Raw genomic sequence first — 55866 nt, forward strand, 5'->3', positions numbered from 1 at the left:
GACCTTCCATGACGGCGACACGGTCCATGAGCTGGAGGCGGGCGACACCATCGAGCTGGGTGAGCCCGCCGAGCGCGTCTTCGCCAACACCTCACACTCCGAGTGCCGTTACGCCGTCGTCCTGACCCGCGGCACCACGCCGTGACCCGACCGCTCCCCCGCGGCGGCACGCTCCTGCTGGCCGCCACAGCCGGTACGGCGATCGCGAACAACTACGCCATCCAGCCCGAACTCACCACCGTTGCCGCCGACTTGGGCGTACCGCTCGCCGTGATCGGACTGGTGCCGACCGCCGCGCTCACCGGCTGCATGACCGGGTTCGCCCTCCTGCTGCCCCTCACCGACCGCCTCGCCCCCAACCGCCTGGTCGGCATCCAGCTGACCGCGCTGGCCACCGCCCTCGCCCTGGCCGCGGCGGCACCCGGCGCGGGCGCGCTCCTCGCCGCCTATCTGCTCATCGGCGCGACCGCGAGCGTCGCGGCGCAGGCCAGCAGCATCGCGGGCCGGCACGCGCCAACAGGACGCCGAGGAGCCGGAGTTGCCACGGTGGCCGCCGGCATGTCGGCCGGCATCCTGCTCAGCCGGCTGGCGGGCGGGGCGCTCGGCGGAGCCATCGGGTGGCGGCGGATGCTCCTCGTCTTCGCCGCGCTCGCGCTGCTCGGCGCCATCGCCGCCGCCGCTCTCCTGCCGCGGCAGCGGCCGCACGCCGAGCGCGGTTACCGGGCCGCGCTCGCCTCGCTCCCACCGCTGCTGCGCCGGTTCCCCGAACTGCGCCGCGCGGCGGTCACCGGCGGGCTGTGGTATTTCGCCTTCAACCTGATCTGGGTCACGCTCGCCCTCGCACTCGCCCAGCCGCCCCACTCCCTCGGCCCGGGCGCCATCGGCCTGTACAGCCTGGCTGGACTGCTCGGCTTCGCGGCGCTCCCGCTGACCGGCCGCCTCACCGACCGGTACGCCCCGGGCACGGTGATCGTCGCGAGCATACTGGCCGCGGCGGCGGGCACCGCACTGCTCGCCACCGGGCTCGGCAACCCGCTGGTCACCGCCCTCGCACTCGCGGTCTTCGACGCCGGATGCTTCGCCGCGCAGGCCGCCAACCAGAGCCGGATCATCGCCCTCTCCCCCGACCGGGCCGGCAGCCTCCGCAGCCTCTACCTCGTGCTGTACTTCACCAGCGGCGCCGTCGGCACCGCCGTCGCCGCGCCGCTGCTCGACGCCCTCGGCTGGCGCGGGATCGGCCTCACCGCCCTCGCCGCGCTCCTCGTCGCGGCCGCCGTCGGCAGCCGGTCCCTCAGGGCTCCAGCACACGCTCCGGCCCCAGCGGGACCTCGTGCAGCAGGAGCCGGCTCCTCAACTCCCGAACGCCGAAGTCGGCTTTGAGCCGGTCGATGACCGTCTCGAACTCTCGGGCGTCGGTGCAGGCCACGCGCAGCTGGTAGTCGTAGTCCCCGGTCAGCCGCATCGCGCCGACGACCTGCGGCACGTCGGGCAGCTGCTCCTCGAAGGCCGTGCGGTCCACGCCCTCGCGCAGCCGGATGTCGCTGAGCAGTTCCATCCCGCGCCCGAACGCCGCCAGGTTCAGTTCGGCGCGGTATCCGCGCACCACGCCGGCCGCCTGGAGCCTGCGTACGCGGTCGGCGACGGTGTTGGCCGACAGGCGGACCTGACGCCCCAACTCCTGGTAGGTGGCGCGGCCGTCAGTGAGGAGGATCGTGAGGATCTGCCGGTCGATGCGGTCCATGGCGCCAGGCTACAAATGCTCGGCAAGATCTGAATATAGCCGAGATATTCACGGCGGTATCCCGCATATCGCCGATAAGTCCGAGCCAAAGTCGGCGCGTCCGGTGCCAGGCTCGCGGGCATGGAGATACTGCTGCTCCGCACCGCCCTCGCCCCCTCCCTCGTCCTCCTCGTCTCCGTCGTCGCCCGGCGTTCGGGCCCGCGCCGCGGCGGGCTCCTGCTGGGCGCGCCGACGACGTCCGGGCCGTTCCTGCTGCTCATCTGGCTCAGCGGCGGAAGCGCGGCGGCGGCGCATGCGGCACGCGGCAACGTCGCTGCGCAGCTCGTCGTCGCGGCCTTCTGCCTCGCCTACGGCCGGCTCGCCCCCCTCCTGCGCCCGGCGCGCACCCTGACGGCGGCTGTGGCCTGCGCGGCCGCGGCGGGCCTGATCTCCGCGCTGTGCACCGACGTCTGGCTGACGGCTGCATCGGCCCTGGCCCTGGCCTTCGCCGGTCTGCGGGCCTGGCCCGCCCCGGCCCCGACGCATCGGCCCCAACGCACCGCCCGGAGCTGGGAGATACCGGTGCGGATGGCGGTGTCCGCCGCGACCGTCCTGCTCGCCGTGCACGCCGCGGCCGCCCTCGGCTCCTTCGCCGGCGGCATCCTCGCCGCGCTCCCCGTGCTGCTGGCCGTGATGGCTCCCTCGACCCATCGCGCGACCGGCGCACAGGCCGCGGCGGCGATGATGCGCGCCGCCCTGACCGTCACACCGGCCACCCTCGCCTTCCTGCTGACGGCCTATACGGCGTTCGCCGCCTCCGTGACGCCGCGGTAGAGGATGTCCGTGGCACACGGAACGCCGCACAGAACCCGCGGGGAACATCGCCGGGGACGAGGAGCACACGACACGCATGGACATCAGGCAGCTGGAGTACTTCCTGGCGATCGTCGATCGCGGGGCTTCAACCGCGCGGCCTCGGCCCTCTACGTGTCGCAGCCCTCGCTGTCCCAGGCCGTGCGCACGCTGGAGCGTGATCTCGGCTCCCAGCTCTTCCATCGCATCGGGCGCCGGGCGGTCCTCACCGAGGCGGGAAAGGCACTGATCGAGCCTGCCCGGGAGGCCGTGCGCAGCCTGGAGACGGCGCGCGCGAGCGTCGCGGCCGTGCAGGAACTGCGGGAGGGACGCCTGGACGTGGCCTCGATGCCGTCCCAGGCGGTGGAGCCGCTCACCACCCTGGTGCGGGACTTCAGCCGGCGGTACCCCGGCGTGTCGGTCGCGGTGAAGGCGGCGTTCACCGCGCGCGAGGTCATCGACCTGGTGCGCACGGGGGCCGTGGAGCTGGGACTGCTGGCGTCCGCCGGCGCGGTCTCCGGCACGGAGGCCGTCGTCGCGCACGCGCTGGGGAGTCAGCGTTTCGTGCTGATGGTGCCGGGCGACGGTCCGTTCGCGGGCCGGACGGCCGTGGAATGCCATGAACTGGCCGGACAGCGACTGATCGTCGGTCAGCCGGGGACCGGGATGCGCGCCTACGTCGACGGGCTGCGCGCCCGGGGCATCGACGTCACGGTCGCCGCCGAGACCGAGCACCGGGTGGCGCTGCTGCCCCTGGTGCTGGCGGGGGTCGGGCTCGCCGTGGTCACGGATTCCTGGCGGGACGTCGCCCGGGCCCTCGGTGCCCGCGTCCTGGACATCGAACCGCGCACGACGCTGGACGTCGCCCTCGTCAGCCGCCGGGGGACCCTGTCCCCCGCGGCCGCCGCGTTCGTCACGACGGCCACCCGCGACGCCGGCAGCTGATAGGTCCGGCCTATGAGGCAGATCCGCAGCGCGTCTTGGACGCCCGGCGAACCGCCCTGCTGCAATCGACGGCATGACGAACCACCGCATAGCCCTGATCCCCGGCGACGGCATCGGCACCGAGGTGCTGCCCGCCGCACGGCAGGTTCTCGACGTCGTGAGCCGGCGCCACGGCTTCGGCCTGTCGTACACGTCGTACGACGACTGGTCCTGCGAGCGCTATCTGCGCGAGGGCGCCATGATGCCCGCCGACGGCATCGACCGGTTGCGCGGCAAGGACGCGATCCTGCTGGGCGCGGTGGGCCACCCGGGGGTGCCCGACCATGTGTCGCTGTGGGGCCTGTTGATCCCGATCCGCCGCGCCTTCCGGCAGTACGTCAGTCTCCGGCCCGTCCGCGTCTTCGACGGCGTGGACAGCCCGGTGCGCGGCGCGCGGGCGGGCGAGGTCGATGTCGTCGTCGTGCGCGAGAACGTGGAAGGCGAGTACAGCGAGGCCGGTGGCCGTCTCAACCGTGGGTTCCCCGAGGAAATGGCCGTCCAGGAAGCCGTGTTCACCCGGACCGGTGTCACCCGTGTCCTGGACTTCGCCTTCGCTCTGGCCGCGCGGCGCGGCGGCCGGCTGACCTCGGCGACCAAGTCGAACGGCATCGTGCACACCATGCCGTTCTGGGACGAGCTGGTCGCCGAGCGGGCCGCCCGGTTCCCTCAGGTCGCCTGGGACCAGGAGCACATCGACGCGCTCGCGGCCAGGTTCGTCCTGGAACCCGCCCGCTTCGACGTCGTGGTCGCCTCCAACCTCTTCGGTGACATCCTCAGCGATCTCGCGGCCGCGGTCGCCGGTTCGGTCGGCATCGCCCCCGCCGCCGACCTCAACCCCGAGCGGGAGTTCCCGTCGATGTTCGAGCCGGTGCACGGCTCCGCCCCCGATATCGCGGGCCGGGGCATCGCCAATCCGCTGGGCGCGATCTGGTCGGCGGCCATGATGCTCGACCATCTGGGCCACCCCGCCGCGGCCGAGCACATCACGGACGCGATGGCCTCGCTCCTGGCCAGGACCGACGTCCGCACCCGTGACCTGGGGGGTACGGCGACCACCGCCGAGTTCACCGACAGGCTGCTCCGACTCCTCTGAACCGGCCGGGCCCCGGCAGCACGGCCCTACGCCCCGGTTACTGTGACGGACCGGCATCGGCGGTGAGGTGATCCATGGCGCACGGACAGGACGGGGAGCGGCGGACCGGCGGTCGTCCGCGGGAGCTGTCCGCTGCCGCGGCGGCGCTCGCCGCCCGGTGCGAGCCGCGGGTGAACGCGCTCGCCCGGCGCATGGCCCGCGAGGTGTTCGCGCAACTGCGCGGCTACCCCGAACTGCCCGCCGAGGTGAAGGACGTGGAGATCGCCGCGACGGCCCGGCACGGCATGCGGCTGTTCCTGCGCGGGGCCACCGGCCGGCCGGGGCCGGACGGGCTGGAGTACTTCCAGGAGCGCGCGGCCCAGCGCGCCGAGGAGGGGATGCCGCTGCACCTCCTGCTGCGCACGTACACGCTGGGCGGGCGGGAACTGTTCCGGGCGCTGCGCGAGACCGCTCGTCCCGATGAACGGGACGCCCTGGCCGAGCTCGCCGAAGCGCTGTTCGCCTCGATCGACCGGGTCGTGGGCGCCGTTGCCGAGAGCTATCTCGACGAGCGGACCGCTCTCGCCGCCGAACGCCACGAGCGGCGTCACGCACGGGCCCGCGCCCTGCTGGAGGGCCGCCCGCCCGCCGGCGCATCCACGCCGGACGGGCCCGCGCTGGTGCTGTGCCTGCGCCTCGCCGATTCGCCGCCCACCGGCGGGAGTCCGGGCTCCCCGGTGACGGTACGGCGGCTGGTGCGGCGCATCCAGGCGGTGCTGGACCGGGTCTTCGGCACGGACGTACCCGCCCTGCTCGGCGCCGAGGGAGGACACGCGGTCGTACCGGGAGGCGCCGAACCACCCACCCAGATGGTGGAGTTGCTGCGCGAGGCGGCGGGAGCGGGGGTGCGGCTGGCCGTGGCCGGGGCGGCCGGGACCGCTGACATCCCGCGTGCGGCGCGGCTGGCCGCGGAGGTGGTGCGGGTCGCGGCCGCGTGCGGTCGGCCGCCCGGACTGCACCGGCTCGACGACGTCCTGCTGGAGTACCACCTGTCCCGGCCCAGCGAGGGCAGCGACCGGATCGCCGCCCTGCTCGACCCGCTGGCCGGCCGACCCGAACTGGCCGAGACGCTGCGCACGCATCTGGAGGAGCGCCAGGACCGCCGGGCCACGGCCCGCCGGCTGAACCTGCACCCGAACTCCGTCGACCACCGGCTGGCCCGCATCCAGGAGTTGACCGGGGTCCGCCTCGCCGACCCGCGGGACACCGCGCTGCTCCTCGCGGCCCTGCTGCTGCGCGAGACGGACCCCGGCGTCACGGGGTGACGATCGCGAAGTCCGGGTCCGGTGCGTCCAGCAGCGATCCGAAGGTGATCAGGGCCCCGGCATCGCCGTCGAGGTCCACCGCTCCGCCCGCGATCTCCTCGGCGAAGGTCGTCGCCCCGACCAGCACGGCGTCGAGGGTGGTACGGGCCAGCCGCAGCACGGCGGTGGGCTGCTCACCCTGCGGGGCGTCGCCGGGCATCGGGGTGAGCGCGCCGCGGGACAGCAGGAGCGTCCACTTCTCGCCGGTGTCGGTGAACTCCCAGCGCAGCAGCAGCCGTCCGGCCTCGGCCGCGCGGGGGCCGTTGACGCGTACGGCCATGGAGCGGAAGACCTGCTCGGCCGTCAGGGCGGCCAGGAGGTCCCGGGCGGCGCGGGTCGGTGTGCCGAGGATGCCGCCGCGCAGTTCGGCCGCGCCCGTCAGGCAGAAGTTGCGCCAGGGTCCGCACTCCGCGCCTTGGCCGAGCCGCTCGAACGTGTCGGCCTGCAGAGCCCGGGCCTCGGCGTGCCCGGGGTCGGCGAACAGGACATGGTTCAGCACCTCCGCGACCCACCGCAGATCACCGTCTTCGTACGACGTCCTCGCCTTGGCGACCACGCTGTCAGCGCCGCCCATGAACTCCACGTACCGGCTCGCGGCCTCGGTGGGCGGATGCTGCCACAGGTGCGCCGGGTTGCCGTCGAACCAGCCCATGTAACGCTGGTACACCGCCTTGGCGTTGTGGCTGAGGGAGCCGTAGTAGCCGCGGACGTGCCAGGCCCGTTCCAGGGCGGGCGGGAAGCGCAGCCGCTCGGCGATCTCCGCGCCCGTGTACCCGGCGTTGATCATCCGCACGCACTGGTCGTGCAGATAGGCGTACGCGTCCCGCTGCTCCTCCAGGAACCGCACGACGCGGTCCTGACCCCAGGTCGGCCAGTGGTGGGAGGCGAAGACGACGTCCGTGTCCGCGGCGAACAGCCGTATCGTCTCCGTCAGATACCTGGCCCAGGCGCTGGGATCGCGGACGAGGGCCCCGCGCAGGGTCAGCACGTTGTGCAGGGTGTGGCAGGCGTTCTCGGCGGCGCACAGCACCCTCAGGTCCGGGAAGTGGAGGTTCATCTCCGCGGGGGCTTCGGTGCCGGGCGTGAGCTGGAAGACGATCCGCACCCCGTCGACGGTCTCGATCTGTCCGGTGGCGGTGACGTCGACCGTGGGCGCGATCAGGCCGACGCTGCCGGTCGAGGTCGTCAGCCCGAGCCCGCAACCGATCTGCCCGGCCGGTCCCTTGGGCAGCGCGGCCCCGTACATGTAGGCCGCCCGGCGGGCCATCGCCGTACCCGTGAAGACGTTCTCGCCGGCCGCGTGCTCCAGGAACCCGGCGGGTGCGATGACGGGCACCCGGCCGTCGGCCACGTCGGCCGGATCGACGACCCCGCGCACGCCGCCGAAGTGGTCGACGTGGGAGTGGGTGTAGATCACGCCGGTCACGGGGCGCTCGCCACGGTGCGCGCGGTACAGGGCGAGTGCGGCGGCGGCGACCTCGGCGCTGATCAGCGGGTCGATCACGACGACTCCGCGCTCGCCCTCCACGAAGGTGACGTTCGACAGGTCCAGGCCGCGCACCTGGTAGATGCCGGGCACGACCTCGTACAACCCCTGGCGGGCCACGAGCCGGCTCTGCCGCCACAGCGCGGGGTGCGCGGTCGGCGGGCAGTCGGCGGCCAGGAAGTCGTAGGCGTCCGCGTCCCACACCACCCCGCCTCGTGCGTCCCGCACCACACAGGGCTCCAGCCGGGCGATCAACCCCCGGTCCGCGTCGGTGAAGTCCTGATCGTCGTCCCAAGCCGGGGTGGTCTCCCCGGGCTGCTGCTCGCTGCCGGTCATGGTGACCGATCCTGCCAATCCGCGGTCGTCCGCGCCTGATGACCGGTCACAGAGCGGTCGGTGACCCGTCACAGCGGCAGTCCAAGAGGCGGGGAGCTTTGTCCGTGGACGCGGTCGCCGCCGCTGGGTGAGGGTCGCCGCATGACCGATTCGGGCCGCACGGCCGGCCGGGGGCGGATGCCGGGCGGGCTCGTCGCACCGGCGCTCGGCGGTTTCGGCATCGGGCTCACCGAGTTCCTGATCGCCGGGCTGCTGCCACAGATCGCGTCGGGTTTGGCGGTGTCCGAGGCGACGGCGGGCCGGCTGATCTCCGGGTACGCGCCGAGTGTCGCGGTCGGCGCGATCGCGCTCACCGCGGCGACGGCCCGACTGCCCCGCAAGAACGTCCTGGTCGGCCTGGTGGCGTTGTCCGTCCTCGGCAACCTGCTGTCCGCCGTCGCGCCGGACTGTCCGGTGATGCTGCTCGGGCGGGTCGTCGCGGCGCTGTGCCACGGCTCGTTCTTCGGTATCGGCTCGCTGGTCGCGCGCGGTCTGGTCGCGCCGGAGAGGAAGTCCCGCGCGGTGGCGGTCATGTTCGCCGGGCTGACGGTCGCGAACGTCCTCGGCGTGCCGTTCGGCGCGCTGGTCGGCGCGCTGGTCGGCGAACGGTGGGGCCGGCGGACCGCCTTCTGGGCGGTCACGGCGATCGGCGTGCTGGCGCTGGCGCTGGCGGGCATCGTCACCCTCGTGCCCGCCCGGTCCGGCCACCCGGGCCCGGAACCGCCCGCCGGCCTGCGGGCCCAGTTCCGCGCCCTGCGCTCCCGACAGGTCTGGCTGACCCTCGCGGCACCGCGCTCGGCTACGGCGGCATGTTCGGCGCGTTCAGCTATCTCGCCTACACCTTCACCGAGGTCGGCGGCTTCTCCCCGGCGGATGTCGCCTGGCTGCTCATGGTGTACGGCGTCGGTCTGGTCGGCGGCGACCTGGTCGGCGGGCGCGCCGTCGACCGCGACCGCGCCCTGCTCCTCGCCCTGCTCGCTCTCCCCCTCACCCTGACCGCGTTCGGACTGCTGGCCGGCAGCGCCACCGCCCCGGTGATCCTCGTGTCCCTGATGGGGGCGTCCGGGTTCGCCGGTGTCCCCGGCATGATCACGCGCGTCACCGACTTCGCCCACGGCGCGGCACCGGCCGCCGGAGCCAACGTCTCCGCGTCCGACGTCGGCAACGCCCTCGGCGCCTGGCTCGGCGGCCTGGCCATCTCCGCGGGCCTCGGCTACACGGCGCCGCTGGACGTCGGCGCCGGCATCGCCCTGGCCTCCGTCCTCGTCATGGCCGTTGCCGCACACGACGCCAGGTCCGCCCGGTAGGCGCCGGGGCCATCAGGGTGTTTCCAGGTGGTGTCGGGAGGCGGGCATGGGCCCGCTTGGCCATGCTGGGCCGAAAGTGGCACTCTCCCTCCCCGCGACAAGGAGCACGGTATGGCCTCGGACTCGGTCGAACGCTTCATGGCGGCCCTGGATCCGGAACACCGGGACACGGTCGGCGCCAGGCCCCGCCAGGAACAGGAGCAGCTGGCGGCGGCCTGGGAACGGGAACTGGAAGCGGACGACGAGCTGGACACCCTCGACGAACTGTCCCCGCCCGCGGCGGAGGCCGAGGCCGCCCGCCGTGTGCTGGAGCGAGAGGCCGGCTAGCGAACGGCGGGCGTCCCCCGCAGCAGTTGCTCCAGCGTGGTGGCCGGGTGGCCGGTCAGGTCCTGGACGGCGGTGGTCACCCCGGCGAGGGAGCCGTCGGCGATCGCCGTGTACGTGGAGACCCAGGCGTCGAGTTGCCAGTCGGGAGCGTCGTACCCCGCGCGGGAGGCGTAGGCCTCCTCGACGGTCTCGGGCACGTACGAGACCGGGCGGCCGGTGACCGCCGTGATCGTCGCCGCCACCTCGGTGAGGGTGAGCGCCTCGGGACCGGTCAGTTCGTAGGCACGAGCGGTGTGCGGGGCCGGATCGCGCAGGACCGCGACGGCCGCGTCCGTGATGTCGTCCTGCGCGACCACGGCGGCCCGGCCGTCACCGGCGGGGCCGCGCAGCGCGCCGTCCTCGCCCACGAGGCCGGGCATGAAGTCGGCGTACAGGTTGTCGCGCAGGAAGGTGAAGGGCATGCCGCTGGCGCGGATGTGCTGCTCGGTGTGCCAGTGGTCCCTGGCCAGGGTGAAGGTCGCGTCGGGTGCGGCACCGTAGAAGGAGATGTAGACCAGGTGGGCGACGCCCGCCTCGGCCGCCGCGTCGACGAAGGTGCGGTGCTGCGCGACGCGGTCCGGGGATTCCGAGGCGGAGACCATCAGCACACGGTCGGTGCCGCGCAGGGCGCGGACGAGGGCGTCGTGGTCGTCGTAGGCCCCGGGTACGGCGGTCGCGCCGGGCAGTTCCGGTGCGCGGGCCGGGGTGCGGCACAGGAGGGTCTGCGGGGTGCCGGCGGCGGCCAGGCGGCGGGCGATGCGTCCGCCCAGCCGGCCGGTGGCGCCGGTGACGGCGTAGGTGGCCTCGACCTCGGCCTCGGCAGGAGCCATCGTCGTTCTCCTCGGTGCGGTCCCGGATGTGCTGCTGTGTGTCTGTCGGCACAGTAGTCGCCCGGTGCGCCCGCTCCCGCCCTGTGCTCCGCCGACCGCGGCGGGGATACGGCGCTCACGTCAGGTCCGCCGTGTCGACGGGCAGCTCGGCCGGGCGCCACTCCAGCATGCCGTCATGGAGGCGGATCGCGCGCAGGCCGCGGTCGGTCAGCGGGCGGACCGCGTCGCGGGCGAGGACGCAGTACTCGCCGCGGCGGTAGACGACGATCTCGGCGTCCTCGGGCAACTCGGCGACGCGGTCGACCAGTTCGCCGAGGGGATGGAGAGCGCGCCGGAGATGTGTCCGGCCCGGTACTCCTCCGCCGGGCGCACATCGAGCACGCCGCCCGCGGCGACGCGCGTGTGCAGTTCCTCACGGGTGACCTCCATGGCGCCGTCGTCGCCGAGAGATGCGCACGCCCTCTCGGCGCGCGGCGACGAAACCGGTCTGTTTGAGCGTCTGAAGGCGGGCCGACGGGGTCGTCAGGTTCAGCCCCGCGGCCTTGGCCGGCGCGTCGACGGTCCGCTCACCCTGCGCGAGTGAACCGGACCCGGTTCTCCCGCAGCCCGAGCCGCAGGGGCTCGGCTGGCGGAATCGGATATTCCATGGGTAACCCTCGCGCTCGCGTGGGCCCCGTCCCGGGGCTGGGTCGTCGCTAACGTGCTGCTCGGTCTCAACCAGGGGCTGACCCGGTCGATGACGGTCAACATGAAGATCGACCTGGTCGGTCCGGCCCGTCGTGGACCGGCCACCGGCCTCAACGAGGCCGCCGGAGACACCTCCGTGGGCGCCACCGCCCTGGTCACCGGCTATCTCGCCGACGCCTACGGCCTGCGCCCCGTCCCCGAGCTGATCGGTGTCGTCTTCGTCGCCGCCGGACTCGGTCTCGCCCTCGTCGTACGCGACTCCGCCGCCCACGTCGCCATCGAACTCGCCCGGCACAGCGCGCCGTGCCCGGCACCGAAAGCACCGGCCTGTCCGTCGCCTTCGCCCGCACCTCCTGGCGCGACCGCCTGACCTGGGGTGTCTTTCCGCTCCTCTTCACCGGGCACGGCCTCGGCACAGCCGCCGTCGGGCTGATCAAGGGGCTCCAACCGTCCTGTGGGGCGTCGGCCAGATCCTCACCGGCCACCTCGCCGACCGCGCTGGCCGCAAACCCCCACGAGGGCACCGTCCCCTGCTCGCCGGCGTCCTCTCCGCGGCCGCCCTCGGCACGTACCGCTTCTGGCGCGACATCGGCCACGCAGCCGGCGCCCTGATCGCCGGGCTGCTGGGTCACGGAGCACCGCCGGACCGCCTGAGAGCGTCGGCGGCCAGCCGGTAGCGGAGTTCGGGCACGCACACCCCGTCGTACTCGTCGGTCTGGACGGCGCCGTCGGCGGTGTATCCGGCCCGTGCGTAGAAACGGCGTGCCGGGGTGTTGCCGGTGAGGACCCAGAGCACCATCTGGTCGAAGCCGTGCGCGCGGGCGTGTGCGTGCACGGCCCGGAGCAGCGTGCGGCCGATGCCCGAGCCGATGAGCGAAGGCTGGACGTACAGGGCGTAGAGCTCACCGGTGGCCGCAGTGGTGTCGGCGTCACGGCAGGGTCCGAGGCAGGCCCAGCCCGACACGCGCCCGTCGGCGTCGACCGCGACCAGGTCGGTGCGGCCGTTCCCCGGCTGCGTGACGCGCTCCCGGTGTCGCCGCGCGTCGGCCTCGACCGTCATCCGGTCGAGGCAGGACCGGGGCACGATCCCGGCGTACGCGGTCCTCCAGCCGGTCACCCGTATCGCCGCCACGGCCTCGACGTCGGCTTCCGTCATCGCTCGCACAGTCACCATCCCGGCACGCTACGGGACCTGCACCCGCGACCGCCCCGGAATTGCCGCGCCGCTCCCGCCCGGACGGCGAGCGCGGCGGAAATGTGTTGCCGCGCCGTCGCCCCGGACGCCATGCTCGCGCCCATGACCGATCCGGACGAAGCCCCGCTCCGCACGACCCTCGCCCTCCCCGTCGGCGTGCGCGACCTGACACCCGGGGATCTGCCCGCCTGCACCTGGTCGGGCTCGGCCACCCATCTACGCCAGGTGGAGCGGGAGTTGACGCGGGCGGCGGCGGGCGAGGTGGACTACCTGGCGGTGTGCACCCCGGCGGATCTGCCCGTGGCGATCGGCGGCGTCGACTACCGGGTCCGCGCGGGCGCCGGGACCATCTGGCAGCTCGCCGTGCTGCCGGCGCTCCAGTCCCGCGGACTGGGCACGCTGCTGATCCGGGCCGCCGAGCGACGCATCGTCGGCCGTGGGCTGCGTACGGCGGAACTCGCCGTGGAGGAGGACAACCCGCGGGCCCGCACCCTGTACGAGCGCCTGGGCTACGTCGCGTACGGCCGTGAGCCGGATACCTGGGACGAGGAAGGCCCGGACGGGTCGCTCCGCCGGTACGAGACGATGTGCGTCCTCATGCGAAAGGAACTCTGAGGCCCCTGCCGGCACCGCCGGGCGGTGTCCGGCACACGGGCTCGTCCGACCGGAGCGGCCGGAGCGTGACTTACCGGGCGTCGTGCCCGGGGAAGAGGGTCGCGGCCACATGCTGTGTGTCGGCGTATTCGACCACAGAGGTGATCTTGCCGTCGTGGACGGTGTAGATGCCGAGGCAGCGGTTGTCGTACGTGCCGCCGTACACGGTCCTGGCCCTGGAGGTCCATTCGGCCGCCACGCGGTCGCCCTCGGCGATCGTGCTGATCAGCTCGATCTCCAGGGTGCCCGGCACCAGGACCGGTCCCATGCCGCCGAGGAACTCCCCGATGATCCGGTCCCGTCCGTGCCACACCTTGGAGATGGGCAGGTCGCCCGGGTAGTGCCAGGTGGCGTCCTCGGCGAAGCTGTCGTGGATGACGTCCGCGTCGCCGTCGCGGACGGCCTCGACGTAGCGGATGACCACGGCCCTGGGGTCGGTACCGGTCGTCATGGTCGTACTCCTTCGGTGGTTCGTGAACTGGCTGCTGAAAGAGGTCGGTTGGGCTGTGGTGTTCAGGACAGCGTGAGGACGGCCTTGCCGCGGATGCGGCGGTCGCGCAGGTCGGTGAGGGTGGTCGCGGTGTCGGCCCAGTCCGTGACTCGGCCGATCTCCGGGTGCAGCCGCCCCTCGGCGGTCAGCCGGACCAGCGCGGCCAGGTCGTCGTCGAGGCGGGTGTCCGCGTCGAGGTAGTGGAAGTGCCGCAGGACGGCCGATTCGGGACCGCCGAAGAAGTCGAAGAAGTCGAGCGTCGCCGGCCTGCGCCCGGCCTGTCCGAACCAGACGAGGGTGCCGCGCCGGGCGAGCCGGGCCAGAGCGGTGGCGAGAGCCTGCCCGCCGGTCGACTCCAGCACGATGTCGTACGGGCCCCGGGCGTCGGCGACGTCGTGGACGATGTCGGCGGCGCCGAGTGCGGCCAGCCGGGCGCCGCGCTCGACGTCCCGCGTCACGGCGGTGACCTGGGCCCCGGCGGCGGCCGCCAGTTCGGTGACGTAGTGGCCCACGCCCCCGGACGCGCCGGTCAGCAGGATCCGGCGGCCCACGACGGGGCCGGCCGCGCGCAGCAGCCGCAGCGCGGTGAGCCCCGCGAGGGGCAGGGCCGCGCCCTGAACGGTGCCGACCCGGTCCGGCAGTTCGGCGAGGGCGTTGGTCGGCACCGCCACGTACTCGGCCCAGCCGCCCGACATGGGGTGGCCGACGACCCGGGTGATCCCGCTCGGCCCGCTGCCGTCGGCGGCCGGCTGCACCACCAGCCCCGCGATGTCCTTGCCGGGGCGGTCACCGGGGCGGGGCTTTTCCAGCTTGAAGGTCTCGCCGCGGTTCACGGAGAACGCCTCGACCCTCACCAGCGCCTCGTCGGGGCGCGGTGTGGGCTCGGTGACGTCGGCGAGCACGACGGGCTCGGCGGGGTCTCCGGTCGGCACAAAGGCTTTCATCGGTGTCGTCCTCCTCGTCGGCCTGCGGCACCATCGGCCGGTGCGGCGGTGGGTGCGGCCTCGGGGACCATCTGACCGGTCCGGGCACCGGAGCGGCCAACAACCGGACCCACCGGGCGACAACACCGCGTTGTCGCCTATGGTCAGCGGCATGGATCTCGACCTCGCCCTGGTCCGCGCCTTCGTCACCACCGCCGGGACGCTGCACTTCGGGCGCGCCGCCGAGGAACTGCACACCAGCCAGCAGGCGTTGTCCAAGCGCGTGGCCCGGCTGGAGGAGCTGCTCGGTGTGCGGCTCTTCGAGCGCCAGGGCGGAGTCCGGCTCAGCGAGGCGGGCGGGCGGTTCCTGCCGGGCGCGCGCGAGGCGCTCGCGGCCGGCGAGCGCGCCGTCGCGGCCGTGACCGGCGCGGGAGCGGCCGTGCGGATCGACATCTGGGGGCATCTGTACGCGCCGATGCGCACCGTCGCCGCCGCCGTCCGGGCGGACGGCCCGGTGCGGTGGGAGCCGGGTCCGGGACGTGACTGGCCGTCGGTCGCCCGGGCCCTGGTGCGCGGTGACGCGGACCTCGGCTTCGGCCGCGTGCATCCGCTGCCCGGGGGACGGGACGCGGGACTGACCCAGCGGCTGGTACGGCTGGAGCCCGTCGACGTGGTGCTCGGCCCGTCCCATCCGCTGGCCGGCGCCGACGCGCTGCGCCCCGTCGACCTGCGCGACAGCGCGCTGTGGAGCCCGGCCGAACTGAGCCGCCTGGACTTCCTGTGCCGATTCGCCGACGAGTTCCGCATCACGCGCCGGCACGACGGCCCCAACCTGGGCCTCGATCACCTCCTCCAGCACGTCCGCGCCGACCGCGAGGGCTTCACCCTCTTCCCCGCCGACGCGCCGCTGCCGGACCACTCGGGAGTGCGCGCCATCCCGCTGGTCGATCCGACCCCGCTGTACGCGTGGTCGCTGGCCTGGCACGACGCCTACCGTCACCCGCTGCTCGACACCCTGCTGCGGGGCTTCGCCGAAACCGGCCGCGCCCGTCGCTGGCTGGAGTACGCCCCGGGCCGCGACTGGCTCCCCGACGTCGACCACGCGAAACTGGCGGCGCGCTAGCCGGTCGGCAACTCACGGCTCACGTCGCACAGTTCATGGCTCACAGCACCTCGGGAGAATGCGGGAGCAGCCGCAGGGCATGCAGGGCCACCGAGAGTTCCGCGACCGCGCGGGGGTCCTGGAGGGAACGGCCGGTCAACTCCTCCAGGCGGCGCAGCCGGTAGCGGACGGTGTTGCGGTGGCAGAACAGCTGCCGCGCCGCGTCGGCCGCCGAGCCCCCGGCCGCGTACCACTGCTCCAGGGTCGCCAGCAGTCTGCCGCGTTCCTCGTCGGGCAGGGCCAGTACACGCGCGAAGACCGTCCGTGCGATCCGGGCGGCCTCGTCCACGGACGCGGCCACCAGCAGGGCGACCGGGCTGTCGTCGAACCGTACGACGCCCCCGGCCTCCCGCGGTACCCGGGCCGGCGCGAGGCGGGCCGTCCGCAGGGCCCTGGGGGTGTCCCGCAGGGCGCGGTACGCGGGACTGACGCCCACCCGGGCCGCGGCGACACCGCCGAGGACGCGCAGGGCGGCCTCCTCGCCGTCCGGGCCGCGCACGGCCATGATGCCGACCTGAAGGTCGGGCAGCAGCCGCCAGGCGGAACGGATCCGCTCCGCGAGCAGCCGGGGCTCGATGCCGGGCAGCGCCTCATGGCCCGGCACGGGGACAGCGGCCGCCACGACCACGAAGGGGCCCTCGGCCGGCAGGCCGAGCGCGTCGGCGGCTTCCCAGAGCGTGGTGCGGTCGGTCAGCATGCCCGTGAACAGGGCCTCGACCAGCACGGAGCGCTCGCGGTCGCGTTGCAGCAGCAGTTCCGCGGCAGTTTCGCGGTAGGCGTCGCTGGCCGCCGCCGCGAGGCCCTCGTTCACCCACCACGCCGCGAGGGCCACGAGGATGTCGGTGGTGACGGCGTCAGCGGCCCGGGCGGCGGACGCCAGCTCGGACCACAGGAACTCCGAGCCGACCCGGTAGGCGTGCAGCAACTCCCCCAGCGGTGCTCCCTCGCGCGCCGCTCTGCGGCCCGTCTCCTGCGCCGGCGCCATGCCGGCCGCACAGCCGTGGGCCAGCTGCCCGAAGACCAGCTCGGTGTTGCGCCGGCAACTGGCGGTCAACTCCTCGAAGGCGACGGGACCTTCGCCACCGTAGTAGCCGACCTCGGCGCGGATACGGCGGGCCATGCGGGCGCCCAGCTCGTGCGCGCGGCCGAGCAGCGCGGCCGCGACGGGGGCGATCTCGGCGGGTGAAGGCGGTGTGCGGCTCATGACCGGCAGGTTACAAACGGGCCTCGGCGTGCGCGAAGGCGATGTGCGCGGGGACAACGGGGCCGTCGTGCCGCTGTGCGCGGGCACATGGTCCGCGGGGCGGGGGCTACGACGATGTCCGCAACGTTACCGGCCGGTACCGGAGTTGTGCATCCGCCGTCCCGTCTCCCCAGGAGCAACCGTGCCCAGAGCCGCATCGCCGAACACGCACCGCAGCCATCGCGCACCGCGCACGACAGCCGCCGAGGACCCGCGCACCGCACGGGCCGCCCGCGGCGCGAAGGCGCTCGTGCGCTGGACGTCCGCCCTCGCCGGTGGAGTACTCCTCGCGACCGCCTCCACCACCACCGTCGCCCTCGCCGCGCCCTCGACGGGCGGCGCCTATGTGGCGCTCGGGGACTCGTACGCCGCCGGCGCCGGCATCCCCGCCCAGTCCGCGGGCCTGTGCATGCGCTCCGACCACGACTACGGCCGGCTCGTCGCCGCGTCCCTGGGCCCGAGCACGTACCGGGACGTGACCTGCGCGGGCGCGAAGGCCAGTGCGCTCACCACGGCCCAGACGGATGCCGGAGCGGTGGTCAACGGCCCCCAACTGGACGCCGTCACGCCGGACACCGCCCTGGTCACGCTCACCGTCGCGGGCGACAACCTCGGCACGTCGGACTTCGGCTTCGGGGACGTCGCCGCCACCTGCTCCGCCCTGTCCGTGACCGACCCGCTCGGTACCCCCTGCCGCGACCACTACGAGAACACCCTCGACGCGCGTGTGGACGCCGCGGCGGCGCAGCTCGGCAGCGCCCTGCGGCTGATCCGTGCGCGGGCCCCGCGGGCCAGGGTGCTGGTCGTCGGCTATCCGGCGGTGCTGCCCGACGACCCCGCGGAGTGTCTCGGCAGGTTGCCGGTGACGACCGGGGACATCGCGTACCTGCGGTCCGTGCTGGGCGGTCTCGACGACGCGGTCGCGGCCACCGCCCGGGCCGGCGGCGCCACGTACGTGGACACGCTCACCCCGACCCGGGGCCACGACAGCTGTTCCGCCACGCCCTGGATCGAGGGACTGTTCCCCGCCTCGCCCACCCTGCCGCTGCATCCGAACGCCACCGGGGAACGCGCGATGGCGGACGCCGTCCTGGGCGCGCTCGGCGCCTGATCCGGCTGGTACGGCCGACGTCACTTCTCCCGGTGCTGGCCCCGGATCCTCGCGGCCACCTCGTTCTGTTCCGTCTCCCACCAAGGGCGTACCCGCTCGGCCTCGGGAGACGGAGCCCGATGGGCGTGCTCCGCGGCGGGGGCGGGCACGACGGCGGGGGTGAGTTCCGCGTCCAGGCGGCGGTCCAGGGCGGCGTTCTGGACCCGTTCCGCGCGCGCCCACTGGTAGAGGAGGGCCAGCAGGAAGGGCAGGGCGACCAGCTCGGCGATGCTCAGCATCGCGCCGCCGCCGATCTGCTGGTCGTGCTGGACGTCCGGGGACCAGGTCGGCGCGTGGTGCAGGTACCAGGCGCCCGCGATCAGCGTGCCGTGCGTCATCACCACGACGCCCGGGATCGCGTCGACGATGCCGTCCAGGAAGACCAGGGCGGCCCGTACCGGGTGGGTGCACCAGCGGGGCAGCGTCTGCTCGTGGGTCAGCATCGGTACGACGAAGAGGCAGCCGGCCACGAGCAGGTGGAGGTACATCAGCTCGTGCAGCCAGCCCACGCCCAGGGCGGTGGCGAAGTACGGCGTGAAGTACACCGTCAGTTCCGTGGCGAGCACGAGGGCGGTGCTGATGAAGGGGAAGGTGAGCACGCGCACCAGGCGGCCCGACATCACCCGGCGCACCCGCCCGGCGGCGTCCTCCGGCAGGGCCTCGACGGCGAGCCGCAGCGGGTCGCCGAGGGCGAGGCCGAGCGGGGCGACGAGGTCCAGCAGCACGTTCTGCACGGCGGCCGGCCAGAACAGCACATGGTCGTAGACGGCCAGCGCGGACATCGTGGCCACCACCAGCGCGCCCAGGCCGAGCAGCACGAACGCGGCCACGCGGACCGGTGGCCAGGGCTCGCCCCGCGCACGCAGCCGCGCGAGGCCCCAGCCGTAGAGCGCGCCCAGGGCGACGACCAGCAGCAGGGCGGGGATGTCCAGCTGCCAGGTGGACAGCAGACGTCCTGTGGTCAGCTCGGGGAGCTGGCCGGCCGACAGTGCGGTCGGCGCGTGGCCATCCATGCGGAACGTCCTCCTTTGGCTCGGTACGAGGGCCTCGGCGCCGAAGAGTCCGGCTCGGGTCCACCACGGGACGGTAGTCCCCGGCGGCCCGCGGCCCGGCATCGGGGTGCGGCACGCCGGGGTGAACGGCGTGGATCAGGCCAGACCGAACCAGCCCAGGACCGTCTGGACGAGGAGGATCGTCGACATGGCGGCGACGCCCACGACCACGGCGGTGGCGGCGACGCGGTAGCGCGGGCCGTTGGCGGCCGGGCCGAGGACCGAGCGGCGGTTGGTCAGCACCAGGAGGTAGACCAGGACGATCGGGCTGATCAGGCCCTGGAGGACCTGGGTGCCGATCAGCAGCTGGATGACGTCGACCGGGGTCATCGCGACCACAGCGCCCAGCACGATCTGGGCGGTGAACAGGCCGAGGAAGAGCGGGGCGTCCCGGAAGCTGCGGGAGACGGAGCGCTCCACGCCGGCGGCCTCTCCTATGGCGTAGCTCGCCGACAGCGGGACGACGGCACCGGCCAGGGCGGAGGCGCCGAGCAGACCGAGCGCGAACAGCAGCTCGGCGTTGCGGCCCGCGACCGGCTTGAGGGCCTCGGCGGCCTGGGCGGCCGAGTCCAGCGGGCCGGTGCCGCCGATGGCGGAGGCGGTGGCGATGATGATGGTCAGGCTGATGACGCAGGCGAAGACGGCGCCCAGGATGGCATCGGCGCGGATCAGCGGGTAGTCGGCGGGCTTGGCACCCCGGTCGACGACGCCCGCGGCGGCGTAGAACTGCATGTACGGGCTGACCGTCGTGCCGATCAGGGCGACCGCCAGCAGGATGAAGGCCTTGTTCGGCTCCATGTGCGGCACGACGAGGTGATGGCCGACCGCGCCCCAGTCGGGGTGGCCGAGGATCATGGCGACCGGGTAGGCGAAGAAGGCCAGCGACATGATCAGGAAGATGCGTTCGGCCCAGTGGTAGGAGCCGAACAGCACCAGCGCCCACAGCAGGACCGCGGCCGGCGGGATGACCGCCCACTTGGGGACGCCGAGGAGCTCGAAGGCGGCACCGATGCCGGCGAACTCGCTCACCACCAGGCCGGTGTTGGCGAGCAGCAGGCAGAACACGGCGAGCGCGGTCAGGCGGAGGCTGAACTGCTCGCGGATCAGGGCGCCGAGGCCCTTGCCCGTGTAGGCGCCGAGGCGGACGGCCATCTCCTGCACCATCACCAGGGCGACGGTGACGAGCACCATGAAGAACAGGGTGCCGTAGGTGAACTGGGAGCCCGCCGAGGCGTAGGTGGCGATGCCGGCGGCGTCGTTGCCCGCGTTCGCGGCGACCAGTCCGGGTCCGGCGACCGCCGCAATCATGGTGATGCGCCGCCAGCCGGTCCGGCGCGCGGGCGCGGTGGCCTGCGGTGCCTCGGTGGCGGTGTCGAGGTCGCGGGTCACTGCAGGAACCTCCGGAAGTGCAGCCGCCCGCGTTCGGGCAGCATCGCGTCGAGCAGGTCGTCGGCCAGGATCCGGCCGAGTGGGCGGTCGCTGTCGTCGACCACCAGGAGTGAGGAGGCGCGGGCCGCGACCAGGTGGTCGGCGGCCTCGGCCAGGGAGGTGTCGGCGCGGACGGTGTCCGGCGGGCCGAACTGGGCTCGCCAGGTGACGAGGTCGGTTATGGGGGTGGTGTCCTCGGCCACCGCCAGGTCGAACAGCGGGAGGTCGCACAGCAGCCGGTCCGTGCCGTCCACGACGGCGATCGCGTCGATCTCCGTCCGGTGCTCGTGCTGCTCGGCCAGCCGGCCGCGCACCTCGGCGACGGTCTCGTCCGGCCGAGCGGTGATCAGCAGCGTGGTCATGGCACCGCCCGCCGTGCCCTCCCGGTGGGTGAGCAGCCGGCGCAGTTCGGCCGCCTCGTCCTTGGGCATCCGGGTCAGCAGGGCCTCGCGCTCCTCGCGGGTGAGGTCGCGCAGGGCGTCGGTGGCCTCGTCGGGCTCCATCTCGTCGACCAGGCGGGCGGCGTGTTCCGGCTGGGCCTCGCGCAGCAGGTTCTGCAGCTCGGCGGGTTCCATCTCCTCCAGCGCGTCGGCGGCCTGCTCCGGTTCCAGCCAGCCGAGCAGCTGTTGGCGTTCGGCGCGGCCGAGGTCTTCGAGGATGTCGGCGAGGTCGGCCGGGCGCAGCCGGTGCAGGGCGGCCCGGGAGGCGCGCAGCCGGACCTCGGGCGGGCCCTCGGTGGCCTGCTCGGCGAAGGGGGCTATGGCCTGCCAGTCCAGCACCCGCTCCGGGGTGGGGCGGGCCTGCCAGCGGCGCGGGCCGAGCCGGCGCAGCAGGGTGGGCAGCGAGACGTCCACACCGACGAGGACGACCTGGTCGACCAGGGGCGTGAGATACAGGTCGGCGGCGCGGGTGACCTGGACGCCGTCGACGTCGACGAGCTGGTGGTCGAGCACGTCCTTGGCGAGCAGCGCCTCGCCGGGACGGCGGACGAAGTCGCGCAGGTCGACGCGGGCGGTGCGCAGCCGTACGTGCCCGGCGTGCACCTTGCCGAGGGCGTCGGCGGGCACGAAGGTGTGGCGCCGGCCGATGCGCAGGATGAGCCCGGTCACCGGCGGGTAGGAGTCGGTGCCGTAGAGCCGGGCGACGACGTCGACGATGCGGCCGACCTCGTCGCCGGACTGGTTGGTGGCCGGTCCGCCGATCAGTCCGGCGAGGGAGACCAGCGAGGTACGGACCGCCTTGGACGTGGTGGCACGGCGCTCCAGGTTGACCCGGCGGTCGCGCAGGCGGGCCGAGGTGGACATGAGCAGAGTGTGGGCAGCCAAGATGAACACCCCCTTGCCCCGGTGTGACGGGGCTACGGGCGGCCCGTGGCAGCGCACGACTTCCCCGCACCCGGGCACCGGGCACGCCGGGCGCACACCGGCGCACGGCCTGCCGGCCGGGTGAACCGGTCGGGGTCAGGGAAGAAGAGGCTGCTGCGGGCCGCGGAAGGACGGCGCGGACAACACGAAGAAGGGCCGACTATGGCCCGGACTACTGTCCATGTCGCCTCCTCCCGGTCACGGCCGCGCTGAGAGTGTCGCGGTCCTGTGGCGGAGGGCAGCCGGAGCCGGCTCGGCCCGGCACACCCCTTCTCGTCAGAGCTTTGGCACTCCACGGCGTGATCCCCGTACGGGGAAGCCACTTGGGGTCACCCCTTGGGCCGGGGAGACCTGTCCTGATCCGGAGCGTCTCTCGACGGGTGGGATCAGTGGCCTGTGTCCGTGAAGACGCCTCACCGAACGAGGTGCCTTTCGTTTGTCCGCACCAACGATACGCGTGCCGCAACCCGCCTTCCGCACCCATGACCGGCCCTTGACCTGCACACAACGGAACGGAAACCGGCGTCAGTACACATCCCGCACATACCGCTTGTCGGCGCCCAGCTGTTTCACGTAGGCGGCGGCCTCGGCCTCGGCCAGGCCGCCGTGCACGACGGCGATCTCACGCAGGGCCCGGTCGACGTCCTTGGCCATGCGGGAGGCGTCGCCGCAGACGTAGAAGTGGGCGCCGTCCCGGAGCCAGGACCACAGCAGCGGGCCGTGTTCGCGCATCCGGTCCTGGACGTAGACCTTGGCGCGCTGGTCCCGCGAGAAGGCGGTGTCGAGGCGGGTGAGCGTGCCCTCGGCGAGGAACCCGGTCAGCTCCTGCTCGTAGTAGAAGTCCGTCGCCCGGTGCTGTTCGCCGAAGAACAGCCAGTTGGGGGCGCGATGGCCGCGGGCCCGCCGCTCCTCCAGGAAGCCGATGAAGGGCGCGACGCCCGTGCCGGGGCCCACCATCACGGCCGGGGTGGCGGGGTCGGCGGGCGGGCGGAAGTGCGGTGCCCGCTGGACCCGGACCGGCACGGGGGTGCCGGGCTCGGCGTCCGCGAGGAACGGGGAGCACACGCCCTGGCGGGGACGCCCGTCCGGGTTCTCGTACCGGACCACGGAGACCGTCAGGGACACCAGGTGGGGGTCGGTCAGAGGGCTGGACGATATGGAGTACAGCCGGGGTTGCAGCCGCCCCAGCACGTCGGCCCATTCCTGCGCCCCGGCCCGGACGCCGAACTCGGCGACGACGTCGACGGCCTGGCGCCCCCAGGACCACTGCGCCAACTCGCCCTTGTTGTCGGGCCGGAGCAGCTTGCGCAGCTCACGCGGGTCGCGGGTGCGGTCGGCGGCGAAGCGCAGCAGGTCGGGGGTGACCCGGGTGATGTCCAGGTGCCGGAGCAGGGCTTCGGCGAACGGCACCTCTCCGGCGTGCTTGACCTGTACGGCCGTGTCCGCGTCGACTCCGGTGACGGCGAGCCATTCGGTCATCAGCTCCGGCCGGTTGACCGGCTGTACGGACAGGGCGTCCCCGGCCTCGTAGAGGAGGGGGGCGTCGCTGTCGCGGGTGTCGAAGGTGAACCGCCGGACCTCCTTGCCGGCGCCGGGCAGGCTGAGCAGGCGGTTGCCGGTGAGGCGGGCGGTGACGGGGGTGGGGCGGCTCGACCGGGGCGCGGCCTGCGGGGCGGCAGGGCTCGCGGGCGCGGCGGAGGGCGGCTGCTCGGCGGTGCTCAGCGCGGCGAGTATCTGGTCGAGCCAGGCCCCGGCCGCGCTCTCGTAGTCCGGTTCGCAGTCGATGCGCGGTGCCAGCCGCGTCGCGTCCAGCTCCGCCATGCGCCGGTCGAGGCGCCGGCCGTGGCCGCAGAAGTCGTCGTAGGAGGAGTCGCCGAAGGCCAGGACGGCGTACCGCCTGCCGTCGAGGCGTGGTGCGTCGGGCGCGGCGAGGGCGTCCCAGAAGCCGGCGCCGTTGTCCGGGGCGTCGCCGTCGCCGAAGGTGCTGGTGATGAGCAGCAGGTCGGCGTCCGAGGGCAGGGCGGCGGGGTCCGCCTCCTCCATGGGCAGCAGGGCGGCGCGGTGCCCGTCCGCGGTGACCCGCTGCGCGGCCTCGGAGGCGAACTCCTCGGCGTTCCCGGTCTGCGACGCCCACAGGATCACCACCTGGCGGCGGGCAGCGTGCGGTGCTGCCGCGGACGGGGGCGTCGCCGCGGTCGTCCTGGAGTACATGCCGGCCAGGACGCCGTTGACCCACAGGGCGTGCTCCGGGCTGAAGGGGGCGTCCGGCGGCAGGACCGGGACGCCCGGGGCGCCGGACGGGATGCCCGCCAGGAAGCCGGTCAGATACCGGCGTTCGTGTGCGGCGAGGACCGGCGGAGGCGGCGCGGGCTCCAGCCCGAACGGGGCGGGGACGGACACCGTGGACGCCTCTGGGACGACAGCCGGGGCTGCCACCGGCACCGGGGACCGCACCGTCACCGCGGTGGCGACCTTGGTCAGCGCCACGGCACACATCTTGAACTCGGGCTGGAACGACAGCGGGTCGACGGCGTCGCTGGTCACCGCGTTGACGCTCAGGTACTCCCCGAACAGGTCGTTCCAGTGGAACGGCGCGAAGCAGCAGCCGGGCCGTACCCGGTCGGTGACGACGGCGGGCAGCACGGCCCGCCCGCGCCGCGAGGCGACCTCCACCGAGTCTCCGTCGGCGAGGCCCAGGCGATCCGCGTCCTCGGGGTGCACCTCCACGAACGGGCCGGGGTCGAGTTTGTTCAGCTTGGCCACCTTCGCCGTCTTGGTCAGCGTGTGCCACTGGTGCGGGAGCCGGCCGGTGTTGAGCACGAACGGGTAGTCGTCGTCGGGCATTTCGGCCGCCGGGACGTGCGGGCGGGCGTGGAAGACCGCGCGGCCGCTCGCCGTGGGGAAGGTCGGCGCGCCGCCCGCGCCGACATAGCGGACGGGATTGCGGTCGGGCCCCTCGGGCGTGGCCGCCGGCCACTGCACGGGCGTGGTCCGCAGCCGCTCGTAGCTCACCCCGCGCAGGTCCCAGCCGGTCACCGGGTTCCAGGCCCGCTTGATCTCCTCGAAGATCTCCTCCGCGCTGTCGTACGCGAAGCCCTTCTCGTACCCCATCTCCCGGGCCACGGCGGCGATGATCCGCCAGTCCGCGGTCGCCTCGCCGGGCGGGTCGGCGGCCGGGCGGGCGAGGGTCAGGTTGCGCTCGCTGTTGATCAGGACGCCCTCGGTCTCGGTCCACAGCGCGCCGGGCAGGACGACGTCGGCGTAGGCGTTCGTCTCCGTCTCGGCGAACACGTCCTGGGTGACGACGAATTCGGCGGCTTCCAGGCCCTCGATGACCGTCTTGCGGTTGGCTACGGAGGCGACCGGGTTGGTGCAGATGATCCAGCAGGCCCTGATGTCCCCGTCGGCCATCTTCCGGAACATCTCGACCGTGCCCTTGCCGACCCCGTCGGCGCGCAGAGCGCCCGGCTCCAGCTGCCACAGCTCCTCGACGAAGGCCCGGTCGGCGTCGGCGAGCACGGAGCGCTGGCCGGGCAGTCCCGGTCCCATGTAGCCCATCTCCCGGCCGCCCATGGCGTTGGGCTGGCCGGTCAGCGAGAAGGGGCCGGAGCCCGGGCGGCATATCGCGCCGGTGGCGAGGTGCAGGTTGACCAGGGCGTTGGTGTTCCAGGTGCCGTGGGTGGACTGGTTCAGGCCCATCGTCCAGCAGCTCGTCCACTCCCCCGCCTCGCCGATCAGCCGGGCCGCCTCGCGCAGGTGCTCCTCCGGGATGCCGGTGATCTCGGCGACGGCGGCGGGCGGGTAGTCGGCCAGGAAGCCGGGCATCGCCTCCCAGCCCTCGGTGTGCGCGGCGATGAAGGCGGGGTCGGTGTGGCCGTTCTCGTGCAGCAGGTGCAGCAGTCCGTTGAGCAGCGCCAGATCGGTGCCGGGTCTGATCTGGAGGAACAGGTCGGCCTTGGCGGCGGTGGCGGTGCGCCGCGGGTCGACGACGATCAGCTTGGCGCCCGCCGACTTCACGCGGTCCATCATCCGCAGGAAGAGGATGGGGTGGCAGTCGGCCATGTTGGAGCCGATGACGAGGAAGACGTCGGCCCGGTCGAGGTCCTGGTAGGAGCCGGGCGGTCCGTCCGCGCCCAGCGACAGTTTGTAACCGGTGCCGGCGCCGGCCATGCACAGCCGGGAGTTCGACTCGATCTGGTTCGTGCGGATGAAGCCCTTGGCCAGCTTGTTCGCCAGGTACTGCGCCTCCAGGCTCATCTGACCGGAGACGTAGAGCGCGACCGCGTCGGGGCCGTGCTCGTCGATGATCGCGCGCAGCCGGCGGGCGGTCTCGCCGACGGCTGCCGTCAGGGGCGCCGGGCGGGGCTCCGCACCGCGGTCCGGCCGCACGAGGGCCCCGGTCAGCCGGCCGGGGGCGGCGAGCATGTCGGCCGTGGTCGCGCCCTTGGTGCACAGCCGTCCGAAGTTCGCAGGGTGCTCCCTGTCCCCGCTGGCCTTCAGGACCGTACGCCGTCCGTCCGGTCCCGTGCCGACGTCGAGGACCATGCCGCAGCCCACTCCGCAGTACGAACAGACCGTCCGCACCTTCGTCGTGCCCTCGCTCCGCGAGCCCGGCGCGGCCACGGGCGCCTCCCTGTCCAGTGCTCGACCTGATCTCACCCTTCGTGACGGTACGAACGGCTCATTACGCCGGTGTCTCCGCACCTGATCATCAGCGGTTACGCCTGCCGCACAGCTGCCGGGGGACGTGTGTGAGCCTGCCGCGAGGCCCGGGAGCCGTGGCGGGGGAAGGGGGTCGGGCAAGGGACAGCCCCGGTCGGCGCGAACGCCGTCCGGGGCTGCCGGGTGGGGAAGGGGTCGGCGGCGGTCGCCGCGGCCGTGCCCGCCGTGGTGCGCTGCCTAGCGGTGACCGGCCTCGTGACGGGTGGCCGCGTGGCGGACGGCCTGGTGACGGGCGGCTTCGTGGTGCCGGGCGGCTTCGTGGTGCCGGGCGGCTTCGTGGTGGCGGGCGGCTTCGTGGTGGCGGAACTCTCCGCCGTTGCGGTGGCTGCGGCCGCCCCAGGACACGGCGTCGAGCACGCGGCCGCGGTCGTCGCGCAGCGTCGCCGAGTCGGCGTTGTTGTCCCACACCCGGATGCGGCGGTCCTGGTAGAGGTCGGTCTTGGTGTCCCGGCCGACTCCGGTGTGGACGCGCACGGTGGCCCGGCCGGCGAGCCGGACGTGGTGGAAGGTGTACGTGTGGCCGTTCCGGTCGGACAGCGTCCAGCGGTCCAGGTTCACCGCCCGGCGCGAGCTGTTGGTGACCGCCACCCACTGCTTGTTCAGCGTGGTGTTGGAGCGGTCGGCCCGGCTCTGCCCGTCGTGCCGTACGCCACTGATGTACACCACCGAGTGCTGACGGCCCAGGTGCTGACCGTCGGCCACGGCCGGCAGGGCCGCTACGCCCACCATGGCGGCGGCCACGGAAGCGGCGGCCGTCACACGACGGACGGAAGAAGAAACGGACACAGGGTCCCCCTTCGCGAGAGCGCGTTGGCGCGGGTCGGCGGCCGGTTGGCCGCGCACGCTCACCCTGCAACCCCTGGTGGACTTTGTAAGGAAAACGCGCAGGGCATTACGTTTCTCGCAACAATCCGTAACTCTCGGATGCAATGACCATTTATGTCCTGAATGGTGAATTCCGGCGGCATGTCGGGCCTGCCCATGGACGTCCGCCCGAGCGGTCACCCGAAAGTGAGTAACGAGTACGTACTCCATCCGGATCAACCGCCCGGGCGACGGGCGCGAGGGCTCAGCGCACGGGGAGGACCCGCGTGTGCTCGGCGCGTACGGCGTCCAGGCTGCGCGGGTCGAGGCCCAGCAGCCGCAGGATCGTCGGGGCGATCTGCGTGGTGCGCACCGGGCTGTCGACGCGGACGCCGTGCGGGGTGGCGGCGCCGGTGACGACGAGCGGGACGTCGAGGTCGTCGGCGTGGGCACCGCCGTGCTCGGCGATCTTGCCCTTGCCGCCGGTGTAGACGACGCCGTACCGGGTGACGCCGACCAGGTCGGGCACGCGGGAGTCGCCCGGGCGGGCGTGGAAGTAGCCGGCCGCGGCAGCGCCCGCGTACAGGGTCTTCAGTCCGCTCGCCGTGAAGGGCCGGGCCTTGCCGTCGATGCCGTTGCCCGTGCCGGACTGGGCGAGGAGGTAGGCCTTGGCGAAGGCGGTGGCGGCCTTGGACCGGTCGGTGAGCCAGATCAGCATGGCGTCGTCGTCCACCGCGTGGGCGACGAGGTCACCGGCGCCCGGGTGAGCGGCCTTCCAGGCGGCGTTCAGGCCGTCGAGGAGGGGGCCGTCGTCGATGCGGGTCAGGGCCTGGGGGTCGGTGGGCGACTGGCCGTGCTTGGACGACAGGATGACCGTGGTGCTGTCGGCGAGGTGCTGCCTGCGCAGCTCGGCGAGGAAGGCGCCGACCTGCTGGTCCACGTAGGCGAGGCTCTTCGCCAGCAGCGGGCCGGGCACGCCCTTCGCCCGGTAGCCGCCGGCCAGGCCGTCGGACGTGGGCAGCTTCTGGGCGGTCGAGACGGACTGGAAGTTCATGCCGAAGACCGCCGGAGTGCCCACCTTGTGGGTGCGGCCGTGGTCGTAGCCGTCGATCTCGTTGAGGACGGCGCTCACCTTGTAGCCGTCGTACTGCCGGGTCGCGGCGTTGTCCTTCGTCCAGTCGTCACCCGCCGCGTAGCCGGTCGCGTTGCTGTTGATCTCGGGCGCGAAGAGGTCCTGGATGCCCTTGCCGGAGGGGCCGTTGAGGATGTCGTAGGCGGCGTGCTTGTCGGACCAGGCGGTGCGCAGACCCGCGGTGCGGGCCACCTCGAAGACGGTGTTCACGCGCAGGTAGGAGTGCGGGTAGACCGGCCTGCACGTCTTCGGGTCGACCGGCAGCTTCGAGGGGTCGAGGAGGCGGGTGGGGTCGCCCGTCATGTGGAGGATGCTGCCGGGCAGGCCCTTCAGACCCTGGCCGGCGTCGAGAGAGTCCTTGTTCTTGTCGAGGTCCTCGGTGAGGTCGACCTCGGCACCGGGCTTGGCGCCGGCGCACTTGGTGGTGCCGGCCGGCAGGAGGGCGGAGCTGTAGGCGTCGTCGTAGTAGACACCCGTGGTATCCGGGTTGCCGCCCGTGAGCTGGCCGACCATGCCGGGAAAGGAGTCGGACGGGTTCGTGGTCGCGGCGTGCGTGTACTCCACACCGCCGCCCGCCAGTTGAGCGAGCGCGGAGTGCGGGTGCCGGGCCGTGTACCAGGCGAGGTCGGACTGGTGCAGTCCGTCGACGGACAGCAGCAGGACGTGCCGGGCGGCCGGGTGCCGCTGCGCGGGCGCATGGGCGGAGGCGGGCGCGGCCGCCGCGGTGAGCGCGCCGACGGCGGCCAGCGCTGCGGCCGCCGCCGTGATGGTGCGTGCGGGGTGGGACGGGCGTCGGGACAAGGGTTCTCCTCGGACTGTGCTGAGCGAGCGAGATCATGCGAACCGTGCACGGACATCCGAGGGGAGGAACGTGTACGGAAGCGGACCGGCATGTCCTGTTCAGCCCAAGAAACTCATCGGCGCACGCAAAGACGCCCCACAGGTGCGGTCAGCGCCGCGTGCGTGCGGCGGTGCCCGCGCCGTTGACGGTGCCGAAGTCCGCGGCACCCTCCAGCGCCACGCAGGTGCCCGAGTCCAGCAGTTCCGCGGCCGCACGGCGCATCACCCCGTACGCGGCCGGGCGAGCGCGCCGCCCTCGCTGACCCGGCGGCCCCCGACCGCTTCGAGACCAGACACGGCCGGTACGCCCGGTCCGGCCATCACGATGACCGGCCACGGACCGCGGCGGACCGGTTCGGCCACCGTGTCCGGGTCCACGAGACCGGGGACGCAAGGCTGTCGGCGCCCGCCCCCGCGCAGGCCACAGCCGGGCAGCCCGGCCTCCTCGGCGGCGGCGCGGGCCGCGCTCAGGCGTACGGCCTGAGCGGGAGCGTCGTGCAGCGGACCGCCGCGCGAGCGAGTCCTCCAGATCGACTCCGCCCGCCCCGGCCTCGACCACGGCGCGGACGGTGGCCGCGACGTCGTCGACACCGGGGCCGTAACCGCCCCTGCCTGGACGCCCTGGCGGTCCACGGCCGTCTCGTCTCCTTCGGCAACGCGAGCGGGGCGGAGCCGTGGCATGCGGGGCGCAAGCCACCTGGGCGGAACATTCGGAGACAACCTCAACTCCATTGCCTCACCACTTACTTCACCCCTTGACGTAAGTGGTCCACACCTTTAGGTTCGCGGCACGACCACGCCCCGTCCGAGGCTCACGCAAGAGGTGTTGAGGTGCGAACCCCCCTTTCCCCCACAAGGGTTCCCGCCGGTCCGGCATCCGGCGGCCGCCGTCGGCCGCGACTGCGCCGGTCGGCCCCGGCCGCCGTATTCGCCGCGCTGGCTCTCGTGCTCACGCTCCCCACGCAGGCCGACGCCGACGTCCTGACGCTGCTGCCGCAGAACGCCGACGGCCTGGAACAGACCTTTTCCCCCGCCTACGACTACGACGGCGACGGCTGTTACGCCACGGCCGCCATCGGCGCCGACGGCAGGATCAACCCCGGCCTGAAGCTCGGCGGCGACGTCAACGGCCACTGCCACGACTACGCGCAGCTCGCCAACGCCAACACCTATTCACGCGAGAAGTGCAACAACGGCTGGTGTGCGGTCGTGTACGCCAGCTACTTCGAGAAGGACCAGGCGACCCTGGGTCCGGCGGCCATCGGGCACACCCACGACTGGGAGCACGTGGTGGTGTGGATCAACGGCAACGAGGTCCGGTACGTGTCGGTGTCCCAGCACACCGGTTACCAGGTGGCCGCCCGCTCCTCGGTCCGCTTCGACGGCACGCATCCGAAGATCGTCTACCACAAGGACGGCATCTCGACACACGACTTCCGCTTCGCCAACGCCCATGACGAGCCCCCGGAGAACGTGACCGGCGGCTGGTTCTACCCGCGTCTGGTGGGCTGGAACGGCTACCCGCCCGGATTCCGCGACAAGCTCATGAGCGCCGACTTCGGGGCGGCGACCATCAAGATCAAGGACGGCGACTTCGCGTACGCCCTGGCGCACTCCATGCCGTCGGGCATCCCCTTCGACCCGAACGCCTGACGCCACATAGGCTGCGACTCATGAAGATCGGGGACACGGCTCGTCGGGGACGGCCGGAACGCATACGCGACACACTGAAGCGGCTTGAGGCGGAGCGGGACGTGTGGCTGGCGACGGCCCATCCCGACCACGGGCCGCACCAGTTGCCGCTGTGGTTCCTGTGGGACGGACGGGCGATCTGGATGTGCACCGGCGCGACGTCCGCGACCGCGCGCAACGTCCAGGCCGAACCGCGGGTCCGGCTGGCGCTGCCGGACACGTTCGACGTGGTGCTTCTCCAGGGCGAGGCGGAGACCTTCTCCGACCGGGAGGTGTCCGCCGAGGCGGCCGAGGCGTACACCGGGAAGTTCGGCTGGGACCCGCGCGCGGAGGACGGCCCCTTTGTCTACCTCCGCGTCGTGCCGAAGACGGTGCGTGCCTGGCGCGGCGAGCCGGAACTGCGCGGCCGGCTCCTCATGCGTGACGGGGTGTGGCTCGGGTCCGACTGAGCGCGTCGCACGCTTCCCGCGTGCGGTCGGCCTCGGTACGGGACAATGCCGCCATGATCGAGGACATCCACACCGAGAGCGCTCCCTTCGTACGCTTCCCCGACGGCACCGAGCCGCCGCCGTCCCAGGCGATCAGGGCCGGTGACCTGGTGTTCACCTCCGGACAGGGGTCGCTCGGCCCGGCCACGCACGCGATACCGGACGACCTCTCCGGTGTGACCCGATGAGGACCCGGGTGATCGTGCTCAACGGCGGTTCCAGCTCGGGGAAGTCCGGGATCGTGCGATGTCTCCAGGCCGTCCTGCCGGATCCGTGGCTGGCTCTCGGGACGGACACACTGGTCGACGCGATGCCGGCGGCCCTGCGGGCCTCGGACACCGGGATCGGGTTCGCCCCGGACGGAGAGGTCACGGTCGGACCGGAGTTCCGGCGGCTGGAGGCGGCATGGATCGCCGGGGTCGCCGCGATGGCCCGGTCGGGCGCGCGGGTCGTCGTCGACGAGGTCTTCCTCGGCGGGGCGCAGTCGCAGCAGCGCTGGCAGAAGGCGCTGGCCGACCTGCACGTGCTGTGGGTCGGCGTCCGGTGCGACCCCGGTGTCGCCGCGGGCCGGGAGGTCGCACGGGGTGACCGGGTCATCGGGATGGCCGCCGCCCAGGCGGACCTCGTCCACCGGGGCGTGACCTACGACCTCGAGGTGGACACCACCCGCGCCGAGTCGATGGAGTGCGCACGGACCATCGCGGGACACCTCAGGTGAACCACCGCCGACGCAAGAAGCTGTACCGGAATCTGTTCACCGCGATCCTGCACGACGACCTCTCCCGCGTGGCAGCGCTCCTGCGCTCCGGGGCGGACCCGGAGCGGGGTGACGGCGACGGCGCCACCCCGCTCTACCTGGCGTCCGTGAACGGACAGGCCGCGATCGTCCGGCTGCTCCTGGCGGCCGGGGCCCGCCCCGACACTGAGAGCGGCGGACTCGGCTCGGAAGGCACGCCGTTGTGCGCGGCCGCCTGCTGGGGGCACACGGCCGCGGTGCGCGAGCTGTTGGCGCACGGTGCCGATCCCCGCCTGCGCGAGGACGACGGCACCGGCCGCACCGCCCTGGAGTGGGCACGCGACTGCGGCCATCCCGGGACCGCGGCCGTGCTGCGCGCCGCGGAGGCGACCGCTCCGGGCGTCTGACACAGCGGCAGGACGTCTACGGCTGCGCCCGCATCCCGGGGAACAGCGCGCGGGCCCGCTGCCGGGTCCGGGGCGATGAACACCGCGTCGGCCGCCACCAGTCGGACGTCGGGGTCCGCCTCGGTCGTGATCGATCCGGTCACGAACGCCTTGCGGTCCGCCGTGCCCGTGCCGCGGGCGCGCACGCACGGCGGGGTCTCCAGCGGGACCGGGCGGGCCCTCGTGGGCGGGGCCAGTGGGCCCGCCGGTTCGGTGACAGGGCTGTACGTCCGTGCGCCGTCGGGGAATTCGTCGTGGGCGCGGACGTTGTCCCGGGCGATGCACAGGGTGACGCCGGTGAGGTACATGTCCGGCAGGGGCAGCTCGCCGGGGCGGAAGTGGTTGCCCGCGGACTCGCACACACCCTCCGGAGCAAGGGACTTGACGGCCAGGGCGAGCTGGTCGACGCGTCCGGTGGCCGCCACGGCGATGTCGAAGCCGCGCGGAAGCGGCTCCAGGGACTCGGCGGTGGCGGCGCACAGGGTGCGGGCCGCCGACGTGTTCACCGCCTGGGAGCGCCTGCCGGCCGACTCACTGTGCGCGCACGGCGCCGAGCCCGAGCGGGCGGCGCAGCCGGCGCCGCTCACCGTCGCGTCCGTGGAGGGCACGGTCGCCATGCGCCGCGCCAAGCGCAGCACCCAGCCCCTGGACCACGCCGCGGACCAGCTCCGGACCCTGATCCTCGCCACGATCGCGGACTGAACGCACCCACCGAGGCCGGGCCCGGTTCAGGGCGTCCCGCAGGGGGCCGGACCCGAGGAGCCGGTGGCCGCTGGATGGCGCCGATGCGCGACCCCGGTCCCGGCTACTTCAGGATGTTGACGGCTCGGGCGACCACGAGGACCACGGTCACCAGGGACACCGACGACTGGAGCATCATCAGCATCTTGGACCAGCGGGACAGCGGCATGACGTCGGTCGGACTGAAGGCGGTGGCGTTGGTGAAGGACAGGTAGAGGTAGTCCAGGAACGCCGGTTCCCAGTCCGACGGGGCGATGTCCGGGCTCTGCATCTGGACGAAGAGGAAGTCCGCGTACCGGTGCTGTCCCTGGACCCGGGCCATCGGGCCGCCCCGGTCCCACTCCCAGTACCACAGGGCGAACACGATGACGTTCGTGACCCAGATGACGCCGCCGGTGAGCAGCAGCGGTACCGCCTGATCGGCTCCCCTGCCGTTCACCAGGTCCGCCACGAGCCGGACCGCCGACCATCCGTTGGCCAGGCTGATGACGCAGATCAGGGCGAGACCGAGCCATCGCAGCCACCGGGTACTGGGCTCCACCCGCCGGGGGTTGGCGGCGACCAGACCGGCCAGCAGCACCAGCTCCAGCACGGGCATGGCCCAGGCGGGGTGCAGGAGGAGGAGCCGGTGCGGCAGCGTGAGCTGGAGGCCGACGGCCGCCAGGATCACGACGGTGACCGTCCAGCGCGGCTCCCCCCGGGTCACTCGCTGCCAGGCGGGGACGAGTTCCCGCTCACCGCTCTCCAGCAACCGCTCGATCCTGGCGAGGCGGCTCTCGGCGTCGCCCGGGCCGTCGCCCATGTCGTCATGCATGCCGTCGTTCATGAAGAGGATTGTCGCGGGCGACCCCCTGCCGACGGGAACCCCCTCATGCCTCGGGCGGGACGCTCGACGGGCGCGCCGGAGCCGGTCCGGGCCGGTGCGAGCCCACGGGCAGGATCGTACGGCCGTGTGTCTCGTTGATGACGGTCGCCGCCGAGGCGTACCAGGCGGCCAGTCCCGTGAGGATGCCGAGCCATCCGCCGACCTGGGTCAGGGCGTGCGGCTCGGCCCCGGTCTGGAACGCCCCGATGGCCAGGGAGACGAAGGTGAGCGTCAGCAGCACCAGCACGGCCAGCACAGCCAGGCTGACCCGCAGCGCGGCGACGGCCATGTAGGCGGTGAAGACGGCCCACCCGAGCAGGAACAGGCCGAGGGTGTTGTGCGCGTCACCGGCGAGGGCCAGGCGCGGCGCGATCCACCAGTAGCCCAGCCAGAAGGCGCCGTACGAGACGAAGACCGTCGCACCGAACGTGTTACCGCGCCGGAACTCGAACAGGCCCGCCGCGAACTGGGCGAGACCGCCGTAGAACAGGGCGAGTCCCAGCACCGGAATGATCGCGGCGCCCTCCTTGAGCAGGTTGGTGTTGATGACCGAGAGCAGCAGGGTGGTGAGGGCGAAGCCGGCCAGGCCCAGCGGGGCCGGGTCGCCGCGGACCGCCGGGCGCGGAGTGTGTGCGGGCGGCTGCTCCGGGTGCAGGCTCCTCGTGTCCTCGTTCATGACCGGCTTCCCTTGTCTCCGGTTGTTCACTTTTACGAAAAGTACCCGTTTGCCGTATTCATTAGGCATGTTCCGAACGGGTAAATACGCGGCGCCGACGACGGGCCGAGGGGCCGGTCAGTCGGCTGTCGTCGCGACGACGAGCCCGGACCCGATCAGTACGACACCCGTCACCCGGCCCGGCGCCCGGCGCACCCGCGGCGTGTGCAGTAGCGGTCCGGCCCTGGCCAGCAGGAGGACACAGCCGCGCAGCCAGGTCAGGGCGAGGCAGATGTGCAGGAGGACGAGAAGCGTCATGGCCCAGGCGGTCGGCAGCCGGGGCGGGGCCAGCGCGGGGAGCAGTCCGGTGCGGGAGACGGCGATCTTCGGATGGAGGGCGTTGCTGACGAGCCCGGTCCGCCATGGGTTGCCGGCGCGGGTGGGAGTCCCGGTCTGCGTCGGGACGGTCGCGCCACGCCGGTGCTGCCACGGCGACTGCGCGCCCAGGAACACCAGATCTCCGGCGCCGAGGAGCCTGACGGCCGGGTAGGCGCTCGGCGAGTACCGCCGCGAGCCCGGCCACGGTCAGCGCACCGTGTCCGGCCGCTCATGCCGTCGGCGTGACGTCGCAGGGGCAGGGCCGGTACTCCAGGCCGAGTTCGCCGTCGACGGCGTGGCTGGTGCGGGTCGAGGCGTCGGCGACCTTCTCCCAGGAGCCGTACTTGGCGTAGAGCTGGTCGGCGGTGGGGCCGAGCGGGTTGCCGTACTTGGCCATGTTGCGCTCTTCGAGCTGCCGGACCTCCTCGGGCGTCATGCCGGCCCGGGTGATCTCCTTGGCCTCGTTGCGCATGTCCACCAGCCTGCGGGCGATCTCCTCCGGACCGGCTCCCTCTGCGCGCATCTCGCAGCGCACACGGTCCATCTCACCGATGAGCCCGAGGTACCGCATGCGGATGCCCCGCGCCTGCACCCGTTCCTGCGGGGTCTCGCGGCGGATCTGGCACACCACCGGCTCGGGGCTCGTACAGGCTCCGGTGCTCGGCGGTGCCGTGGACAGCGGGGCCACGACCACCGGGCCGCCGCAGTAGTCCGCGCACTGGGCGGGTGCTGCCGCGATCGTGGCGGGCAGGGTGGTGGCGGCCACGGTGGCCAGGACGACGGCGGCGCGTCGCAGGACGCGCGGGGTGAAGGACGGTACACGCATGGTGCCAGTCTTCGGACGGGCGGGGTCCGGGGGCGAGTGGCGCGCGCGAAGATCACACGAGGGAGTGACACAGGCCGTCGGGCGTGCCTCGATCCGTCAACTCCCTTTACCCGAAGGCGGGATACCGACGGCAGCCCGCGCGCGGGGAACCGACCCGGACGCCGCGACCAAGCCACCGCCGAGCCCCGGGCTCGCTGCCCTCCCCAGCGTCCTGCCCGCCGGTTCCCTCAGGGCTCCCGGTGCTCGTGGGCCGCCTGTTCCAGTGCCGCCGCCTCGGCCTGGGCCAGGCGAGTCTCGCCCTCGACGTCGATCGAGCGGCTCAGCCACCAGTACAGCAGGGCGGACACCGGCAGGCCGATGAATAGGGAGATGTCGGCGCCGCCGAGGGCCTTGGCGGCGGGGCCGACGTACAGGGTGCCGACGGAGAAGAAGGGGATCATGGCCACGAAGCCGACCACGTAGGCGATGATGCCGTGCCAGCCCCATCGGCCGTAGATGCCATGGGGGTTGAAGATCTCGGCGATGGCGTAGTGGCCGCGGCGGACGACGTAGTAGTCCATGAGGTTGACCGCGGTCCACGGGATGAACAGGTAGAGCACGAGCAGCAGGAAGTTGTTGAAGTTCTCAAGGAAGTTGGCGGTAGCGGCCAGCGCGCCGATCAGGGAGAGGGCCGCGGTCAGGCCGAGGGTCAGCAGGCGTACGCCCAGGGTCGGCCGCACCCGCTTGAACGAGTCGATGCCGCTGATGAGGGTCAGTGAACCGCCGTACATGTTCAGGGCGGTGACGGACACCAGGCCCAGGGCGGCGAAGAGCAGGACGATCGCGCCGAAGCCGTCGAACACCTTGTCGCCCACGGCGTTGATGGACTTGATGGTGTCGAAGTCCTTGCCCGCCCATGCCGCCAGCAGGGTGCCGAGGACCATCAGCCAGATACCGCCGAGCGCGGAGCCGAAGTACGTCCAGTAGAAGGTCTTGCGGACCGTGACGTCCGGCGGCAGGTAGCGCGAGTAGTCGGAGACGTAGATGGCCCAGCTGATCTGGTAGCCGGCGACCACGCCGAACTGGGCGAGGAACGGCGTCCACTTGAAGGCGCCGAGGTCGAAGGAGCCCGCCGGGTAGTGCAGCGTGACGAGGACGCCGACGGTGAAGATCCCGAAGATGACGAGGAAGGTGTACGTCAGGATCCGCTCGGCCTTGTGGATGATGTCGTAGCCGACCAGTGCGATGACGAGCGCGACCACGGTGACCACGACGACCCACAGCTTGACGCTGCCGTGCAGGGTGGTGTGCAGGGAGTCGGCGGCGAGGATGCTGTTGAAGACGTTGAAGCCCGCGTACTGCACATAGGCGAACAGCCATACGAGGAGGGCGCCGACGTAACCGAACTGCGGACGCGACTGGATCATCTGCGGCAGGCCCAGCTGGGGCCCTTGCGCCGAGTGGAAGGCCATGAAGAACGTGCCGACGACCGTGCCGGCGACGATGGCCAGCAGCGACCAGATCAGGTTGCCGCCCGAGGTGATGCTGATCAGCCCCACGGCCAAGGTGGCGATCTGGGCGTTGGACATGAACCACAGCGGGCCCAGATGCCAGAGCTTGCCGTGCCGCTCGTTCAGGGGGACGTAGTCGATCGACCGGACTTCGAGGCCTGACACCCTCGGCTCCGCTGAAGTGCTCATGACGCCTCCCGTGCCCGGTCCGTCCCTGAGGGACATTGTTCTCCCGCAGGGGCCCGCTGACGAGTGCTGAGGTGCGGGTTCGCGTGATCGTTATCGACGTCAGGCGGGAAACGCGTCCGAAAGCCGGACGAAGCGGTGGCCGGTGGCGAGCAGATGCGGGACGGCACTCGCGATGCCCTCGGCCGTGCCGCCCTCGGGGTGGTTCATGTGACAGATGACGATGGAACCGCCCGGCGCCGCCGCGACGGTCTCGTGGACCTGCCGGTGGGTGAAGGTGGCGCCGCCGTCACCGTTGACGGAGAAGCTGGCGAAGCGTTCCCCGAGGTCGCGGACGATGCGCGCCGCGACGTCGTCGCAGTACGCGGTGCCGGAGCGGAAGAACCGGGGCGGGGCGCCGAGCAGCCCGGTCAGCTTGGCCCGGTTCCCCGCGACCTCGTCGTACACCTCGCCCGCGCTGCGGGTGCCGGGGATGCCGTAGGCGGAGCGCCCGGAGACCGAGAGGGGGAGGTGGCGGGTGCCGTGGTTGGCGATCTCGAACTGCGGCTCGCCGGCCAGCCGGTGGAACTCCGTCGGATTCTCGTCGATCCAGCGGGAGTTGAGGAACAGCGTCGCCGGGACCTGCCGCTTGCGGAGGAAGTCGATCAGCTCGCGGTCGAAGCCGCTGCCGCCACGGCCGCCGCACGCGTCGAAGGTCAACGCGATCTCGTTCTTCGCTGTCGGCAGGGAGTGCACCACTCCGGGCGCGTCGAAGCCCCAGGAGTGCGGCACGCTGTGTCCGTAGCGGGCCACGATCCGGGCGCGGGTGACGGTGGGTCCGGTCGCGGCCCCCGGCGCCGGGGTCGTGGTGCGGGAGGCCTGTGGGGCCGGGGCCTGACCCGTCTGCGACGAGCCGGGGGAAGCGGCGGAGGCGTCAGTGCCCTTCTTCTGACCCGCGCACCCGGCGAGCAGACCGCCCGCCATGGCGGCCAGCACCACGCGACGACCGGCAGTCATCCGTCCGCACCTCCACACCTGATCCAACGCACCTGAACCGACGCACCTGATCGAACACACCTGGTGGAGGCCGCCTCAGCCGGCGGGCTCCCCCAGACGGCCACCGTACGCAGCGCACCGGCCCCGACCGTGAAGACGCAGGTAAGCGCCGGTAAGAGATCGTCCAGAATCACTCGACACGCGGCATCTTCCGCTGCCGCGGCCTCCACGACGGCAGCGGGCCGGCCGACGCCGAAAGTTGGTTGAGAGGCCGCCCCGCGGTGCGCAAGGCTCCGGGTTCATGGAGTTCTTCTGCTACCACCGCGACCGCCCCGGCTCCTCGCCACTGCGCCAGGAACTGCTGGAGGACCACTGGTCCTACATGGACCGGTACGCGCGGGAGATGATCGCGCGCGGCCCCACCTTCGCCGCCGACGGTACGACGCCGACCGGCAGCGTGCACGTCGTCGACCTGCCGGACCCCGCCGCCGCGCGCGCGTTCGCCTTCGACGAGCCCAACTACCAGGCCGGCGTCTACCGGGACGTGCTGCTGCGCCGGTGGCACAACATGCTGGGGCGCACCATGTGGGACTTCCCCGGCGGCCGGAGCGGCGGCAACCGCTACCTGGTGCTCGGCCTCGGCGCGGAGTCCGCCGCCGAGGCCGCGCTGCCGGCCGACCGGGACGGGCTGATCGCATACGGACCGCTGCTGTCGGACGACGGTACGGCCCGGCTGGGCACGGCGGCACTGGTCCGCGCGCCGGACCGGGACACGGCCCGAGCCGTCCTCGCCGCGGACGGGCACGCGGCGGTGGAGGTCCACGACTGGGAGTTCGGGGGCCGCCGGACGGTCCGGTGACGTCGGGGCGGCCGGGCCGTCGAAGGACGTGGGCCCGTGATCAAAGGGCGGGCGGGACCCGGTCCTGTCGCGGTACGGTCCGGCCATGCCCCTGTCAGCGAAGACCGCCTACTCCCCGTCCGCCGTCACCGCGGACGACGTCGACCTCGCCGTGCGGCTCGCCGTGGCCGTCCTGCGCGAGGCACCCCCGCACGCCTGGGACGGCAAGGCCGGCTCGCTGGACTGGGACTGCTGGGAGACCGTCGAGCATCTCGCCGACGACCTCTTCGCCTACGCCGCCCAACTCGGTCCCAGAACACCGCCGTTGGAAGGCGAAGTCCCCTTCGTCTGGCAACGCCGACGACCCGGCGGACCGGCGAACGTCATCCACGCCGACCGTACGGCGGGATCCGCCGGGCTGTTGCAGGTGCTGGAGGCGAGCGGCGCGCTGCTGGTCGCCATGGTGCGTACGACGCCCCCGGGGATCCGCGCCCACCACGTCTTCGGCGTCTCCGATCCCGAGGGGTTCGCGGCGATGGGGATCACGGAGACCCTGGTGCACACCTACGACCTGGCGCAGGGGCTCGGCCTGGCCTGGAGCCCGCCCGCCGATCTGTGCGCGCGGGTGCTCGCCCGGCTCTTTCCCGACGCCCCCGACTCCATGGATCCCTGGCGCACGCTTCTGTGGGCGACCGGACGCGGTGAACTGCCCGGCCGCTCCCGTCTGACGACCTGGCGCTGGGAGGGCACGCCTCGCGCGTAGGCCCTGTCGTGACGCCGTCGGCGCTCCCGGCCGGAGCCGAGTGCGGCACCGCGGGTCAGGGGCGGGCGTGCACGCCGATGCCGCCGCAGACGACGAGGCGGTCGCCGGTGCTGCAGCCGGCGGCGTCCGAGGCGGGGAAGACCACGGCTTCGGCGATGCCGACGGGAGCGCCGGCGGGGCCGAGCGGGAGCACGCAGGCGAAGGCCCGCGCGGTGATGACGACGACGTTCGCCTGCCTGATGCCGCGTCGATGACGTGGGTCGACCACGACGGCAGGGGCGACATCATGGACCTGTCCGACGAGTGCCTGGCCGCGGTGCGTGGCTGACCCGCGGCGACCGGCCGCACCGAAACGCCGGACCACCGGGCAGGGGGCCGCGGACGGCGAAGCGCGCCGGCCGATTCGCCCACGGGCGTACGTCCCCGGGCCGATGCCGGACGGGGTGACGGCTCGTTAGTGTCGCGGCGTGCTCACTTCACCGGCCGACCCGCTCGGCGCCGCCGTTGCCCGCAAGGAGTTGCCCGTGACGAGGAGAACGACGTTCGCCGACTGGGCGTGCGGCGTGCTGTACCTCTTCCTGGTACTGGTCCTGCTGACGGGCGCACCGCGTGCCTCGGGTGTTCTGCACGCCGTCGGATGCCTGCTGGCGGTGAGTCTGCTGACCGGTGTCGTGCGGCGGCGGCCGGCGGCGGCCCTGACGCTGACGCTGCTCGGGGCCACCGCCGCGGTGGTCCTTCCGCACCGCCCCACCGCCATCACGCTGACGTTGCAGGGGCAGGCCCCGTTCCTGTCGTTCCTCGCGGCCGACCTCGCGCTGGGGTACATCGTCGCCACCCGGACCCGGCGGGCCGCCCTGGCCGCCGTGGCACTGGCAATCACCGTGCAGCTGCTGGTGATCGGCGCCTTCTCCCACGGGGACTTTCTGGTCCTCAACGGCGCCATCGGCCTGCTGTCACTGATCGCGTCCGGCATGGTCGGGCTGCTGTTCCGCGAGCGCCGCGAGCATGCGGTGGCGCTGCGCGCGCAGGAGGTGGCGGAGGCCGTCACGGCCGAACGGCTGCGGATCGCACGGGAGTTGCACGACATGATCGCGCACAGCATCGGCATCGTGGCCATCCAGGCCGGGGTGGCCGGCCGGGTCATCGACACACAGCCCGGGGAAGCGCGCGAGGCGCTGCGGGCCATCGAGGCCACCAGCAGGCAGACCCTGTCCGGCCTCCGCCGCACCCTGGTGGCGCTCCGCAGGGCCGACCCGGACACGACGACGGCCGTGGCGGGCGCGGCGGGCTTGGCGGGAGCCGGGGAGGAGTCGCTCGCGCCCGCGCCGGGGCTCGCGGACCTCGAACGGCTGGCGGCGGCGACCGCGGACGCGGGAGTACGGGTCGAGGTGCGGGTCGGCGGGGAGCAGCGGCCGGTGCCGGCCGAACTCGACCTGGCGGCCTACCGTATCGTGCAGGAGGCGCTGACCAACGTGGTCCGCCACGCGGGCACCGGCGCCTGCCGGGTGGCCGTCGACTACGGGGACGAGGAGCTGACGGTGGAGGTCGTCGACGACGGGCGGGGCGTCACCGGTGCCGGCCCGGGGCACGGCTTCGGCATCATCGGCATGCGCGAGCGGGCGGGGCTGCTGCACGGCCGGCTCAGCGCCGGGCCGCGTCCCGAGGGCGGCTTCCGGGTGGTGGCGCGGCTGCCGCTGCCGGAGTCCGTCGCGGCCGGGGCCGAGGCCCGATGAGCATCCGGGTGGTCCTCGCCGACGACCAGCCGCTGGTGCGGTCCGGGCTGCGTGTCCTCATGGCCGATCATCCCGACCTGGAGGTCGTCGGCGAGGCCGCCACCGGTGACGAGGCGGTCCGGCTGGTCGAGGAACTCGCCCCCGATGTCGTGGTGATGGACATCAGGATGCCCGGGACGGACGGCATCGAGGCCACCCGCCGGATCACGACCGGCCCGACGGCGGCCCGTGTCCTCGTCCTGACCACGTTCGACGAGGACGACCATGTGTACGGCGCGCTGCAGGCCGGGGCCGGTGGCTTCGCCGTCAAGGACATGGCGCTGGACGACATCCTCGGCGCGATCCGCGTCGTCGCCGCGGGAGACGCGCTGATCGCGCCCGGCGTGACCCGCCGTCTGATCGCGGACTTCGTCGGCCGCCCCGCGGCCGCACCGGAGCGCCGCGTGCGCCGTCTGGCGGGCATCACCGAGCGTGAACGCGAGGTGCTGGCCCTTGTCGGACGCGGCCGCTCGAACACCGAGATCGCGGAGGACCTCTTCATCACCGTCGCCACCACCAAGTCCCACGTCTCGCGCCTGCTCACCAAACTGGGCGCCCGTGACCGGGTCCAGCTCGTGATCACCGCGTACGAGACGGGGCTGGTCGAACCGTACTGAGCCCTCACACACCGCGCGTACGCCGGCGTCGACGGCCTCCGTCGAGTCCAGATACCCCTCCTCCTGGACGAACATCTCGCCGATCTCGTACCGGCACCACTCGCGCCACTCCTCGGCGAAGCCGGCGCGCTCGCGCAGCCAGGCGAGCGGTACCGCGGGGAAGTGGGCCCGTACGACGCGGTCGCCGCGCACATGGAGTTCGGCCGCGATCATCAGGCCGCTCTCCGCGTCGATCCCAAGGACCTGTGTGCCGCGGAGACCGTACCCGATCTGGGTCCGACACCGGGTGAACACCCGGTTCAGGGGCGCGCGGTGGTGAAAACACCCTGGGCACAGTGGGGAAAGCCCCCGGTGGGGAACGGTGACTGGCAGGCTGTTTCGGCCGGACCGCCGTTCCCAGACTTGTGTGCATGACGATTTCCACCGACACCACCGACACCACCGAAACCGCCGGCACTCCCGAGACCGCCGAGACCGCTGACACCTCTGTCGCGGCCGGTGCCCCTGCCACCCGCTCCTGTACGTCCGGCGACGGCGGCGGCAGCGACTTCGCCCGGTTGTCCCGGCGCATCACCGAGGCGGGTCTGCTGGAGCGGTGCCCCGGCTACTACACGGCACGGCTCGGTCTGGTGATCGCGCTGCTGGCGGCCGGCTGGGGGACCTTCCTCGCGCTCGGCGACACGTGGTGGCAGCTGGCGGTGGCCGCGTTCCTGGCGTTGGTGTTCGGGCAAGTGGCCCTGGTGGCCCACGACCTGGCGCACCGGCAGGTCTTCGGAAGTGCCCGCAGGAGTGAGATCTGGGGGCGGCTGTTCGGCAATCTCGGGATCGGCATGAGCTATGGCTGGTGGATGAACAAGCACACCCGCCATCACGCCAACCCCAACCACGAGGAGCTCGACCCCGATGTCTCCCCGGACATCCTGGTGTGGTCCACCGAGCAGGCGCGCAACAGCCGGGGGCTGGCACGGCTCATCGGCGGGCACCAGGCGCTGCTGTTCTTCCCGCTGCTGACGCTGGAGGGGTTCAATCTGCATGTCTCCAGCGTCCGGGCGCTGCGCTCGCCGTCGATGAAGAAGCGGTCGCTGGAAGGGGTCCTGCTCTTCCTGCACATCGCGACCTACGTGTCGGCGCTGTTCCTGGTGCTCTCCCCCGGCAAGGCGGTGGCGTTCCTCGCCGTTCACCAGTGCCTGTTCGGTGTCTACCTCGGCTGCACCTTCGCGCCGAACCACAAGGGCATGCCCACCCTCACCGGTGACGACCGGCCGGACTTCCTGCGCCGCCAGGTCCTCACCTCCCGCAATGTGCGCGGCGGCCGGCTCACCGACGTGATGCTGGGCGGGCTCAACTACCAGATCGAACACCACCTGTTCCCGAGCATGCCCACGCCGCATCTGCGCCGTGCCCAGGTCGTCGTGCGCCAGTACTGCGCCGGGATCGGGGTGCCGTACCACGAGACCGGGCTCATCCGCTCCTACCGCGAGGCCCTCACCCACATGCACCGGGTGGGAGAGCCCATCAGGCGGCAGCGGAGGGCATCCTGACGACCCATCAGGCGAGATGGGGTGAGGCCGCCGGGACGCCGGCAGGTCAGTCGGCCCGCACGGGACGACCGGAGTCCGTCTCCGTCACGGGCCGAACGGCCCTGTGCGGGCCGGGCGATGCGGCCGCGACGACCATATCGTCCTGCTCCTCCGGGACGAAGACGGCCTCCCCGGTCGGCGCCTTCTTCGCACGCGCGGTGTCCAGCGCGCCCTCCCAGCGGGCCACGGCGAAGGCGGCCACGCAGTTGCCGAGGAGGTTGGTGGTCACGCGCATCGAGTCCATGACGCGGTCCACGCCGAGCAGCAGGGCGACGGCCCCGGCGGGGATGACCCCGAGCGCGGAGGCGGTCGCCGACAGGGCGAGGAACGCTGAACCCGGCACGCCCGCCATGCCCTTGCTGGTGAGCATGAGCATCAGCACGACGGTGATCTGCCGGCCGATGGTGAGGTGGACGCCCACCGCCTGGGCCATGAACAGCGTGGCGACGGAGAGGTAGATCGAGGCGCCGTCGAGGTTGAAGGAGTAGCCGGTGGGCAGCACGAGGCCCACGGCGTCGTCGCGGCAGCCGGCGTGCCGCAGCTTCTGCATCATGCGGGGCATGACCGTCTCGCTGGAGGCGGTGCCCAGGGCGAGCACCAGCTCCTCACGGGTGTAGCGGACGAACTTCCACAGGCTCAGCCCGGTGAACGCCTTCAGCGCCACCGCGAGCAGGGCGAGGAACAGCACGGCGACGCCGTAGCAGACCGCGATGAGCTTGCCGTACGTCGACATGACGCCCAGGCCGTACGGGCCGACCAGGTGGGCGGTCGCGCCGAAGACCGCGAGGGGCGCGAGCCGCATGACGAAGCCGACGACCGCGAAGACGACCTCCTGCGCCTGCTCGACGGCCGGCAGGATCGCGGGCACCTTGGTGTGCCCGAGGTGCAGCAGGGCCGCCCCCACCAGGCAGGCCAGGACGAGGACTTGGAGCAGGGAGTTCTCGGCGAACGCCCCCACCGCGCTCTCGGGCAGCGAGTGCAGGACGAACTGGCCGGTGGACGGCAGGGATCCGCCGCCGGTCTTCGTGTCGACGGCCGAGGCGTCGAGCCGGGACGGATCCACGTGCATGCCCGCGCCGGGCCGGACGAGGTTGCCCGCCACCAGGCCGATCAGCAGGGCGAACGTCGTCGCCACCTCGAACCAGAGCAGCGCCTTGACGCCGATGCGGCCGAACGCCCGCAGGTTGCCGGCCTTGGCGATGCCGGTGACCACCACGCAGAACACCAGGGGTGCGATGACGGCCTTGATCAGCCGCACGAACCCGTCACCGAGCAGCTGGACTGCGGTGCCCACGTCGGGCCAGAGGCGCCCGACGACGACTCCGAGCACCAGGGCACAGGCCACCTGGGCGAACAGCGAGGTGTGCAGAAGGCGCAGGGCGCGTCGCGGCAGGGGCGGTACGGACAGCGACACAGGCATCCTCCGAGCCATGGTTCCGCTATGCGGAAGACGCATTCCGATGGATGCCCGTAACTATGGATCAAGACACGACTCCACAGAAGTCCACGAGCCCAGGCCGTGGAAATCCTGGATGTTCGTCCAAGCTCCGGCCGTCGCGCGAACGGTCAGGCGGCGGCGAGGAGTTCGAGGGTGTCGATCACGCGGTTCGAGAAGCCCCATTCGTTGTCGTACCAGGCGACCACCTTGACGTGCCGGCCGTCGACGCGGGTGAGGGCCGAGTCGAAGATCGAGGAGGCCGGGTTGCCGGTGATGTCGGAGGACACGAGCGGGTCCTCGGAGTATTCGAGGATCCCGGCCAGCGGGCCCTGTGCCGCGGTGCGGTAGGCCGCCAGGACGTCGTCGCGGGTGACGTCGCGGCGGACGGTGGTGTTGAGTTCGACGAGGGAGCCCACGGGGACCGGCACCCGGATGGAGTCGCCGGACAGCTTGCCGTCGAGGCCCGGCAGCACGAGGCCGATCGCCTTGGCGGCGCCGGTCGTGGTCGGCACGATGTTCACGGCGGCGGCACGGGCGCGGCGGGCGTCGCGGTGCGGACCGTCCTGGAGGTTCTGCTCCTGGGTATAGGCGTGCACGGTCGTCATGAACCCGTGCTCGATGCCGGCGAGTTCGTCCAGCACGGCGGCCAGCGGCGCGAGCGCGTTGGTGGTGCAGGAGGCGTTCGAGACCACGGTGTGCAGGGCCGGGTCGTAGACGTCCGTGTTGACGCCGTAGGCGAGTGTGACGTCGGCGCCGTCCGAGGGCGCGCTGACGAGGACCTTGCGGGCACCCGCGTCGAGGTGGGCGCGTGCGGCCTTGGCCGAGGTGAAGCGGCCGGTCGACTCCAGCACGGTGTCCACGCCGAGGTCGGCCCACGGCAGTCGGGCCGGTTCGCGCTCGGCGAGCACCCGGATGCGGCGGCCGTCCACGACGAGGTCGTCCCCGTCGGCGGTCACCGGGCGGCCGAGCCGGCCGGAGGTGCTGTCGTAGGCGAGGAGCCGGGCCAGGGCGGTGGGTTCGGTGAGGTCGTTGACGGCGACGACTTCGAGGGCGCTGTCGCGCTCCAGCAGCGCGCGCAGCACATTGCGTCCGATGCGGCCGAATCCGTTGATGGCGATGCGCGTCACGGGTGGTGTCCCTCCGGTTGATCACTGCGGGTCATCACCAGCGTCGCGTGCGACGTCCGGCCGTGGCAGTGTCCGCAGCGCCATGGTTCGCAAGGATCGCGCCACACTCCGCGTCACTCCGCTCTCGCGGTGCTCGTCGCCCAGGCTCCCGTCCGGTCATTCGCCCCGGGTGAAGGTGCGCCGGTACTCGCTCGGGGTGGTGCCGAGGATCTGCTGGAAGTGCAGGCGCAGATTGGCACCGGTGCCGAGTCCGACGTCGACGGCGATCTGCTCGATGCCGCGCTCGGAGCGTTCCAGCAGTTCGCGGGCCAGGTCGACGCGGGCGCGCATGACCCACTGCATCGGTGTGTAGCCGGTGTCCTCCACGAAGCGCCGGGAGAAGGTGCGCGGGGAGACGGCCGCGTGCCGGGCCAGCACGGCGAGGCTGAGGGGCTCGCCGAGCCGGTGCAGGGCCCATTCGCGGGTCGCGGCGAACCGTTCGCCGAGCGGCTCGGGCACGCTGCGCGGCACGTACTGGGCCTGGCCGCCGCTGCGGTAGGGGGCGGCGACCAGGCGCCGGGCGGCGTGGTTGGACGCGGCGACGCCCAGGTCGCCGCGGAGGATGTGCAGGCACAGGTCGATGCCGGAGGCGGCGCCGGCCGAGGTGAGGACGCTGCCCTCGTCGACGAAGAGCACGTTCTCGTCCACCTGGATCAGCGGATGCCGGGCCGCGAGTGCCCGGGTGTAGTGCCAGTGCGTCGTCGCGCGCCGGCCGTCGAGGAGACCGGTGGCGGCGAGGGCGAAGGCGCCCGTGGAGATGGCCGCGAGGCGCGCACCCCGGGCGTGGGCGGCGCGCAGCGCGTCGATGACGGCCTGCGGCGGGTCCTCGCGGTCCGGGTGCCGGTAGCCGGGGAGGAAGACGATGTCAGCCCAGACGAGGGCGTCGAGGCCGTGGGCGACGTGGTACGACAGCCCGTCGCCGCCGGTCACGAGCCCGGGCGCCGCGCCGCACACCCGCACCTCGTACGGCATGCTCGCCCGGGTCGTGAACACCTGCGCGGGGATGCCGACATCGAGCGGCTTCGCGCCGTCGAGCACGAGGACGGCGACGCGGCGCAGACGGGAGGCGGACACGGCGACCAGGGTACGAGAGGGGTCCGACGGGGGTGTGAGGGTGCGGGCGGCGGTCGTCGGGTCGGGTGGGGTCAGTCGGCCGTACGGCGCAGGACGAGGCAGGCGAAGCCGAAGACGTCGCGGTAGACGCGCAGCCACTCCTCGCGGTGGACCGCGGCTGCCTCAAGGGCCTCCTCGGCGTCGGGGTCGTCGGGGTGGTCCAGGGCCCAGGACGACAGTGAGCCGGTCCAGGACCACTCGTAGTCGTCCAGTTCCTGACGGGTGCTCACATGGCCGTAGACAGGGGTCCAGCCGTCGGCGACCACCCGGTCCACGGTGGTGGGCAGGTCGGCGAACTCGCCGAGCATCTTGACGGCTTCCTGGCTGGGTTCGCGCTCCCAGATGCCCTCGCCGACGAGGACCCGGCCGCCGGGGGCCAGGTGGGTGCGCGCCGCCGCCAGGGTGGGCAGCAGTCCGCCGAAGGCGTGGGTGGCGCCGACGCTCAGGACGAGGTCGTAGGCGTCGGCGGCGCGGAAGACGGCGGCGTCCTCGCGGTGCAGGGTGAGGCGGTCGTACACGCCGAGTTCCCTGGCGCGCTCGGCTGCCCGGGTCAGCGCGCCCTCGGAGAGGTCCACACCGTCCGCGCGGACGCCGGGGTAGTCGGTCAGGGCGCGCACGAGCCATTCGCCGGCGCCGCAGCCGAGGTCGAGGACTCGGGCGTCCGCGCGGTGGAGGCCGCGCTGGAGGAGCCGGTGCACCGAGTCGTCGCACAGGGGCGCGGCGATCGGGTGGTCCGCGTGGGCGCGGCGGGAGATCAGATCACGGTTCACCCCGGGAGCATGCCAGCAGGCCCCGCCCGTTCCGCAACTTGGTTGTGGAGATCACCCGTTGGTGTGCCCGCTGACGGAAGAGGGGCCGGTCGTCAGGCCGGCTCCGTCAGGTCCCGCAGGGCCGCGAAACAGGCGTCGGCCAGCTCCCCCACCTGGTGGCGGGTCAGCAGACGGCGCGGGAAGGTCCAGGTGACCCGTTCGGGCCCGGTGCCGCCGTCCGGTGTCACGGCGGACACTTCGAGCAGATGCGTGAGCGGCATCCCGGGGTCGCCGCCGCTGCCGACGGCCGGGCCCTCGGGCACCGGCGACCAGTCGGCGTCGGGTGAGCAGTCGAAGCGGCCGAGGTAGTTGAAGATGATCTGGCGGCCGGGCAGCCGGGCGAGGACGGGCTCGGTCTCGGGGCTGAGATAGCGCAGGAGCCCAAACCCGAGGCTCTTGTCCGGCATGCGGTCCAGCCGCCGCTGCACGGCGTCCGGGCTGTCGCCGGGCTCCAGGCGGACCGGGAACATGCTGGTGAACCAGCCGACGGTGTGCGTCAGATCGAGATCCTCCGCGATCTCCTCGCGGCCGTGTCCCTCGACATCGACGAGGAAGGACGCGTCCCGTACGGCGGCCGGATCCCCGGGGAAGTGTGCCGTGCGCCAGGCGGCCACCGCCCGGCCGAGGGCCGCGAGCAGCACCGCGTTGACTCCGGTGCCGAGCGCGGTGGGCACCTGGGTGAGCACGGCAGCGGTCGGCTCGGGGTCCAGGACCCGGGTGACGGCCACGGGTTTGGGGGTGCCGGTGGAGCCCGAGGTGTCGATGACGTAGGCGAGGTGCGCGGGCCGGACGGGTGTGGTGCGGTCCTCGTCCGTGGGGGTCGGTCGCGGGCCGGACGTCGTGGGCGCCCTCCGGCGCCGGAAGGTTGCTCCGGGTGAGGGCGGGCGTCTCGGGCAGGTCGATGTGCGGGGCGGTCAGCAGCAGTTCCGGGCGGGCGTCGGTGAGGACCGTGGCGAGACGTGCCACGGGGTAGCCGATGTCCAGGGACGGCACGACCGCGCCCGTCCTCAGCACGGCCAGCACCGCGACGATCAGCTCGGCCGACCGGTCCAGGGCCGCCGCGACGACGTCCTCGGGGCCGACTCCGGAGGCGATGAGGCGGTGGGCGAGCCGGTTGGCGCGCGTTGAGGTCGCCGCAGGACATCTTGTCCGGGCCGAACCGTAGCGCGACGGCACCGGGGCGCCGCCGCGCCCAGACCTCGAAGAGCATGTCGAAGGGGAGCGACAGAGCGGCCGCGGGGCCGGTGAGGGGCATGGGGTCGGTGAGGGGCATGGGGTATCGGTGAGGAGCACGGGGCCGGTGAGAAGCACGGGGCCGGTGCGCGGCATCGGGCCGTCCTCCTCGCTCGGCAGGCCGTGCGGGCTGTTGCACCGGTCCGACCCGGCGGCGGCAGTCTCCCCGGGGCCGGTGGCAGCGGCCTTCCGGCGGTCGGTGGCAGGAGTCTTCCGGAGGTCGGGGGCGGTCGTCGCGAGGCGGTCCTGGGTACGCCGGAGGATCTCCCGGGGCCCGCTCGGCGGTTCCTGCGGACCTTCGGGCATGACCGCGACCTCACCGCGCGCCGGGAGGAGCCGACGGCGTCCCGGTGTCCGCCCGGGCGTGCCGGTCCATCTCCCTTCTCAGGGACGCGGGGCGCATGTCGGTCCAGGTGCGGTCGACGCAGTCGAGGCACACGGCGCGCGGCGCCGGGCCGTGGGCCGTGGCCCAGCCCGCCGGGACGTCGACGCCGACGGGCCCGAGCGAGTACTGCTCCTCGTCGTCGACCAGGACCAGGAACTCGCCCGCCTCGTCGTCGAAGGGGTTCTCCACCGGTTGTTCTCCCCGGAGACGTGAACAGCCCTGCTGATGCGGCACATTGGGGGAACCCGACACCTTCGGGCCCCCGTGGCTCTTGGTCGGGCGGCCGGCGCACTCGCTTGTCACGGTACCGGACCGGCCGTTGGGCTCGCTGCCGTTCGCCGAGGGCCCGGTAGGCCGCCCGGGTGCCCGTCCAGGCCGTACACCGTCCGCAGCAGCGCATGGGGGACGGCCGTGTCGAGCGGGGTCGCCCCGGCCGGTGCCGGGTCCTGGACCGTCGTGGGTAACAGCAGTAACCGGGCGGCCAGTTCGGTCGCGAGGAGCCGGGCCGTCGCTTCCGGGTCCGCCGGCCGGACACCGCCCGGGCCGGCGGTGAGGGCGGCGACGACGGGTACACGGCCGTCCGCGAGGAGCACACGCAGCACACCCGTATCGGCCACGACGTCGTCGGACGCCGTACGGGTCAGCGTGCCGCCGTCCTCGCCCGTGATGCCGACGGCGAGGGGGCCATGGGCGTTGACGCGGCCGACGAGCCGGGGCTGCACCAGGCCCGCGGCCACCCGGCGCAGCGCGGTGCCCCGGTCCTCGCCTGGGTACGGTGCGACCGGCTCGGCTCCGGCGTCGTGCACGACGACCGGCCGGGCACCGTGGTAGCGCAGGAGCGCCAGGTCCTCGGCGAACGCCTCGCCGAGGGGGCCCGGTTCGAGGACGCGCGGGCCGGCGACGACGACCACCACGGCACCGTACAGGCGGCCGATCTCCGGCAACGCGGCCACGAGTGCCCGCACGCCCCCGCCCGCGTCCCGTTCGGTGCCGTCGTCCGCCTCGCCGGTGCGGGCCCTGTCCCTGCTCAGGAGCCGGTCCTGCGGTGCAGCACGCCGTCGCTCCAGATCCGGTCGACCTTGCCCCAGCTCATTGCGGAGGCGACGTCCGGGAAGAAGCCGTGGCCGTTGAGGTTGGCGCTGGTGTTGCACAGGACGGGAACGCCGCTCAGCCGGTGGTAAACGGTCAGCACCTCGGCCAGCAGCGGGGCGTCGTCCGCGGAGACCGTCTGGAGCCGGGCCGTGCCGTCGAGGTGGACGACCGCGGGGATCCTGTCGAGCCATGCGGGCCGCACCTCGTGCTCGAAGAGCATGTACGGGTCCGGAGTCCCGGGGGCGAAGACGGCGGGGGCCTCGTCGACGAGGCAGATCGGGGCGACCGGACGGTAGTGCTCGCGGCCCTTGATCCGGTTGAGTTCGTCCTTCATCGCCGCGCTGGTGGGGGCGGCGAGGATGCTGCGGCCGCCGAGCGCACGCGGGCCGAGTTCGGCGCGCCCGTCAAGGACGACGACCGGCGCGCCCGACTCGTGCAGTTCCTGGGCGAGTTGGGCAGGCGTGCAGGCGGTCGCGGTCCAGCCGTCGGGGGTCTGCGCGCCGGTCTGCAGTTCCGGGCCGAGCCGGACGTGCCAGTCGACGGGGCGCAGTCCCTCGTACTGGGCCCGGCCGAGCACGGTGGCCCCGATCGCGGAGCCTGAGTCGTTGGGGAACGGCGGCACCCAGACGTCCGCGAACTCGGGCAGGGAACGCAGGGCGCTGTTCCACTTGATGTTCAGGGCGCAGCCGCCGGCGAAGCAGAGGTTCCAGGGCCCCGCGCCGCGGGCGGTGCGTACGGTGCGGGCGATGCGCTCCAGGAGCAGTTCCTGGAAGAAGGCGTGCACGCTGGCGAGTACGTCCTCGTCGGAGACACCCTGCGACTCCACACGCTCGCGCACGGCGTGGAAGAAGGCGTGCACGGGTGGCACGGACGGCTCGAAGAGGCTGCCGTAGCCGCCGACGGTGCGACGGTACTCGACGGACTCGGGCAGGTCGCTCTCGAAGATCCGGTGGAACTCCTCGCGCAGCGCGGCGAGTGCGGCCTCGCGTGGCTGTCCGAGGGCGATGTACGCCATCAGTTTCCCTGCCACGGACAGGTCGTCGACGGTGGGTGACTGGACGGTACGGCGGAACGGGCCGAAGTGGTGGCCGGCGATGGCGTAGGCGTGGCCGAGCAGCGGGAAGAGCGCGCCGAGGTTCTCCACACCGGTCTCGGGGTCCAGCCAGTACAGGCGAGGGAAGAGTCCGCCGTCCCAGACGAGCACGAACGACGGTTCGCCGCGGCGGGCGAAAGGGCTGGAGCAGTATGCGCTGGCGAGATGTCCCGCGGCATGGGCGTAACTGGTGTAGGCGTAAGAACGGCCGTCCATCGGGAACTCGCCCGACGCGCCTGGTCGGGCCGGATCGGGGCAGGCCGCCGATTCCCGGTAGGGGCCGACGGTGAGTTCGACCGGGACCGAGGAGCTGAGCAGCGAAACCACTCCGGTGACATCGCCGTCCCAGCCGTCCACGACCCATTCGTCGACGTCCTGCGGTTTGTATCCGAAATCGGCGAGGATCCCGGGGATCTGACGGAAGTCGGAGACCGTGCTGTACCTCGCGCCGTTGCCGATCTTTTCCATCTCGACGCTGAAAACGAGGCGATCGTCATCGAGCAGGGCCACCGCTCCGTCGTGTGTGAGCTTGAGACCGCAGATAATCAACTTCTCACTCCCTGATCACCTTGGCAGAACAGCCGGTCCCGCATTCCCGGGCTGCCGAAACCGAAGAGAAAGCGCTTTCGCGCTCTGCTCGAACTCACATCCGCCAGGATTCCTGGATGTATCGCGAAAACGCTTCCGGCCGAGACCCGCGCGTCACGACGCATCGGCGCCGCCGGACGCACCCGGGTCACCGCTGCGGCTGCCCGCGAATCCCAGCCCGAAAGGCTGCTCCGCGGGCATGAGTTCGATCATGTTGATGTTGACGTGCGGGGGCTGGTCCAGGCACCACGCGACACTCTGCGCCACGTCGTCCGCCGAGAGCGGGGTGAGTCCGTCGTAGAGCGCCTCCGCCCGCTCCAGGTCCCCCTCGTAGCGGACCCGGGCGAATTCCGTCTTCGCCATGCCGGGGGCGACACAGCTGACCCGGACGCCGGTGCCCTGGAGGTCGACGCGCATGTTCAGGGACAGTTGGTGCACGAACGCCTTGGTGGCGGCGTAGACGTTCCCGCCCATGTAGGGGTATTCGGCGGCGATGGAGCCCACGTTGACCACGTGACCGGAGCCGCGGCCGACGAGGCGGGGCAGCACGGCCTCGGTCAGGTTGAGCACGCCGGTGATGTTCGTGTCGATCATTTCGCGCCAGTGGGCGGCGACACCCTGCTGTACGGGGCCGAATCCCCTGGACAGACCCGCGTTGTTCACCAGCACCGAGATATCGCGGTATTCGTCCGGCAGTTCGGAAACCGCGCGGCCGACCGCGTTCCGGTCCCTCACATCGGCGACGACAGGGAGAATGGCTCGATATGGATCCTCTTCCGCGAGCGCTTCGAGGCGTTCCGCACGGCGAGCGAGGGCAATCACACCGAACCCTCCGGCCGACAGCACCTGCGCGATCCGCGCGCCGAACCCGGACGAGGCCCCGGAAACCAGCGCGATACCCCGGCATTCCCTGGCATCCGACATATCCCCCCTCGTTCCCCCTGCACGGATCGCAGAGTTTCACGTGCGCACGCACCCCAGGTCAAGGGCGCCTTTTCGCAACCGGAAGAGGGCGGGTTCCCCGCACGGCCGGTCGGCAGCGGCAGCACATTTCGAGTCAAAAACTCTTCAGGATAAGGAAGAAGAAGCGCTCACATCATGAACACCCGTAACTCCTTGCCAGTCAAGCATGACCTCACACAAGTCGTGCCTGTGACGCACGTCACAGGTACGCTCTATGGCGACCCGTTGGAGATCATGACTACAGTCGAAAGCTAAGTCCCAGCAAAAAGCTCGAAATCCCGAGGCGAATACGGGCAGATATCACGCCCGAAGCGCCCGGGTCGAAAGCCTCGCGGGAAACGGGTGAGCAGGCCGGCCCCGCTGTGTGCGACCGTCGCCTGTGCCACGCCGCCCTCTCTCGTCAGGCCCGAATCCCCTCTCCGGCGCGGGCCCGACCCGGATTTCGATCACAGCCTCATGAGCCGACCCCCGTCTGACCACCGGCCTCGACTCGCAAGGGAACGCAGAGTGCCCGTCATCCAGAAACGTCACCTACGCGCGTCCGTCGTAGCCCAGCCACTGCTGCACCGCTGGTATGCCTGGCCCTATCTGCTGGCCCCCCACACCGGGGCGCTGAACCTGCGCGAACGGCTGCTGCCCATCCTCCGCAACTACCTGCTGTCCCCCGCCCTGCACCGGAGCGCCCTCGCCGATCCGGCCCGTTACGGCGGCCCGTTCCTCGACCCCGGCGACGCGGGCGCCGCCGAGGTGGAGTCGCTGCTGGAGACGACCGAGCGCGACGCGGCGGCACGGCTCGCCCTCGCGGACGACATCGACCGGCTGCGCGCCCTGCTGGCGGAGCACGCCACGGGCGGCGCGCTGGAGGCGCTGTACCCCCAGGTGCCCGAATCCCTGCGCGGCTGCGTCGAGTTGGTCTACGACCTCGCCAACCGCCCCTCCTTCCGCTTCTTCGAGCCACTGCTGTACCGCTCGGCCGCGTTCGAGGAGCACGGCCAGACCCTCTCGTTGACCGCCGTCCCGCCCCGCGGCCAGCCCTTCGTCTACGGCAGCCCCGTGCTGCCCGGCACCGGCAGGCTCGACATCGGAGTGCCGTTCCGCGCCGACGTGTGGGACGACGTCTTCGCCGCTCGTCTCCAGCCGGTGGACACCGGCGAACTGGCCGAACGGCTGGGCCTCGACACCGGCGCGGCGGCCCGTTTCGAGGATCTCTTCCACGACCGGGCCCCGCACCCGTACCCCGCGGTTCCCGAAGGCCGGGTCCGCATGCGCTACTTCGGGCACGCCGCTGTCCTGATCGAGACCTCGACGGGTTCCGTCCTGCTGGACCCGCTCATCGGCTACTGCGACGACGGGCACGAGCACTTCACCGTGGCCGACCTGCCGCACCACATCGACGCCGTCGTGATCAGCCACTTCCACTCGGACCACTTCTCGCTGGAGACCCTGCTCCAACTGCGCACCCGCATCGGCACGATCGTGGTGCCCCGCGCCTCCGGCGGCACGCTCCAGGACCCCAGCCTGCGGGTGATGCTCCAGGCTCTGGGCTTTCCCCGGGTGGTGGAGCTGGGCGAGCTGGAGACCCACCCGGCGGCCGAGGGAATCGACGTCGTCGCGCTGCCCTTCCTCGGGGAACACGCCGACCTCGACATCCGCACCAAGATGGTCCCGCTGGTCCGCGCGCTCGGCCGGTCCTTCATGTTCGCCACCGACATCACCCCGGTCGAACCCGCCCTCTA

The 55866-nt window shown here is 72.7% G+C and carries 54 protein-coding genes, 4 pseudogenes and 1 riboswitch (2 of these 59 cut by a window edge); of the genes and pseudogenes, 24 read left to right on the plus strand and 34 right to left on the minus strand.

All coding sequences use genetic code 11. The annotated features are described in order from the left end of the window. A protein-coding gene (locus ACZ4MF_RS19400) for a helix-turn-helix domain-containing protein (protein WP_467493189.1) crosses the window boundary here: on the plus strand, window positions 1-145 show its 3' portion. It extends 461 nt beyond the left edge of the window; the window shows 145 of its 606 coding nt (coding positions 462-606); its start codon lies off the left edge, out of view; its stop codon occupies window positions 143-145. Then, the gene (locus ACZ4MF_RS19405; protein ID WP_467493190.1) at window positions 142-1380 is read left to right on the plus strand and encodes an MFS transporter; all 1239 of its coding nucleotides are present in this window, start codon (window positions 142-144) and stop codon (window positions 1378-1380) included. Before ACZ4MF_RS19400 ends, ACZ4MF_RS19405 begins: the two co-directional genes overlap by 4 nt. Here ACZ4MF_RS19405 and ACZ4MF_RS19410 read toward each other — a convergent pair. Beyond that, complete coding sequence (locus ACZ4MF_RS19410) at window positions 1292-1741, minus strand: Lrp/AsnC family transcriptional regulator (protein WP_467493191.1); 450 nt, start codon at window positions 1739-1741, stop codon at window positions 1292-1294. The genes ACZ4MF_RS19405 and ACZ4MF_RS19410 overlap by 89 nt on opposite strands. A gap of 120 nt (window positions 1742-1861) precedes the next feature. On the opposite strand from ACZ4MF_RS19410, the gene ACZ4MF_RS19415 reads away from it, so the two are divergent. From ACZ4MF_RS19415 to ACZ4MF_RS19430, 4 genes and pseudogenes are all read left to right on the plus strand, one after another. Next, entirely contained in the window at window positions 1862-2554 is a 693-nt protein-coding gene (locus ACZ4MF_RS19415) for a hypothetical protein (RefSeq protein WP_467493192.1), read from the plus strand. A gap of 76 nt (window positions 2555-2630) precedes the next feature. Then, a pseudogene (locus tag ACZ4MF_RS19420) lies at window positions 2631-3517 on the plus strand (LysR family transcriptional regulator). A gap of 73 nt (window positions 3518-3590) precedes the next feature. Beyond that, window positions 3591-4649 (plus strand): tartrate dehydrogenase, encoded by a 1059-nt coding sequence (locus ACZ4MF_RS19425; RefSeq protein ID WP_467493193.1) that lies wholly within the window; start codon window positions 3591-3593, stop codon window positions 4647-4649. 74 nt (window positions 4650-4723) lie between these two features. Next, on the plus strand, window positions 4724-5953 hold the full coding sequence (locus ACZ4MF_RS19430; RefSeq protein ID WP_467493194.1) for a PucR family transcriptional regulator: 1230 nt from the start codon (window positions 4724-4726) through the stop codon (window positions 5951-5953). Here ACZ4MF_RS19430 and ACZ4MF_RS19435 read toward each other — a convergent pair. Beyond that, window positions 5943-7814 (minus strand): alkyl/aryl-sulfatase, encoded by a 1872-nt coding sequence (locus ACZ4MF_RS19435; RefSeq protein ID WP_467493195.1) that lies wholly within the window; start codon window positions 7812-7814, stop codon window positions 5943-5945. The genes ACZ4MF_RS19430 and ACZ4MF_RS19435 overlap by 11 nt on opposite strands. 177 nt (window positions 7815-7991) lie before the next feature. Here ACZ4MF_RS19435 and ACZ4MF_RS19440 point away from each other — a divergent pair. Then, window positions 7992-9160: pseudogene (locus tag ACZ4MF_RS19440) on the plus strand (MFS transporter). A 111-nt stretch (window positions 9161-9271) separates the two neighbouring features. Next, window positions 9272-9487 (plus strand): hypothetical protein, encoded by a 216-nt coding sequence (locus tag ACZ4MF_RS19445; RefSeq protein ID WP_071371873.1) that lies wholly within the window; start codon window positions 9272-9274, stop codon window positions 9485-9487. Here the strand turns inward: ACZ4MF_RS19445 and ACZ4MF_RS19450 are convergent. From ACZ4MF_RS19450 to ACZ4MF_RS19460, 3 genes are all read right to left on the minus strand, one after another. Further along, the gene (locus ACZ4MF_RS19450) at window positions 9484-10356 is read right to left on the minus strand and encodes an SDR family oxidoreductase (protein WP_467493196.1); all 873 of its coding nucleotides are present in this window, start codon (window positions 10354-10356) and stop codon (window positions 9484-9486) included. The genes ACZ4MF_RS19445 and ACZ4MF_RS19450 overlap by 4 nt on opposite strands. Before the next feature lie 115 nt (window positions 10357-10471). Next, window positions 10472-10642, minus strand: a complete 171-nt coding sequence (locus ACZ4MF_RS19455) for a hypothetical protein (protein ID WP_467493343.1) — start codon at window positions 10640-10642, stop codon at window positions 10472-10474. Continuing rightward, window positions 10564-10785, minus strand: coding sequence for a rhodanese-like domain-containing protein (locus ACZ4MF_RS19460; protein ID WP_467493197.1), 222 nt, complete (start codon window positions 10783-10785; stop codon window positions 10564-10566). The genes ACZ4MF_RS19455 and ACZ4MF_RS19460 overlap by 79 nt, the downstream gene beginning before the upstream one ends. Before the next feature lie 271 nt (window positions 10786-11056). Here ACZ4MF_RS19460 and ACZ4MF_RS19465 point away from each other — a divergent pair, with 271 nt between their 5' ends. Beyond that, a complete protein-coding gene (locus ACZ4MF_RS19465) occupies window positions 11057-11413 on the plus strand; it encodes a hypothetical protein (RefSeq protein WP_467493198.1) in 357 nt (118 codons plus the stop codon). Window positions 11414-11671: 258 nt separating this feature from the next. Here the strand turns inward: ACZ4MF_RS19465 and ACZ4MF_RS19470 are convergent, their stop codons facing one another. Continuing rightward, complete coding sequence (locus ACZ4MF_RS19470; RefSeq protein ID WP_467493199.1) at window positions 11672-12199, minus strand: GNAT family N-acetyltransferase; 528 nt, start codon at window positions 12197-12199, stop codon at window positions 11672-11674. Window positions 12200-12340: 141 nt separating this feature from the next. Between ACZ4MF_RS19470 and ACZ4MF_RS19475 the strand changes: the two genes are divergently transcribed. Next, the gene (locus ACZ4MF_RS19475; RefSeq protein WP_467493200.1) at window positions 12341-12853 is read left to right on the plus strand and encodes a GNAT family N-acetyltransferase; all 513 of its coding nucleotides are present in this window, start codon (window positions 12341-12343) and stop codon (window positions 12851-12853) included. A 70-nt stretch (window positions 12854-12923) separates the two neighbouring features. On the opposite strand, the gene ACZ4MF_RS19480 is transcribed toward ACZ4MF_RS19475, so the two are convergent. Both ACZ4MF_RS19480 and ACZ4MF_RS19485 read right to left on the minus strand, forming a co-directional pair. Continuing rightward, entirely contained in the window at window positions 12924-13343 is a 420-nt protein-coding gene (locus ACZ4MF_RS19480) for a nuclear transport factor 2 family protein (protein ID WP_467493201.1), read from the minus strand. Between the two features lie 62 nt (window positions 13344-13405). After that, window positions 13406-14326: a zinc-binding dehydrogenase gene (locus ACZ4MF_RS19485; protein ID WP_467493202.1), complete on the minus strand. Its 921-nt coding sequence runs from the start codon at window positions 14324-14326 to the stop codon at window positions 13406-13408. 151 nt (window positions 14327-14477) lie between these two features. On the opposite strand from ACZ4MF_RS19485, the gene ACZ4MF_RS19490 reads away from it, so the two are divergent. Beyond that, window positions 14478-15428 carry a LysR family transcriptional regulator gene (locus ACZ4MF_RS19490; protein ID WP_467493203.1) on the plus strand — a complete coding sequence of 317 codons (951 nt, stop codon included), beginning with the start codon at window positions 14478-14480 and terminating at the stop codon, window positions 15426-15428. A 40-nt stretch (window positions 15429-15468) separates the two neighbouring features. On the opposite strand, the gene ACZ4MF_RS19495 is transcribed toward ACZ4MF_RS19490, so the two are convergent. After that, entirely contained in the window at window positions 15469-16671 is a 1203-nt protein-coding gene (locus ACZ4MF_RS19495) for a PucR family transcriptional regulator (protein WP_467493204.1), read from the minus strand. Window positions 16672-16852: 181 nt separating this feature from the next. On the opposite strand from ACZ4MF_RS19495, the gene ACZ4MF_RS19500 reads away from it, so the two are divergent. After that, window positions 16853-17821 (plus strand): SGNH/GDSL hydrolase family protein, encoded by a 969-nt coding sequence (locus ACZ4MF_RS19500; RefSeq protein WP_467493205.1) that lies wholly within the window; start codon window positions 16853-16855, stop codon window positions 17819-17821. A gap of 20 nt (window positions 17822-17841) precedes the next feature. Here the strand turns inward: ACZ4MF_RS19500 and ACZ4MF_RS19505 are convergent, their stop codons facing one another. The 7 genes from ACZ4MF_RS19505 to ACZ4MF_RS19535 form a co-directional block, all read right to left on the minus strand. Continuing rightward, entirely contained in the window at window positions 17842-18873 is a 1032-nt protein-coding gene (locus tag ACZ4MF_RS19505; RefSeq protein ID WP_467493206.1) for a cytochrome c oxidase assembly protein, read from the minus strand. 135 nt (window positions 18874-19008) lie between these two features. After that, on the minus strand, window positions 19009-20301 hold the full coding sequence (locus ACZ4MF_RS19510) for an NRAMP family divalent metal transporter (RefSeq protein WP_467493207.1): 1293 nt from the start codon (window positions 20299-20301) through the stop codon (window positions 19009-19011). Beyond that, a complete protein-coding gene (locus tag ACZ4MF_RS19515) occupies window positions 20298-21644 on the minus strand; it encodes a magnesium transporter MgtE N-terminal domain-containing protein (RefSeq protein WP_467493208.1) in 1347 nt (448 codons plus the stop codon). The genes ACZ4MF_RS19510 and ACZ4MF_RS19515 overlap by 4 nt, the downstream gene beginning before the upstream one ends. A 320-nt stretch (window positions 21645-21964) precedes the next feature. After that, a riboswitch (M-box (ykoK) riboswitch) is annotated at window positions 21965-22136 on the minus strand. Window positions 22137-22229: 93 nt separating this feature from the next. Next, the gene (locus ACZ4MF_RS19520; protein WP_467493209.1) at window positions 22230-26327 is read right to left on the minus strand and encodes a molybdopterin-dependent oxidoreductase; all 4098 of its coding nucleotides are present in this window, start codon (window positions 26325-26327) and stop codon (window positions 22230-22232) included. 276 nt (window positions 26328-26603) lie between these two features. Beyond that, window positions 26604-27185, minus strand: coding sequence for a lamin tail domain-containing protein (locus ACZ4MF_RS19525; RefSeq protein ID WP_467493210.1), 582 nt, complete (start codon window positions 27183-27185; stop codon window positions 26604-26606). 310 nt (window positions 27186-27495) lie between these two features. Further along, window positions 27496-29163, minus strand: coding sequence for an alkaline phosphatase family protein (locus ACZ4MF_RS19530; RefSeq protein ID WP_467493211.1), 1668 nt, complete (start codon window positions 29161-29163; stop codon window positions 27496-27498). A gap of 261 nt (window positions 29164-29424) precedes the next feature. After that, a complete protein-coding gene (locus ACZ4MF_RS19535; RefSeq protein WP_467493212.1) occupies window positions 29425-29835 on the minus strand; it encodes a hypothetical protein in 411 nt (136 codons plus the stop codon). A gap of 312 nt (window positions 29836-30147) precedes the next feature. Between ACZ4MF_RS19535 and ACZ4MF_RS19540 the strand changes: the two genes are divergently transcribed. From ACZ4MF_RS19540 to ACZ4MF_RS19560, 5 genes are read left to right on the plus strand one after another with little or no spacing between them, the layout of a single operon-like run. Next, entirely contained in the window at window positions 30148-30855 is a 708-nt protein-coding gene (locus ACZ4MF_RS19540) for an NPP1 family protein (RefSeq protein ID WP_467493214.1), read from the plus strand. 20 nt (window positions 30856-30875) lie between these two features. After that, the gene (locus tag ACZ4MF_RS19545; protein ID WP_467493215.1) at window positions 30876-31343 is read left to right on the plus strand and encodes a pyridoxamine 5'-phosphate oxidase family protein; all 468 of its coding nucleotides are present in this window, start codon (window positions 30876-30878) and stop codon (window positions 31341-31343) included. 53 nt (window positions 31344-31396) lie between these two features. After that, on the plus strand, window positions 31397-31570 hold the full coding sequence (locus ACZ4MF_RS19550) for a hypothetical protein (protein WP_467493216.1): 174 nt from the start codon (window positions 31397-31399) through the stop codon (window positions 31568-31570). Continuing rightward, the gene (gene cpt / locus ACZ4MF_RS19555; protein ID WP_467493217.1) at window positions 31567-32100 is read left to right on the plus strand and encodes a chloramphenicol phosphotransferase CPT; all 534 of its coding nucleotides are present in this window, start codon (window positions 31567-31569) and stop codon (window positions 32098-32100) included. The genes ACZ4MF_RS19550 and cpt overlap by 4 nt, the downstream gene beginning before the upstream one ends. Further along, window positions 32097-32525 (plus strand): ankyrin repeat domain-containing protein, encoded by a 429-nt coding sequence (locus tag ACZ4MF_RS19560; protein ID WP_467493218.1) that lies wholly within the window; start codon window positions 32097-32099, stop codon window positions 32523-32525. Before cpt ends, ACZ4MF_RS19560 begins: the two co-directional genes overlap by 4 nt. Window positions 32526-32818: 293 nt before the next feature. Here the strand turns inward: ACZ4MF_RS19560 and ACZ4MF_RS19565 are convergent. Next, a pseudogene (locus tag ACZ4MF_RS19565) lies at window positions 32819-33040 on the minus strand (zinc-dependent alcohol dehydrogenase); the annotation flags it as partial. Between ACZ4MF_RS19565 and ACZ4MF_RS19570 the strand changes: the two are divergent. Beyond that, a complete protein-coding gene (locus tag ACZ4MF_RS19570) occupies window positions 32994-33266 on the plus strand; it encodes an LmrA/YxaF family transcription factor (protein WP_467493340.1) in 273 nt (90 codons plus the stop codon). The pseudogene ACZ4MF_RS19565 and the gene ACZ4MF_RS19570 sit on opposite strands and share 47 nt — an antisense overlap. Before the next feature lie 103 nt (window positions 33267-33369). On the opposite strand, the gene ACZ4MF_RS19575 is transcribed toward ACZ4MF_RS19570, so the two are convergent. From ACZ4MF_RS19575 to ACZ4MF_RS19600, 6 genes are all read right to left on the minus strand, one after another. Further along, window positions 33370-34131, minus strand: a complete 762-nt coding sequence (locus ACZ4MF_RS19575) for a hypothetical protein (protein ID WP_467493219.1) — start codon at window positions 34129-34131, stop codon at window positions 33370-33372. Between the two features lie 43 nt (window positions 34132-34174). After that, the gene (locus ACZ4MF_RS19580) at window positions 34175-34846 is read right to left on the minus strand and encodes an acetate uptake transporter (RefSeq protein ID WP_467493220.1); all 672 of its coding nucleotides are present in this window, start codon (window positions 34844-34846) and stop codon (window positions 34175-34177) included. Window positions 34847-34963: 117 nt separating this feature from the next. Beyond that, window positions 34964-35338, minus strand: coding sequence for a LysE family translocator (locus tag ACZ4MF_RS19585; protein WP_467493221.1), 375 nt, complete (start codon window positions 35336-35338; stop codon window positions 34964-34966). Window positions 35339-35432: 94 nt separating this feature from the next. Beyond that, window positions 35433-36029: a hypothetical protein gene (locus tag ACZ4MF_RS19590; RefSeq protein ID WP_467493222.1), complete on the minus strand. Its 597-nt coding sequence runs from the start codon at window positions 36027-36029 to the stop codon at window positions 35433-35435. Between the two features lie 227 nt (window positions 36030-36256). Beyond that, window positions 36257-37708, minus strand: coding sequence for a purine-cytosine permease family protein (locus ACZ4MF_RS19595; protein WP_467493223.1), 1452 nt, complete (start codon window positions 37706-37708; stop codon window positions 36257-36259). A gap of 99 nt (window positions 37709-37807) precedes the next feature. Further along, window positions 37808-38701 carry a polysaccharide deacetylase family protein gene (locus ACZ4MF_RS19600; RefSeq protein ID WP_467493224.1) on the minus strand — a complete coding sequence of 298 codons (894 nt, stop codon included), beginning with the start codon at window positions 38699-38701 and terminating at the stop codon, window positions 37808-37810. 280 nt (window positions 38702-38981) lie between these two features. On the opposite strand from ACZ4MF_RS19600, the gene ACZ4MF_RS19605 reads away from it, so the two are divergent. Then, the gene (locus ACZ4MF_RS19605; protein ID WP_467493226.1) at window positions 38982-39539 is read left to right on the plus strand and encodes a YciI family protein; all 558 of its coding nucleotides are present in this window, start codon (window positions 38982-38984) and stop codon (window positions 39537-39539) included. Between the two features lie 85 nt (window positions 39540-39624). Further along, the gene (locus ACZ4MF_RS19610) at window positions 39625-40281 is read left to right on the plus strand and encodes a hypothetical protein (RefSeq protein WP_467493227.1); all 657 of its coding nucleotides are present in this window, start codon (window positions 39625-39627) and stop codon (window positions 40279-40281) included. Window positions 40282-40336: 55 nt separating this feature from the next. Here ACZ4MF_RS19610 and ACZ4MF_RS19615 read toward each other — a convergent pair whose 3' ends face one another. Further along, window positions 40337-40549 carry a hypothetical protein gene (locus ACZ4MF_RS19615; RefSeq protein ID WP_467493228.1) on the minus strand — a complete coding sequence of 71 codons (213 nt, stop codon included), beginning with the start codon at window positions 40547-40549 and terminating at the stop codon, window positions 40337-40339. Window positions 40550-40748: 199 nt separating this feature from the next. Between ACZ4MF_RS19615 and ACZ4MF_RS19620 the strand changes: the two genes are divergently transcribed. From ACZ4MF_RS19620 to ACZ4MF_RS19630, 3 genes are all read left to right on the plus strand, one after another. Then, the gene (locus ACZ4MF_RS19620) at window positions 40749-42014 is read left to right on the plus strand and encodes a sensor histidine kinase (RefSeq protein ID WP_467493229.1); all 1266 of its coding nucleotides are present in this window, start codon (window positions 40749-40751) and stop codon (window positions 42012-42014) included. Further along, on the plus strand, window positions 42011-42670 hold the full coding sequence (locus ACZ4MF_RS19625) for a response regulator (protein WP_467493230.1): 660 nt from the start codon (window positions 42011-42013) through the stop codon (window positions 42668-42670). Before ACZ4MF_RS19620 ends, ACZ4MF_RS19625 begins: the two co-directional genes overlap by 4 nt. A gap of 410 nt (window positions 42671-43080) precedes the next feature. Continuing rightward, complete coding sequence (locus ACZ4MF_RS19630) at window positions 43081-44211, plus strand: fatty acid desaturase family protein (protein ID WP_467493231.1); 1131 nt, start codon at window positions 43081-43083, stop codon at window positions 44209-44211. 46 nt (window positions 44212-44257) lie between these two features. Here ACZ4MF_RS19630 and ACZ4MF_RS19635 read toward each other — a convergent pair whose 3' ends face one another. The 10 genes and pseudogenes from ACZ4MF_RS19635 to ACZ4MF_RS19680 form a co-directional block, all read right to left on the minus strand. Further along, window positions 44258-45670 carry a cation:dicarboxylate symporter family transporter gene (locus ACZ4MF_RS19635; RefSeq protein ID WP_467493232.1) on the minus strand — a complete coding sequence of 471 codons (1413 nt, stop codon included), beginning with the start codon at window positions 45668-45670 and terminating at the stop codon, window positions 44258-44260. Between the two features lie 146 nt (window positions 45671-45816). After that, window positions 45817-46815 (minus strand): type I glyceraldehyde-3-phosphate dehydrogenase, encoded by a 999-nt coding sequence (gene gap, locus ACZ4MF_RS19640; protein ID WP_467493233.1) that lies wholly within the window; start codon window positions 46813-46815, stop codon window positions 45817-45819. A 156-nt stretch (window positions 46816-46971) separates the two neighbouring features. Further along, window positions 46972-47928: a GlxA family transcriptional regulator gene (locus tag ACZ4MF_RS19645; protein ID WP_467493234.1), complete on the minus strand. Its 957-nt coding sequence runs from the start codon at window positions 47926-47928 to the stop codon at window positions 46972-46974. 71 nt (window positions 47929-47999) lie between these two features. Then, entirely contained in the window at window positions 48000-48737 is a 738-nt protein-coding gene (locus tag ACZ4MF_RS19650) for an SAM-dependent methyltransferase (RefSeq protein WP_467493235.1), read from the minus strand. Between the two features lie 92 nt (window positions 48738-48829). Continuing rightward, entirely contained in the window at window positions 48830-49504 is a 675-nt protein-coding gene (locus tag ACZ4MF_RS19655) for a condensation domain-containing protein (protein ID WP_467493236.1), read from the minus strand. Between the two features lie 172 nt (window positions 49505-49676). Beyond that, window positions 49677-50315 (minus strand): annotated as a pseudogene (locus ACZ4MF_RS19660) (AMP-binding protein); the annotation flags it as partial. A gap of 10 nt (window positions 50316-50325) precedes the next feature. Then, window positions 50326-50583, minus strand: a complete 258-nt coding sequence (locus ACZ4MF_RS19665) for an MbtH family protein (protein ID WP_467493237.1) — start codon at window positions 50581-50583, stop codon at window positions 50326-50328. Between the two features lie 110 nt (window positions 50584-50693). After that, window positions 50694-51359 (minus strand): amino acid kinase family protein, encoded by a 666-nt coding sequence (locus ACZ4MF_RS19670; RefSeq protein WP_467493238.1) that lies wholly within the window; start codon window positions 51357-51359, stop codon window positions 50694-50696. 62 nt (window positions 51360-51421) lie between these two features. Next, on the minus strand, window positions 51422-53128 hold the full coding sequence (locus ACZ4MF_RS19675; RefSeq protein WP_467493239.1) for a carbamoyltransferase N-terminal domain-containing protein: 1707 nt from the start codon (window positions 53126-53128) through the stop codon (window positions 51422-51424). 153 nt (window positions 53129-53281) lie between these two features. Then, the gene (locus tag ACZ4MF_RS19680; protein ID WP_467493240.1) at window positions 53282-54091 is read right to left on the minus strand and encodes an SDR family NAD(P)-dependent oxidoreductase; all 810 of its coding nucleotides are present in this window, start codon (window positions 54089-54091) and stop codon (window positions 53282-53284) included. Between the two features lie 546 nt (window positions 54092-54637). Here ACZ4MF_RS19680 and ACZ4MF_RS19685 point away from each other — a divergent pair. After that, window positions 54638-55866, plus strand: partial view of an MBL fold metallo-hydrolase gene (locus ACZ4MF_RS19685; protein ID WP_467493241.1) — the 5' portion only. 385 nt of this gene lie beyond the right edge of the window; 1229 of the gene's 1614 nt are visible here — the first part of the coding sequence; it begins with the start codon at window positions 54638-54640; its stop codon lies off the right edge, out of view.

It is taken from the genome of Streptomyces sp. NPDC025793 (assembly GCF_055558375.1).

Bases quoted from the DNA above. Each gene is read 5' to 3' on its own strand.
- ACZ4MF_RS19410 (WP_467493191.1), bottom strand. From the start codon at position 1,741: ATGGACCGCATCGACCGGCAGATCCTCACGATCCTCCTCACTGACGGC.
- ACZ4MF_RS19415 (WP_467493192.1), top strand. From the start codon at position 1,862: ATGGAGATACTGCTGCTCCGCACCGCCCTCGCCCCCTCCCTCGTCCTC.
- ACZ4MF_RS19425 (WP_467493193.1), top strand. From the start codon at position 3,591: ATGACGAACCACCGCATAGCCCTGATCCCCGGCGACGGCATCGGCACC.
- ACZ4MF_RS19430 (WP_467493194.1), top strand. From the start codon at position 4,724: ATGGCGCACGGACAGGACGGGGAGCGGCGGACCGGCGGTCGTCCGCGG.
- ACZ4MF_RS19435 (WP_467493195.1), bottom strand. From the start codon at position 7,814: ATGACCGGCAGCGAGCAGCAGCCCGGGGAGACCACCCCGGCTTGGGAC.
- ACZ4MF_RS19445 (WP_071371873.1), top strand. From the start codon at position 9,272: ATGGCCTCGGACTCGGTCGAACGCTTCATGGCGGCCCTGGATCCGGAA.
- ACZ4MF_RS19450 (WP_467493196.1), bottom strand. From the start codon at position 10,356: ATGGCTCCTGCCGAGGCCGAGGTCGAGGCCACCTACGCCGTCACCGGC.
- ACZ4MF_RS19460 (WP_467493197.1), bottom strand. From the start codon at position 10,785: ATGGAGGTCACCCGTGAGGAACTGCACACGCGCGTCGCCGCGGGCGGC.
- ACZ4MF_RS19470 (WP_467493199.1), bottom strand. From the start codon at position 12,199: ATGACGGAAGCCGACGTCGAGGCCGTGGCGGCGATACGGGTGACCGGC.
- ACZ4MF_RS19475 (WP_467493200.1), top strand. From the start codon at position 12,341: ATGACCGATCCGGACGAAGCCCCGCTCCGCACGACCCTCGCCCTCCCC.
- ACZ4MF_RS19480 (WP_467493201.1), bottom strand. From the start codon at position 13,343: ATGACGACCGGTACCGACCCCAGGGCCGTGGTCATCCGCTACGTCGAG.
- ACZ4MF_RS19485 (WP_467493202.1), bottom strand. From the start codon at position 14,326: ATGAAAGCCTTTGTGCCGACCGGAGACCCCGCCGAGCCCGTCGTGCTC.
- ACZ4MF_RS19490 (WP_467493203.1), top strand. From the start codon at position 14,478: ATGGATCTCGACCTCGCCCTGGTCCGCGCCTTCGTCACCACCGCCGGG.
- ACZ4MF_RS19495 (WP_467493204.1), bottom strand. From the start codon at position 16,671: ATGAGCCGCACACCGCCTTCACCCGCCGAGATCGCCCCCGTCGCGGCC.
- ACZ4MF_RS19505 (WP_467493206.1), bottom strand. From the start codon at position 18,873: ATGGATGGCCACGCGCCGACCGCACTGTCGGCCGGCCAGCTCCCCGAG.
- ACZ4MF_RS19515 (WP_467493208.1), bottom strand. From the start codon at position 21,644: ATGTCCACCTCGGCCCGCCTGCGCGACCGCCGGGTCAACCTGGAGCGC.
- ACZ4MF_RS19545 (WP_467493215.1), top strand. From the start codon at position 30,876: ATGAAGATCGGGGACACGGCTCGTCGGGGACGGCCGGAACGCATACGC.
- ACZ4MF_RS19550 (WP_467493216.1), top strand. From the start codon at position 31,397: ATGATCGAGGACATCCACACCGAGAGCGCTCCCTTCGTACGCTTCCCC.
- cpt (WP_467493217.1), top strand. From the start codon at position 31,567: ATGAGGACCCGGGTGATCGTGCTCAACGGCGGTTCCAGCTCGGGGAAG.
- ACZ4MF_RS19570 (WP_467493340.1), top strand. From the start codon at position 32,994: ATGTCGAAGCCGCGCGGAAGCGGCTCCAGGGACTCGGCGGTGGCGGCG.
- ACZ4MF_RS19575 (WP_467493219.1), bottom strand. From the start codon at position 34,131: ATGAACGACGGCATGCATGACGACATGGGCGACGGCCCGGGCGACGCC.
- ACZ4MF_RS19580 (WP_467493220.1), bottom strand. From the start codon at position 34,846: ATGAACGAGGACACGAGGAGCCTGCACCCGGAGCAGCCGCCCGCACAC.
- ACZ4MF_RS19590 (WP_467493222.1), bottom strand. From the start codon at position 36,029: ATGCGTGTACCGTCCTTCACCCCGCGCGTCCTGCGACGCGCCGCCGTC.
- ACZ4MF_RS19595 (WP_467493223.1), bottom strand. From the start codon at position 37,708: ATGAGCACTTCAGCGGAGCCGAGGGTGTCAGGCCTCGAAGTCCGGTCG.
- ACZ4MF_RS19600 (WP_467493224.1), bottom strand. From the start codon at position 38,701: ATGACTGCCGGTCGTCGCGTGGTGCTGGCCGCCATGGCGGGCGGTCTG.
- ACZ4MF_RS19605 (WP_467493226.1), top strand. From the start codon at position 38,982: ATGGAGTTCTTCTGCTACCACCGCGACCGCCCCGGCTCCTCGCCACTG.
- ACZ4MF_RS19610 (WP_467493227.1), top strand. From the start codon at position 39,625: ATGCCCCTGTCAGCGAAGACCGCCTACTCCCCGTCCGCCGTCACCGCG.
- ACZ4MF_RS19625 (WP_467493230.1), top strand. From the start codon at position 42,011: ATGAGCATCCGGGTGGTCCTCGCCGACGACCAGCCGCTGGTGCGGTCC.
- ACZ4MF_RS19630 (WP_467493231.1), top strand. From the start codon at position 43,081: ATGACGATTTCCACCGACACCACCGACACCACCGAAACCGCCGGCACT.
- ACZ4MF_RS19635 (WP_467493232.1), bottom strand. From the start codon at position 45,670: ATGCCTGTGTCGCTGTCCGTACCGCCCCTGCCGCGACGCGCCCTGCGC.
- ACZ4MF_RS19680 (WP_467493240.1), bottom strand. From the start codon at position 54,091: ATGTCGGATGCCAGGGAATGCCGGGGTATCGCGCTGGTTTCCGGGGCC.